The 56229-nt window shown below is 67.8% G+C and carries 54 protein-coding genes (1 of these 54 cut by a window edge); 21 read left to right on the top strand and 33 right to left on the bottom strand.

What is annotated here, in order from left to right; genetic code table 11:
• The 8 genes from Q0579_RS04775 to Q0579_RS04740 all read right to left on the bottom strand — a co-directional run.
• A protein-coding gene (locus tag Q0579_RS04775; protein ID WP_298809677.1) for a peptidylprolyl isomerase crosses the window boundary here: on the bottom strand, positions 1 to 443 show its 5' portion. The gene continues 280 nt to the left of window position 1, outside the view; the window shows 443 of its 723 coding nt (coding positions 1-443); the start codon lies at positions 441 to 443; its stop codon lies beyond the left edge, outside the window.
• Positions 444 to 541: 98 nt separating this feature from the next.
• Positions 542 to 1084: a pantetheine-phosphate adenylyltransferase gene (gene coaD / locus Q0579_RS04770; RefSeq protein ID WP_298809674.1), complete on the bottom strand. Its 543-nt coding sequence runs from the start codon at positions 1082 to 1084 to the stop codon at positions 542 to 544.
• A gap of 2 nt (positions 1085 to 1086) precedes the next feature.
• The gene (locus tag Q0579_RS04765) at positions 1087 to 2001 is read right to left on the bottom strand and encodes a polyprenyl synthetase family protein (RefSeq protein ID WP_298809672.1); all 915 of its coding nucleotides are present in this window, start codon (positions 1999 to 2001) and stop codon (positions 1087 to 1089) included.
• Entirely contained in the window at positions 1998 to 2237 is a 240-nt protein-coding gene (locus tag Q0579_RS04760) for an exodeoxyribonuclease VII small subunit (protein ID WP_298809671.1), read from the bottom strand. The genes Q0579_RS04765 and Q0579_RS04760 overlap by 4 nt, the downstream gene beginning before the upstream one ends.
• A 54-nt stretch (positions 2238 to 2291) precedes the next feature.
• Entirely contained in the window at positions 2292 to 4004 is a 1713-nt protein-coding gene (locus tag Q0579_RS04755) for a long-chain fatty acid--CoA ligase (RefSeq protein ID WP_298809669.1), read from the bottom strand.
• A gap of 76 nt (positions 4005 to 4080) precedes the next feature.
• Positions 4081 to 4284: a hypothetical protein gene (locus tag Q0579_RS04750; RefSeq protein WP_298809667.1), complete on the bottom strand. Its 204-nt coding sequence runs from the start codon at positions 4282 to 4284 to the stop codon at positions 4081 to 4083.
• 58 nt (positions 4285 to 4342) lie between these two features.
• Positions 4343 to 6025 (bottom strand): diguanylate cyclase, encoded by a 1683-nt coding sequence (locus tag Q0579_RS04745; RefSeq protein ID WP_298809666.1) that lies wholly within the window; start codon positions 6023 to 6025, stop codon positions 4343 to 4345.
• Between the two features lie 102 nt (positions 6026 to 6127).
• Complete coding sequence (locus Q0579_RS04740; RefSeq protein WP_298809683.1) at positions 6128 to 7675, bottom strand: amidase; 1548 nt, start codon at positions 7673 to 7675, stop codon at positions 6128 to 6130.
• A gap of 151 nt (positions 7676 to 7826) precedes the next feature.
• On the opposite strand from Q0579_RS04740, the gene Q0579_RS04735 reads away from it, so the two are divergent.
• From Q0579_RS04735 to pnp, 4 genes are all read left to right on the top strand, one after another.
• Positions 7827 to 8522, top strand: coding sequence for a site-2 protease family protein (locus tag Q0579_RS04735; protein WP_298809665.1), 696 nt, complete (start codon positions 7827 to 7829; stop codon positions 8520 to 8522).
• Between the two features lies 1 nt (position 8523).
• Positions 8524 to 9420, top strand: a complete 897-nt coding sequence (truB, locus tag Q0579_RS04730; protein ID WP_298809663.1) for a tRNA pseudouridine(55) synthase TruB — start codon at positions 8524 to 8526, stop codon at positions 9418 to 9420.
• Between the two features lie 24 nt (positions 9421 to 9444).
• Positions 9445 to 9714 carry a 30S ribosomal protein S15 gene (gene rpsO, locus Q0579_RS04725; protein ID WP_219767129.1) on the top strand — a complete coding sequence of 90 codons (270 nt, stop codon included), beginning with the start codon at positions 9445 to 9447 and terminating at the stop codon, positions 9712 to 9714.
• A gap of 156 nt (positions 9715 to 9870) precedes the next feature.
• Positions 9871 to 12207 (top strand): polyribonucleotide nucleotidyltransferase, encoded by a 2337-nt coding sequence (gene pnp / locus Q0579_RS04720; RefSeq protein WP_298809658.1) that lies wholly within the window; start codon positions 9871 to 9873, stop codon positions 12205 to 12207.
• A 131-nt stretch (positions 12208 to 12338) separates the two neighbouring features.
• On the opposite strand, the gene Q0579_RS04715 is transcribed toward pnp, so the two are convergent.
• On the bottom strand, positions 12339 to 13115 hold the full coding sequence (locus Q0579_RS04715; protein ID WP_298809656.1) for a class II aldolase/adducin family protein: 777 nt from the start codon (positions 13113 to 13115) through the stop codon (positions 12339 to 12341).
• A 187-nt stretch (positions 13116 to 13302) separates the two neighbouring features.
• On the opposite strand from Q0579_RS04715, the gene Q0579_RS04710 reads away from it, so the two are divergent.
• Genes Q0579_RS04710 through Q0579_RS04700 form a run of 3 tightly spaced genes read left to right on the top strand, consistent with a single transcriptional unit; the run spans position 13303 to position 17533 of the window.
• Positions 13303 to 14955, top strand: coding sequence for an MFS transporter (locus Q0579_RS04710; RefSeq protein ID WP_298809654.1), 1653 nt, complete (start codon positions 13303 to 13305; stop codon positions 14953 to 14955).
• Positions 14952 to 16145: an HlyD family secretion protein gene (locus Q0579_RS04705; RefSeq protein ID WP_298809652.1), complete on the top strand. Its 1194-nt coding sequence runs from the start codon at positions 14952 to 14954 to the stop codon at positions 16143 to 16145. Before Q0579_RS04710 ends, Q0579_RS04705 begins: the two co-directional genes overlap by 4 nt.
• On the top strand, positions 16142 to 17533 hold the full coding sequence (locus Q0579_RS04700) for an efflux transporter outer membrane subunit (protein WP_298809649.1): 1392 nt from the start codon (positions 16142 to 16144) through the stop codon (positions 17531 to 17533). Before Q0579_RS04705 ends, Q0579_RS04700 begins: the two co-directional genes overlap by 4 nt.
• A gap of 128 nt (positions 17534 to 17661) precedes the next feature.
• Here the strand turns inward: Q0579_RS04700 and Q0579_RS04695 are convergent, their stop codons facing one another.
• Together Q0579_RS04695 and Q0579_RS04690 are read right to left on the bottom strand one after the other, a co-directional pair.
• Positions 17662 to 18645, bottom strand: coding sequence for a hypothetical protein (locus Q0579_RS04695; RefSeq protein WP_298809646.1), 984 nt, complete (start codon positions 18643 to 18645; stop codon positions 17662 to 17664).
• A complete protein-coding gene (locus Q0579_RS04690) occupies positions 18645 to 19433 on the bottom strand; it encodes a glycosyltransferase family A protein (RefSeq protein WP_298809645.1) in 789 nt (262 codons plus the stop codon). Before Q0579_RS04690 ends, Q0579_RS04695 begins: the two co-directional genes overlap by 1 nt.
• Positions 19434 to 19484: 51 nt before the next feature.
• Between Q0579_RS04690 and Q0579_RS04685 the strand changes: the two genes are divergently transcribed.
• From Q0579_RS04685 to Q0579_RS04670, 4 genes are all read left to right on the top strand, one after another.
• The gene (locus Q0579_RS04685; protein WP_298809643.1) at positions 19485 to 20549 is read left to right on the top strand and encodes a glycosyltransferase; all 1065 of its coding nucleotides are present in this window, start codon (positions 19485 to 19487) and stop codon (positions 20547 to 20549) included.
• The gene (locus Q0579_RS04680; RefSeq protein WP_298809642.1) at positions 20549 to 21352 is read left to right on the top strand and encodes a glycosyltransferase family 2 protein; all 804 of its coding nucleotides are present in this window, start codon (positions 20549 to 20551) and stop codon (positions 21350 to 21352) included. Before Q0579_RS04685 ends, Q0579_RS04680 begins: the two co-directional genes overlap by 1 nt.
• A gap of 62 nt (positions 21353 to 21414) precedes the next feature.
• A complete protein-coding gene (clpB, locus tag Q0579_RS04675; protein ID WP_298809640.1) occupies positions 21415 to 23994 on the top strand; it encodes an ATP-dependent chaperone ClpB in 2580 nt (859 codons plus the stop codon).
• Between the two features lie 79 nt (positions 23995 to 24073).
• Positions 24074 to 25231, top strand: coding sequence for an aspartyl/asparaginyl beta-hydroxylase domain-containing protein (locus Q0579_RS04670; protein WP_298809639.1), 1158 nt, complete (start codon positions 24074 to 24076; stop codon positions 25229 to 25231).
• 39 nt (positions 25232 to 25270) lie between these two features.
• Here Q0579_RS04670 and Q0579_RS04665 read toward each other — a convergent pair whose 3' ends face one another.
• Both Q0579_RS04665 and Q0579_RS04660 read right to left on the bottom strand, forming a co-directional pair.
• Positions 25271 to 25858 (bottom strand): energy transducer TonB, encoded by a 588-nt coding sequence (locus tag Q0579_RS04665; protein ID WP_298809636.1) that lies wholly within the window; start codon positions 25856 to 25858, stop codon positions 25271 to 25273.
• An 81-nt stretch (positions 25859 to 25939) separates the two neighbouring features.
• Entirely contained in the window at positions 25940 to 27196 is a 1257-nt protein-coding gene (locus tag Q0579_RS04660; RefSeq protein ID WP_298809633.1) for an aspartyl/asparaginyl beta-hydroxylase domain-containing protein, read from the bottom strand.
• Between the two features lie 105 nt (positions 27197 to 27301).
• Between Q0579_RS04660 and Q0579_RS04655 the strand changes: the two genes are divergently transcribed.
• Positions 27302 to 28330 (top strand): hypothetical protein, encoded by a 1029-nt coding sequence (locus tag Q0579_RS04655; protein WP_298809631.1) that lies wholly within the window; start codon positions 27302 to 27304, stop codon positions 28328 to 28330.
• Between the two features lie 99 nt (positions 28331 to 28429).
• On the opposite strand, the gene Q0579_RS04650 is transcribed toward Q0579_RS04655, so the two are convergent.
• Together Q0579_RS04650 and Q0579_RS18255 are read right to left on the bottom strand one after the other, a co-directional pair.
• Positions 28430 to 31030, bottom strand: coding sequence for a TonB-dependent receptor (locus tag Q0579_RS04650; protein ID WP_366522262.1), 2601 nt, complete (start codon positions 31028 to 31030; stop codon positions 28430 to 28432).
• A 44-nt stretch (positions 31031 to 31074) separates the two neighbouring features.
• Positions 31075 to 31572 (bottom strand): TonB-dependent receptor plug domain-containing protein, encoded by a 498-nt coding sequence (locus tag Q0579_RS18255; protein WP_366522261.1) that lies wholly within the window; start codon positions 31570 to 31572, stop codon positions 31075 to 31077.
• 304 nt (positions 31573 to 31876) lie between these two features.
• Between Q0579_RS18255 and Q0579_RS04645 the strand changes: the two genes are divergently transcribed.
• Positions 31877 to 32335 carry a hypothetical protein gene (locus Q0579_RS04645; RefSeq protein WP_298809626.1) on the top strand — a complete coding sequence of 153 codons (459 nt, stop codon included), beginning with the start codon at positions 31877 to 31879 and terminating at the stop codon, positions 32333 to 32335.
• A gap of 3 nt (positions 32336 to 32338) precedes the next feature.
• Here Q0579_RS04645 and Q0579_RS04640 read toward each other — a convergent pair whose 3' ends face one another.
• Together Q0579_RS04640 and xseA are read right to left on the bottom strand one after the other, a co-directional pair.
• On the bottom strand, positions 32339 to 32539 hold the full coding sequence (locus Q0579_RS04640; protein WP_298809624.1) for a DUF2093 domain-containing protein: 201 nt from the start codon (positions 32537 to 32539) through the stop codon (positions 32339 to 32341).
• Between the two features lie 14 nt (positions 32540 to 32553).
• Complete coding sequence (xseA, locus tag Q0579_RS04635) at positions 32554 to 34008, bottom strand: exodeoxyribonuclease VII large subunit (protein WP_298809622.1); 1455 nt, start codon at positions 34006 to 34008, stop codon at positions 32554 to 32556.
• Between xseA and purD the strand changes: the two genes are divergently transcribed.
• From purD to Q0579_RS04620, 3 genes are read left to right on the top strand one after another with little or no spacing between them, the layout of a single operon-like run.
• Positions 34007 to 35299 carry a phosphoribosylamine--glycine ligase gene (purD, locus tag Q0579_RS04630; protein WP_298809619.1) on the top strand — a complete coding sequence of 431 codons (1293 nt, stop codon included), beginning with the start codon at positions 34007 to 34009 and terminating at the stop codon, positions 35297 to 35299. The genes xseA and purD overlap by 2 nt on opposite strands.
• Positions 35300 to 35347: 48 nt before the next feature.
• Positions 35348 to 36079 carry a hypothetical protein gene (locus Q0579_RS04625; RefSeq protein ID WP_298809617.1) on the top strand — a complete coding sequence of 244 codons (732 nt, stop codon included), beginning with the start codon at positions 35348 to 35350 and terminating at the stop codon, positions 36077 to 36079.
• On the top strand, positions 36076 to 36531 hold the full coding sequence (locus tag Q0579_RS04620; RefSeq protein ID WP_298809616.1) for a GreA/GreB family elongation factor: 456 nt from the start codon (positions 36076 to 36078) through the stop codon (positions 36529 to 36531). Before Q0579_RS04625 ends, Q0579_RS04620 begins: the two co-directional genes overlap by 4 nt.
• A gap of 6 nt (positions 36532 to 36537) precedes the next feature.
• On the opposite strand, the gene Q0579_RS04615 is transcribed toward Q0579_RS04620, so the two are convergent.
• From Q0579_RS04615 to ykgO, 3 genes are read right to left on the bottom strand one after another with little or no spacing between them, the layout of a single operon-like run.
• The gene (locus tag Q0579_RS04615; protein ID WP_298809613.1) at positions 36538 to 37428 is read right to left on the bottom strand and encodes an EamA family transporter; all 891 of its coding nucleotides are present in this window, start codon (positions 37426 to 37428) and stop codon (positions 36538 to 36540) included.
• Between the two features lie 44 nt (positions 37429 to 37472).
• Positions 37473 to 38084, bottom strand: coding sequence for an HAD family phosphatase (locus Q0579_RS04610; RefSeq protein ID WP_298809610.1), 612 nt, complete (start codon positions 38082 to 38084; stop codon positions 37473 to 37475).
• Between the two features lie 46 nt (positions 38085 to 38130).
• A complete protein-coding gene (gene ykgO / locus Q0579_RS04605; RefSeq protein ID WP_003046794.1) occupies positions 38131 to 38256 on the bottom strand; it encodes a type B 50S ribosomal protein L36 in 126 nt (41 codons plus the stop codon).
• Between the two features lie 182 nt (positions 38257 to 38438).
• Between ykgO and Q0579_RS04600 the strand changes: the two genes are divergently transcribed.
• Positions 38439 to 39041 (top strand): hypothetical protein, encoded by a 603-nt coding sequence (locus Q0579_RS04600; RefSeq protein WP_298809607.1) that lies wholly within the window; start codon positions 38439 to 38441, stop codon positions 39039 to 39041.
• Between the two features lie 13 nt (positions 39042 to 39054).
• Complete coding sequence (locus tag Q0579_RS04595; protein ID WP_298809604.1) at positions 39055 to 40170, top strand: M14-type cytosolic carboxypeptidase; 1116 nt, start codon at positions 39055 to 39057, stop codon at positions 40168 to 40170.
• A gap of 41 nt (positions 40171 to 40211) precedes the next feature.
• On the opposite strand, the gene Q0579_RS04590 is transcribed toward Q0579_RS04595, so the two are convergent.
• Together Q0579_RS04590 and Q0579_RS04585 are read right to left on the bottom strand one after the other, a co-directional pair.
• Positions 40212 to 44330, bottom strand: a complete 4119-nt coding sequence (locus tag Q0579_RS04590) for a translocation/assembly module TamB domain-containing protein (protein ID WP_298809601.1) — start codon at positions 44328 to 44330, stop codon at positions 40212 to 40214.
• Positions 44327 to 46351: an autotransporter assembly complex family protein gene (locus Q0579_RS04585; protein ID WP_298809598.1), complete on the bottom strand. Its 2025-nt coding sequence runs from the start codon at positions 46349 to 46351 to the stop codon at positions 44327 to 44329. Before Q0579_RS04585 ends, Q0579_RS04590 begins: the two co-directional genes overlap by 4 nt.
• Before the next feature lie 152 nt (positions 46352 to 46503).
• Here Q0579_RS04585 and Q0579_RS04580 point away from each other — a divergent pair, with 152 nt between their 5' ends.
• On the top strand, positions 46504 to 46677 hold the full coding sequence (locus tag Q0579_RS04580) for a hypothetical protein (RefSeq protein WP_298809595.1): 174 nt from the start codon (positions 46504 to 46506) through the stop codon (positions 46675 to 46677).
• A 98-nt stretch (positions 46678 to 46775) separates the two neighbouring features.
• Here Q0579_RS04580 and Q0579_RS04575 read toward each other — a convergent pair whose 3' ends face one another.
• Positions 46776 to 47399, bottom strand: coding sequence for a S24 family peptidase (locus Q0579_RS04575; protein WP_298809592.1), 624 nt, complete (start codon positions 47397 to 47399; stop codon positions 46776 to 46778).
• Positions 47400 to 47532: 133 nt separating this feature from the next.
• Between Q0579_RS04575 and Q0579_RS04570 the strand changes: the two genes are divergently transcribed.
• Complete coding sequence (locus tag Q0579_RS04570; RefSeq protein WP_219767102.1) at positions 47533 to 47703, top strand: hypothetical protein; 171 nt, start codon at positions 47533 to 47535, stop codon at positions 47701 to 47703.
• Positions 47703 to 48005 carry a hypothetical protein gene (locus Q0579_RS04565; protein WP_298809586.1) on the top strand — a complete coding sequence of 101 codons (303 nt, stop codon included), beginning with the start codon at positions 47703 to 47705 and terminating at the stop codon, positions 48003 to 48005. Before Q0579_RS04570 ends, Q0579_RS04565 begins: the two co-directional genes overlap by 1 nt.
• On the opposite strand, the gene Q0579_RS04560 is transcribed toward Q0579_RS04565, so the two are convergent.
• The 10 genes from Q0579_RS04560 to Q0579_RS04515 form a co-directional block, all read right to left on the bottom strand.
• Positions 48006 to 49160: a hypothetical protein gene (locus Q0579_RS04560; protein ID WP_298809585.1), complete on the bottom strand. Its 1155-nt coding sequence runs from the start codon at positions 49158 to 49160 to the stop codon at positions 48006 to 48008.
• Positions 49130 to 50365: a TIGR04063 family PEP-CTERM/XrtA system glycosyltransferase gene (locus Q0579_RS04555; protein ID WP_298809583.1), complete on the bottom strand. Its 1236-nt coding sequence runs from the start codon at positions 50363 to 50365 to the stop codon at positions 49130 to 49132. Before Q0579_RS04555 ends, Q0579_RS04560 begins: the two co-directional genes overlap by 31 nt.
• A gap of 87 nt (positions 50366 to 50452) precedes the next feature.
• On the bottom strand, positions 50453 to 51460 hold the full coding sequence (locus Q0579_RS04550; RefSeq protein ID WP_298809581.1) for a tyrosine-type recombinase/integrase: 1008 nt from the start codon (positions 51458 to 51460) through the stop codon (positions 50453 to 50455).
• Positions 51453 to 51683, bottom strand: coding sequence for a hypothetical protein (locus Q0579_RS04545; protein ID WP_298809579.1), 231 nt, complete (start codon positions 51681 to 51683; stop codon positions 51453 to 51455). The genes Q0579_RS04550 and Q0579_RS04545 overlap by 8 nt, the downstream gene beginning before the upstream one ends.
• On the bottom strand, positions 51683 to 52831 hold the full coding sequence (locus Q0579_RS04540; RefSeq protein ID WP_298809577.1) for a phage portal protein: 1149 nt from the start codon (positions 52829 to 52831) through the stop codon (positions 51683 to 51685). Before Q0579_RS04540 ends, Q0579_RS04545 begins: the two co-directional genes overlap by 1 nt.
• Positions 52828 to 53367, bottom strand: coding sequence for an HK97 family phage prohead protease (locus tag Q0579_RS04535; protein WP_298809574.1), 540 nt, complete (start codon positions 53365 to 53367; stop codon positions 52828 to 52830). The genes Q0579_RS04540 and Q0579_RS04535 overlap by 4 nt, the downstream gene beginning before the upstream one ends.
• Positions 53367 to 54575, bottom strand: a complete 1209-nt coding sequence (locus Q0579_RS04530) for a phage major capsid protein (protein ID WP_298809571.1) — start codon at positions 54573 to 54575, stop codon at positions 53367 to 53369. The genes Q0579_RS04535 and Q0579_RS04530 overlap by 1 nt, the downstream gene beginning before the upstream one ends.
• Before the next feature lie 154 nt (positions 54576 to 54729).
• Complete coding sequence (locus Q0579_RS04525) at positions 54730 to 55281, bottom strand: hypothetical protein (protein WP_298809568.1); 552 nt, start codon at positions 55279 to 55281, stop codon at positions 54730 to 54732.
• Positions 55278 to 55700, bottom strand: a complete 423-nt coding sequence (locus Q0579_RS04520; protein WP_298809566.1) for a hypothetical protein — start codon at positions 55698 to 55700, stop codon at positions 55278 to 55280. Before Q0579_RS04520 ends, Q0579_RS04525 begins: the two co-directional genes overlap by 4 nt.
• Position 55701: 1 nt before the next feature.
• Positions 55702 to 55911 (bottom strand): hypothetical protein, encoded by a 210-nt coding sequence (locus tag Q0579_RS04515; RefSeq protein WP_298809564.1) that lies wholly within the window; start codon positions 55909 to 55911, stop codon positions 55702 to 55704.
• Positions 55912 to 56229: the final 318 nt, after the last annotated feature.

The following is a 56229-nucleotide window of genomic DNA, read 5'->3' as shown; positions in this document are numbered from 1 at the left end:
AGGCGCGGCTGGAACACGATGTAGAACTGGCTGTTGGCGCTGTTCTCCGCCTCGGCGCGCGCCGCCGCCACCGCGCCGCGCACGTGCGGCAGGTAATTGAACTCGGCCGCGACGTCGGGCAGCTGCGAGCCGCCGGTGCCGTCGCCCTTGGGATCGCCACCTTGTGCCATGAAGCCGTCGATCACGCGGTGGAACACCAGTCCGTCGTAGAAATGCTGCCGCGTCAGCGTCTTGATCCGCTCCACCATCTTGGGAGCGACATCGGGGCGCAGCAGGATCGCAACGCGCCCGCCGGTCGACAGATCGAGCAGCCACACATTCTGCAGGTCCGTGGTCGGCAGCGGCTGCGCCGGGTCGGCGGAGGCGGGTTGCGGGGCCTGCGCCAGCGCGGGCAACGCGACGAACGACATGATCAGCGACAGGAAAGCGGCAAAGAAGCGCATCGGGCCTACACGGGTGATGACAGGGACGGCGTCACCTAGAGCAATTTACGGCTTGCGCCAACGTGAATGGCGCGCGGGATTGCGCGGGCGCGCCCGCGTCAGCTCCCGCGCCGTCCGACCATCTGAACGCGCGCGACCACTTCCTCGCAGATCGCGGGCGTGACGAACTTGCGGATGTCGCCGCCGAAGATCGCGATCTCCTTGACCAGCTTCGACGCAATCGGTTGCAGCGCGACATCGGCCATCAGGAAGACCGTCTCGATCCGGTCGTTCAACTTCTGGTTCATGCCCGCCATCTGATATTCATATTCGAAATCGGCGACGGCGCGCAGGCCGCGGACGATCACGCTGGCGCGCTCGCGCTCGGCAAAGTCTATCAGCAGCGAGTCGAACTGGACGACGCGGATGTCGCCGGGCAATGCCGCGACCTCGCGCTCGACCATCGTCATGCGTTCCTCAACCGAGAACATCGGCGACTTGGACGGGTTGGTGGTGACGCCGATGACGAGCCGGTCGACCAGCTTCGCGCCGCGGCGGATGATGTCCATGTGGCCGAGCGTCACCGGATCAAAGGTGCCGGGATAGACGCCGATGCGCACCGCGTGGCCGCTGCCGTTCGATCGGTCGGGAACGGCAGTCATGGTCAACGATCCCTTTCGATCACGTAGCGGGCGATCGCGCGTAGCAGGTCGGCCTCGGCGCCGTAGTGGCGCAGATGCGCGATCGCCTGGTCGACCAGCATCCGCGATTGCTCGCGCGCGCGCTCGACGCCCAGCAGCGAGACAAACGTCTCCTTGCCCGCCGCCTCGTCCTTGCGCAGTTTCTTGCCGGCCAGTTCCTCGTCACCCTCGACGTCCATCAGATCGTCGACGATCTGGAACGCGAGGCCAAGGTCGTGCGCGTAGCCGCGCAAGGAGGTGCGCCCCTCGGGCGGCAACCGGCCCAGGATCGCACCGGCCTCGACCGCGGCGCAGATCAGCGCGCCGGTCTTCAACTGCTGCAACCGTGTGACGGTACCGATGTCGAAAGTCTCGTTCTCCGCGACCAGATCCATCATCTGCCCGCCCGCCATGCCCGCCGGACCCGACGCGCGCGCGAGATCGGCGATCAGCTCGGCACGGACGAACGGGTCGGCGTGCGTCTCAGGGTCGGCCAGCACCTCGAACGCGAGCGCGTGGAGGCAATCGCCCGCAAGAATTGCAGTCGCCTCGTCATACGCCTTGTGGACGGTTGCCTTGCCGTGCCGCAGGTCATCGTCGTCCATCGCGGGCAGATCGTCGTGGACGAGCGAGTAGACGTGGATCGCCTCCAGCGCCGTCGCGACACGCCCGGCGCAGTCGCGGTCGACGTCGAACAATCGCGCGGTCGCGAAGACGAGCAGCGGACGCAGCCGCTTGCCGCCGCCGATCGCGGCGTGGCGCATCGCCTCGTACAGCCGCGCGCGCGCATCGTCGGGGACCGCGAGCAGCAGGTCGAACCGACGGTCGACCTCCGCCTGCACCTCGGCGAGCGCGTCGGCGAGGCTGGGCGAAGGCGGCTGAACGGGTGCGGAGCTCATCCGACGTTGAAGGGCTGCACGCCCGCGGGCTTGCCATCGGCCCCGACCCGGATCGCCTCGATCCGCGCCTGCGCCGCATCCAGCCGCTCGGCGCAGCGCTGCCTGAGCGCGCTGCCGCGCTCGTACAAGCGGATCGCATCCTCCAGCGGGGTGTCACCGGACTCGAGCTTGCCGACGATCAACTCCAGCTCGCGCATCGCTTCCTCGAACGACAGCTTCTCGATCGCCTGATCCATGTGGGCGGCTATGCGGCAGCGCGGCGCAACTGGTCAAGCAGCGTCGCGTATCCGTCAGTCTTCGGCGCGGATTTCGGCGAGCAGGTCCTTGCGGCTGAGCTTGCCGATCATCGTCTTGGGCAAGGCCGTGCGTACCACCACCGCGTCGACGCGCTCGTGCTTGCCCAGTTTGGGGTTCAACCAGGTGAGCAGCGCTTCGCCATCGATGGCCCCCTCGCTACCGACCGCTCCATCACCGATCACGTCGTCGTTCAGCGTCACATAGGCGCGCGGGGCCTCGCCGCGGTAAGCGTCGGGCACGCCGACCACCAACGCTTCCTTGACCGCCGGGTGATGGTAGAGGATCTCCTCGATCTGGCTCGGGAAAACCTTGAACCCGCCGACCGAGATCATGTCCTTCAACCGGTCAACCACCGCGACGAAGCCGTCCTCGTCGATGACCCCGACGTCGCCGGTGCGCAGCCACGCCTCACCGCCCAGCATGACAAACGCGTCGGCGGCGGCTTCCGGGCGGTTCCAATAACCCGCCATCACCTGCGGCCCGTGCGCGACGATCTCGCCCGGCTCTCCTGCGGCGACAGGCTTTGTCGCGTCTTCCTTGTCGACCAGCCGCAGCCGCGTGCCCGGTACCGGCTGTCCGATCGTGCCCGGGCGCTGCGCCCCTTCATACGGGTTGCACGTCAGCACACCCGAGCTTTCCGACAGGCCGTAGCCCTCGACCAGCCGCGCACCCGTCGCCGCCTGCCACTTGTCGCGCAGCTCGGCCGGCAGCGGCGCGCCGCCCGAGATGCAGACGCGCAGCGAGGAGAAATCGGTCGCGGCGAACTTTGGATGGTCGAGCAGCGCCTGATACATCGTCGGCACGCCCGGCAGGGCGGTCGCCTTCGTCCGCGCGATCGCATCCAGCACCTGCCCCGCCTCGAACCGCGGCAGCAGCACCATCTCACCGCCGTTCAGCACGGTGCGGTTGAGCACGCAGGTGTTGGCGAAGACGTGAAACAACGGCAATGCGCCGACGATGCGGTCGGCGTGTTCGCAATGCGGGTCGAGCGCGACGACCTGGCGCGCGTTGGCGGTCAGGTTCGCGTGCGTCAGCATCGCCCCCTTGGGCGCGCCGGTGGTGCCGCCGGTGTATTGGATCAGCGCGACATCACCGACCGGGTCGATCGCCGGCGCGGCGAACTGGCCGTCGTTGGCGATCAGCGCGGAAAAGGCGGTGACGCGCGCGTCGTCGGGGCGGCGGGCGACTTCCTTGCCCTTGAACAATCGGTAGAGCAGCGACTTGGGGCCGGGCAGCGCGCCCGCGACCGAGCCCACGATCAACCGCTCGAGCCGGCTATTGTCGAGCACCTTCAAGGCGGTCGGCAGCAGCGCTTTGGCCGAGATCGTGAACAGCGCGCGCGTGCCCGAATCCTCGACCTGATGGACCAGCTCGTCGACCGTGTAGAGCGGCGAGAAATTGACCACCGTCGCGCCGAGCAGCAGCGCGCCGTAATAAGCCGCGACGTAATGCGGCACGTTCGGCAGGAACAATCCGATCCGGTCGCCCTTGCCATACCCCATCGCCGCCAGCCCCGCCGCGACACGCCGCGCGCCGTCAGCGACCTCGGCGTAGCTGTAATGGCGCCCGAGAAAGTCGATCATCGCGCGATCGGCGTGCTGCGCGGTCGATGCCGTGAACAGGTCGGGCATCGACATCGGCGGCAGGTCGACCGCCCATGGTGTCGGGTGGCGGTAGCGGGTCTGCCAGGCGCGTTCGTCGGTCATTGACACGCGTGTAAGCAAGAGGTCACGCCGCTTCAATCGCGCAAGCGTGACTTTACGTGTCCGTCAACCGGGGCACTCAGCCCGCGATGCGCGGCGCGGTCCAGGTGTAGAGGATCGAGAAGCCGACCAGCCCCAGGTCGATCGCGGCCTGGATGCGGTGCGGCGCAGTGTCGCGCGCCTCGTGCGTCATGATCTTCAGGTCGGCGGTCGGATGACGAACGGCGACGAGCGCGAAGGCCGCACCGGCGGCGGCAATGGCGATGCGACGGCGGTGCTTCATCGAACTCCCCTCTCGCCCGGTCACTTACATGATCAACGCCGCGGCGGGAAGCGTCCGCTCAGGCAGCGAGCGCCAGGCTGGCGACACGCGCGCGGTCGCGCCCGGCCGCCTTGGCCGCGAACAGCGCCTGGTCCGCCATGCGATACAGCGACGCCCAGTCCCCTTCCCCGCTCAGGCTGCCGGCGCTGCTGCCGACGGAGACGGTGACGGTCAGGTCGTACGGCATCCGCGCGGCGCGAACCGCGGCCAGCACCGCGTCGGGCAGGCCGTGCGTGTCGGCGGGTGCGAGCACCGCGAACTCCTCGCCGCCGATCCGCGCCACCAGCGCTCCGCGCGGGGCGACCGCGCGCAGCGCGCGCGCGACGCAGCGCAGCACCTCGTCGCCCAGGTCATGCCCGAGCGCGTCGTTGACCCGCTTGAAATGATCGATGTCGGCGAGCACCAGCAGTTGCGGCGCGCGCGCACCCGCCGCCAGCGCCTCGCGCATGAAAGAACGACGATTGAGCAGCTCGGTCAACGGATCGGTATCGGCGAGCAGCCGGGCAACGACCTCTTCCGCGCGCGCCTCGTCGCGCTCGACCGACAACAGGCGAATACGATAGGAGATCGCGACGCTCGACACCAATGCTTCCACGGTCATCGCGGCAAGCGTCGAATTGTCGATCCAGGTGCTGGCGGTGATCAGGTGCAGACTGCTCATCGTGCGGATCGCGGCGAGCGCGAACGGCGTCGCCCAGGCGATGCCGAACACCCACAGGTAATTGCTCCGCGCGCGCCATGCCCGCACCAGGATCACCGCGGCGACGAGCGTCAGCAGCACGAACCCTAGCGAGTAGGCGAAATCCAGCGCGCGCGCCTGCCACGGCGCTAGCAGCACGAACGCCGCCGCCGACGCGATCAGATACCAGCCGACCGCCGCGGTCGCGCGCGCGGTCCAGCGATCGAACACGCGCGGCTCGAAGAATTGTCGCGCGAACCGCAGCGCCATCACCGCAGCGAGCCCCAGCGCGGCGTAATTGACGCGTATCCGCATCAGATTGCCGGCAGTGGGCCACAACCACGCCATCGCCCCCGACGAGGAAAAAGCGTAGACCGCCAGCGCTGCAACCATGCCGCAATAAGCGAGCTGGAAGCGGTGCCGCAACGCCGCCCATAGCGACAGATTGTACACCAGCAACGCCAGGCACAGCCCGCCGAAAGCGGCATACAGCGCGGCGAACACCAGGTTGCGCTCCGCACTTTGTGCCGGCGTGCCGATGCGCGCGTCCGCGACGATGCCGCGGACGTTCACGGCGCCGCGTATCTGCCACATGATCTGCCGCAGCGGCACGCCGCCCACCGTGATCGGCTGTTCAAAGATCGCACCGAGCATAATCGACCGCGCCGCGCCGACATCGTCGATCACGCGCCGGATCACCACGCCGTCGGCGTAACGCAGGTACAGGATTGCGCCGTCCTGCCACAGGCTCCACGACCGGATCACCCGCGGCACCATTCCCGCACCGGCCGGCACGCGGTCGACGCGGACCCAGTAATCGCCCGGCGCGAACCGTGCCTGCGGCGCCGTGCAGTTGAAGCGGTCGGCGCGGCGCAGCATCGCCGCGGCATCGTCGCCAGGCCGAACGGGTGCGACGCAGGTCGTGACCGGGGTGCCCGCGAGCGCGTTCTGCGCGCCGGCCGGCCGTGCCAACAGCGCCAGCACCGCCACCGCGATCAATCGTGTCAGCGTCCGGATCGACATGGCGTGTTCGTAACGCGGCCGGTCCGAACATATCGTAAATGCGCGCGCCGTTCCGCGTCGCCCCCGGAGACTTGTAGCGCCTGCCCTTCTAGCGCCTGCCTTCTAGCGCCGACCCTCGAGGCCAGCACCCGCGTTCGCCTGCGGCAGGTAGCGCGGCGCGACGCGCGCGTGCGACGCTTGTTCATAGGCGTATCCGGCCCCCAGCACGCGCGCGTCGGTGCCGCGCGTGCCGATGAACGAGAGACCGACCGGCAGTCCGCGCACCAGCCCCATCGGTACCGTCAGATGCGGGTAGCCCGCGATCGCGGGCAGGCTGGCGGCGGAGGGGCCGCCGTACTGGTCGCCGTAGACGGTGTCGCTCAACCATGCCGCGCCGTAGCTCGGCTCGACGAGTACCTGCGCGCCCGCTTTCGCCAGCATCGCGTCGATACCTTCCGCGCCCGCCAGTCGCAGTGATTTCGCCCGCGCCGCCTTGTAGACCGGGTCGGCAAGCCCCTTCGTTGGCGCTGCCTTCTCGAACGTTTCCTGCGCGAAGAACGGCATTTCCGCACCCGCGTTTGCACGATTGAACGCAATCACCTGATCAAGCGTCCGGGTCTTCACGCTCGCGGGCGTGGTGGCGAGATAGCTGTCGAGATCGGCCTTGAGTTCGCTCAGCAGCACCTGGAACTCGGCCTCGCCCAGCCCGTCGAGCTTGGGCGGCGTTACCTCGACGAGCGTCGCGCCCGATGCGCGCAACACCGCCAGCGCGGCATCGAATCGCTGCGCCAACTCAGGCGAGAGGTCGTTCGGGCGGATCACGCCCACGTGCATCCCCGACAAGGCCGCGGTCGACAGCCCGGCAGTGTAGTCGCGCACTTGCGTCGTGGCGGTCGCGGGATCAGCCGGATCAGGCGCGGCCATCGCCGATAGCAGCAGCGCGGCGTCGCGCACGCTGCGCGCCATCGGTCCCGGCGTATCCTGACTGTGGCTGATCGGCACGACGTACGTGCGGCTGACGAGGCCGAGCGTCGGCTTGAACCCGACCAGCCCGTTGATCGACGACGGGCAGGTCACCGACCCATCGGTCTCGGTACCCACCGCGGCCGCCGCGAAGCTCGCCGCCACCGCCGCGCCGGAACCCGAGGACGAACCGCAGGCGGTGCGATCGAGCGTGTACGGGTTGCGTACCAAGCCGCCGACCGCGCTCCATCCGCTGATCGAATGGTCGGAGCGGATGTTGGCCCATTCCGACAGGTTAGTCTTGCCCAGGATCACCGCGCCCGCCGCGCGCAGCCGCGCGACCAGTGGTGCATCGCGGCGGGTGACGTTGGCGGCGAGCGCGAGGCTACCCGCGGTGGTCGCGACCGGATCGGCGGTCTCGATATTGTCCTTGATCAGGACGGGGACGCCGTGAAGCGGCCCGCGCACGCGCCCGGCGCGCCGCTCGGCATCGAGCACCTTTGCCTGCGCGATTGCGTCGGGATTGAGCGCGATGACGCTGCGCAGCGTCGGCCCCTTGCGATCCATCGCCGCGATACGTGCCAGGTAAGCGCGGGTCAGATCGACGCTGGTCGCGCGCCCCGCAGTCATCGCCGCCTGCACCTGCTCGATCGACTGTTCCTCCACCAAAACCGTTCGCGCAGCGACGGGCAGCGGGGCGGTCAGCATGCCTGCGGTCAGCAGCGGGGCGGCGAGCAACAGGCGGAGGGAGCGGATCGTCATGCCACAATGATGCTGCTCGGTTCAACCACACGCAAGCCCAATGCCGATCATGGTCACCCGCTGGTCTTCGCAGCGATGCCGCCCTATCTCGGCCGCCATGAACCCCAATGGTGTTATCTGGTCGGCGGCGGTGTGGATCATCCCGCTGGTGATCGCGATCGTCTTTCACGAAGTCAGCCACGGGCTCGCCGCGCGTGCGCTGGGCGATCCGACCGCGGCGCAGCTTCGCCGCCTGTCGTTCAACCCGCTGCGCCACGTCGATCCGATCGGAACGGTCGTGCTGCCGTTGATGCTCGCGATCGCCAAGGTGCCGGTGTTCGGCTGGGCAAAGCCGGTGCCGGTCGACGCGCGCCGGATCACCAAGACCAATCCGCGCACCGGCATGATGCTCGTCGCGCTCGCCGGGCCGGGGATGAACCTGGCGCTCGCTCTCGTCGGCGCATTGCTGCTCGGCATCTTCGCGCATTGGGTGGGGGAGCCCGCCGATGGCAGCGCGGCGGCGTTCTTGGGTGCCAACCTAATTAACTTCCTGCTGATCAACGTCTTCCTGGCGCTGTTCAACCTGATCCCGCTGCCGCCGTTCGACGGCGGGCACGTCGTCGCCGGGCTGCTGCCCGAACGCGCGGCGCTGCAATGGGACAAGCTCGCGCGCTTCGGCTTTCCGCTGCTGATCATCCTGCTCTTGGTGCTGCCCGCGCTGGTGCCGGGTGCGAACATCGTTCAGCGGCTCGTCGCTCCGCCCGCGCAGGCGCTGACGCAGGCCTATCTCACCATCGCCGCGGCGATTGCCTGAGATGCACGGCTGGTTGGTGATCGACAAACCCGTGGGGATCGGCTCGACACAGGTCGTCTCCGCGGTGAAGCGCGCGATGCGCACCGCCGGCGTGCCCAAGGTCAAGGTCGGCCACGGCGGCACGCTCGATCCGCTGGCGAGCGGGGTGCTGCCGATCGCGCTCGGCGAGGCGACCAAGCTCGCCGGGCGGATGCTCGACAGCGACAAGATCTACGCCTTCACGCTCGCGTTCGGCACGCAGACATCGACGCTCGACACCGAGGGAGAAGTGGTCGCGAGCAGCGACGTGCGCCCGACTGCCGCCGCGATCGATGCGGTGCTGCCGCGCTTCACGGGCGCGATCGCGCAGGTGCCGCCAGCCTATTCCGCGCTCAAGGTGGACGGACAGCGCGCCTATGATCTGGCACGCGCCGGTGAGGAGGTGGTGCTCGCCTCGCGTGACATCACGATCCACCGCCTGACGCGCGACGGCGACACGGCGCCCGACACGCGGCTCAGCGAGGCCACGCTCGTCGCGCACGTGTCCAAGGGCACCTATATCCGCAGCCTCGCGCGCGATATCGCGCTGGCGCTCGACACGGTCGGCCACGTCACTCGGCTCCACCGCGTCAAGGCGGGACCGTTCGCGCTTGGACAGGCGATAACACTGGACAAATTGGACGCGGCCGCTAAGGCGTCGGCGCTGGAACCATTACTCCTGCCATTGAGGGCGGGGCTGGACGACATCCCGGCCTTTTCCCTCACGCCCGACCAGGCAGGCGCGCTTCGACAGGGGCGGGTGCTGGACGGGATCGCCGCCGACGATGGTCTCGTCTTCGCGTGCACGGGCGACACGCCCGTCGCGCTGGCCGAGGTCGAAGCCAACCAGCTTCGCGTCGTTCGCGGCTTCAATCTGTGACCTGATGTCGAGGACGATTTCGTAATGTCGATCACTGCCGAACGCCGCCAGGAAGTCATCAAGGAACACGCCCGCGCCGAGGGCGATACCGGATCCACCGAGGTCCAGGTCGCGATCCTCACCGAGCGTATCCGCAACCTGACCGAGCACTTCAAGGGCCACGCCAAGGACAACCACTCGCGTCGCGGCCTGCTCATGATGGTCAACAAGCGTCGCTCGCTGCTGGATTATCTCCGCAAGACCGACGGCGACCGTTATCTGGCGCTCATCGCGAAGCTCGGCCTTCGCAAGTAACCGGCAAGGGCGGCCCTCGGGTCGCCCTTCGCTTTTCCGCGCCCTCGCAATCCGGCGACGGCGCATGGGGCGACCAAAAGCCCCGCACCGCGCAGGCCGGACAGCCTGCACCACGAGGCCCCGGATGCATCGGGCATCCGGTCCAAAGGAATTCATATGTTCGATACCAAGAAGGTCAGCATCGAATGGGGTGGCAAGACCCTGACGCTGGAAACCGGCAAGGTCGCGCGCCAGGCCGACGGCGCCGTGATCGCGACGCTGGGCGAGACGGTCGTGCTGTGCGCGGTCACCGCCGCCAAGACGGTCAAGGAAGGGCAGGACTTCTTCCCGCTCACCGTCCATTATCAGGAAAAGTTCTCGGCCTCTGGCCGCATCCCCGGCGGCTTCTTCAAGCGCGAGCGCGGTGCGACCGAGCGTGAGACGCTGGTCAGCCGCCTGATCGACCGTCCGATCCGCCCGCTGTTCCCCGAAGGTTTCTACAACGAGATCAACTGCATCGCGCAGGTGCTCTCCTACGACGGCGAGAACGAGCCCGACATCCTCGCGATGGTCGCCGCCTCCGCCGCGCTCACTATCTCGGGCGTGCCGTTCATGGGCCCGATCGGCGCCGCGCGCGTCGGCTACAAGGACGGCGAGTATCAGCTCAACCCGACCGACGCCGAGGTGCTGGACGGCGAGCTCGACCTGGTCGTCGCCGCCACGCACGACGCGGTGATGATGGTGGAGTCGGAAGCCAAGGAGCTGTCCGAGGACGTGATGCTCGGCGCGGTGATGTTCGCGCACAAGGCGAGCCAGGACGTCATCAACGCGATCATCGACCTGGCCGAGCAGTCGGCGAAGGATCCGTGGGAGCTGGCGCCGGTCGAGGACAAGTCGGCGAAGATGGCCAAGCTCAAGAAGGCCATCGGCAAGGACATGGAGGCGGCCTACAAGCTGACCGACAAGCAGGCGCGCCAGACCGCCGTCAACGCCGCGCGCACCAAGGCGCGTGAGGCGTTCGCCGATCTGAAGGACAGCGATCCGGCCGAGTATCTCGGCACGCTGAAGCTGGTGAAGAAGCTTGAGGCCGACATCGTTCGCGGTGCGATCCTCAAGACCGGTCGCCGCATCGACGGCCGCGACACCAAGACGGTGCGCCCGATCGAGGCGGAGGTCCACTTCCTGCCGCGCGCGCACGGCTCGGCGCTGTTCACCCGCGGCGAGACGCAGACGATCGCGACCACCACGCTCGGCACGCGCGATGCGGAGCAGATGATCGACGGGCTGAACGGCCTGTCCTACCAGAACTTCATGCTCCACTATAACTTCCCGCCGTACTCGGTCGGCGAAGTCGGCCGCTTCGGTGCGCCGGGCCGCCGCGAAGTCGGTCACGGCAAGCTCGCGTGGCGTGCGCTGCACCCGGTGCTGCCGTCGAAGGAGGAGTTCCCGTACACCATCCGCGTGACCTCGGACATCACCGAGTCGAACGGCTCGTCGTCGATGGCGACGGTCTGCGGCGGTTCGCTGTCGATGATGGACGCGGGCGTTCCGTTGAAGCGTCCGGTGTCGGGCATCGCGATGGGCCTGATCCTGGAAGGCAAGGACTATGCGGTCCTGTCCGACATCCTGGGTGACGAGGATCACTTGGGCGACATGGACTTCAAGGTCGCGGGTACCAGCGAGGGCATCACGTCCCTGCAGATGGACATCAAGATCGCCGGCATCACCGAAGAGATCATGCGGGTCGCCTTAAAGCAGGCGCATGAAGGCCGCGCGCACATCCTGGGCGAGATGGCGAAGGCGCTCGATTCAACGCGCACCGAGCTGTCGGCGCACGCGCCGCGGATCGAAACCTTCACGATCGACAAGTCGAAGATCCGCGAAGTGATCGGCACCGGCGGCAAGGTGATCCGCGAGATCGTCGCGACCACCGGCGCCAAGGTCGACATCGACGACGAGGGCGTGATCAAGGTGTCGTCGTCCGACCAGAGCCAGATCGAGGCCGCGATCAACTGGATCAAGGGCCTGGTCGAAGAGGCCGAGGTCGGCAAGATCTACAACGGCAAGGTCGTCAACATCGTCGACTTCGGTGCGTTCGTGAACTTCATGGGTGGCAAGGACGGCCTCGTCCACGTCAGCGAGATGAAGAACGAGCGCGTCGAGAAGCCGACCGACGTCGTCTCCGAAGGCCAGGAGGTGAAGGTCAAGGTGCTCGAGATCGACCCGCGCGGCAAGGTTCGCCTGTCGATGCGCGTCGTCGACCAGGAAACGGGCGAGGAGCTAGAGGACACGCGTCCGAAGCGCGAACCGCGCGAGGGCGGCGAGCGCGGTGATCGTGGTCCGCGCCGTGACGGCCGCGGCGGTGGCGATCGTGGCCCGCGCCGCGAAGGTCGCGGTGATCGTGGTGGCGACCGCGGCGGTGATCGCGGCCCGCGCCGCGAGCGCAGCGAAGGTGGCGATCGTGGTCCCGACCCCGAGTTCGCACCCGCCTTCCTGACCGGCGACCGCGACTAAGCGTCCGCAGCGTCAGCGACGAAAAGCGAAAAGGCCCCCGGCAGCGATGCCGGGGGCCTTTCTCGTTGGGTTACTCAAGGAACCGGAGCCGGCCCGCTCACGCCGTGACGCGGGACGACCGCCCGCCCTGCTCAATGACGGAAGCTGGGATCGATCCGGTCGAGCTTGCGCAACAGCGCGGGCCAAGCGAGCTTCTGCGCCAATCCGCCCATTCCCTTGGGGTTTGACTGCCCCGCGACCTTGTGCGCGACACCCTGCGGCGGGTTGTTGAGGTGCTCCTTGCCCGCCGACAGCATCAGCACCTGCGCCTCGCACGCGCGCTCGAGGAAGTAGAGCCGCAGGAAACACGACGCGACGGTGTCGCCGATCGCGAGCGTGCCGTGGTTGCGCAGAATCATCGCGTTCTTGGTGCCGATGTCGGCGACCAGCCGCTCGCGCTCGTCGAGGTCGGTCGCGATCCCCTCGTAATCGTGGTAGGCGACATCGTGCTGCGCGATCATCGCGGTCTGCGTGTGCGGCAGCAGGCCGAACTCCATCGCCGATACCGCCTGCCCGTGCGGCGTATGCAGGTGCATCACCGCCGCGGCATCCTCGCGCGCCATGTGGATCGCCGAGTGGATGGTAAAGCCCGCGGGGTTGACCGGGTGCGTCGAGGGGCCGACCGGATTGCCCTCGACGTCGATCTTCACCAGGCTCGACGCGGTGATCTCTTCGAACATCATGTCGTACGGGTTGATGAGGAAATGATGCTCGGGCCCGGGCACGCGCGCCGACAGGTGCGTGAAGATGAGATCGTCCCAGCCATAGAGCGCGACGAGCCGGTAGGCGGCGGCGAGATCGACCCGCGCCCCCCACTCGCCCGGTGCATAATGCGCCTCATGCTGGTCGACGGTCGCGAGCGTTGCCATGGCGTGATCCTCTCGGTTTCGTTGTGCCACTGGATACCGCATCGTCGAACGCGCGTCACCCCTGGCGATGTAACCGGCCAGCGCAACCGTACCTGCGACTGGAAGCGCCCGTGACCGCGGACGCCGCGGTCCGCACCGCTAACCTGCGCCGTTGCACAACGTCCGCGATCGGCCATAGAGCGGCAACATGGCCGTGATGGCGCGCGTGCGCGAATTCCTCCGCGAAGAACAATGGACGTTCGCCGCGCACGAGCTGCCGGTGCTGCCCGGGTCACCGGGCTCACCCGACCATCCGACCAGCCGAAAGATCGCTTACGGGCTGATCGGCGTGCTCCTCGGGCTGACCGCGGGATTCGGCAACGCGCTGATCACCGCCAACACCTATACGCTGCAAGGCGCACTGGGGCTCGATCCGGCCGAGATCGCGTGGCTGCCGACGGTCTATGTGATGACCAACGTCAGCATCAATTTGCTAATGATCAAGTTCCGGCAGGAATTCGGGCTCAGGCCGTTCGCGATCATCTTTCTCGCGATCTACGTGATCCTCACTTTCGCGCATCTGTTCGTGCGCGACTTCACCTCGGCGATCCTGGTGCGCGCGGCGAGCGGGATGGCGGGCGCGCCGATCAGCAGCTTGGCGCTCTATTACCTGATGCAGTCGTTTCCCGCGAAGTGGCGATTGCGCGCGGTGGTGGTCGGGATCGGCGTCCCGCAATGCGCGACGCCGATGGCGCGGTTGTTCTCCCCCGAATTGCTGGCGATGAGCCAGTGGCGCACGCTCTACCTGTTCGAGCTCGGGCTTGCCGCGATGAGCCTCGCCGCGGTGATCGCATTGCGCCTGCCGCCGACCAACCGGGTCAAGGCATTCGAGCCGCTCGACTTCGTCACCTTCGTATTGTTCGCGGGCGCGATGGCATTGTTCGCCGCCGTGCTGGGGCTCGGGCGAATCGACTGGTGGACGCAGGCGAACTGGATCGGCTGGGCACTGATCGCCGCGATCCCGATGCTCGCCGCCGCGCTGGTGATCGAGCACGGCCGTGCCAATCCGCTGCTCAATACGCGCTGGCTGGCGAGCGCGGACATCCTGCGCTTCACCATCGTCACGATCATGGCGCGGATCGTGCTGTCGGAGCAGAATACCGGCGCGGTCGGGCTGCTGACCGTGCTGGGGCAGAACAACGACCAGTTGATGCCGTTCTTCCTCATCCTGACGATCGCGACCGCGGCGGGTGTCGCGGCAAGCGCGATGACGCTCAACATCGAGAAACTGGCGCATCCGATCATGCTCGCGGTCGGGCTGGTCGCCGTCGCCGCATTCATCGACTCGCACTCGACAAGCCTGACGCGCGCGCCGCAGCTCTACGCGACGCAAGGACTGATCGCATTCGCGGGCGCGTTCTTCCTCGGCCCCGCGCTGCTGTTCGGGATGACGCGCGCGCTAGCGGCAGGAAGCGGTCACATTATCAGCTTCATCGCGCTGTTCGGGATCATCAACTCGATCGGCGGACTGGGGGGCGCGGCACTGCTCAGCACCTATCAGGTGGTGCGCGAAAAGGCGAACAGCGCCGCCTTGGTGCAAGCGATCGATCCAACCAACCCGATCGTGACCCAGCGCATCCAGGCAGGCGCCGCGGGCGTCGGGCGCGTCATCGGCGACCCCACGCTGCGTACCGCGGAAGGTGCGGCGCTGCTGTCGCAAGCGACGACGCGCGAGGCCAACGTGCTTGCATACAATGATGTATTCCGGCTGGTCGCGGTGCTTTCCGCGCTGACCTTCCTCTACCTCCTCTTCCTGCTGGTGCGGCGCTCGATCCGCGCGCGCCGCGGAGTTCCCGCATGACTGACCCGCGTTCCCCCAACGTTTCTCCCACGCCGATGACGGAAGAGAAGATCGCCGAACAGGGCGGCACGCCGACAACCGACGCGGCCGCCCCGCCACCTGCCGCCGCACCCGCGACGCCGCAGGGGTCAGGCTGGCGCCCGCCGCAGCTCACCGCTGGTTCGATCGTGCTGATCGCGGTGCTGGCGCTCGCGGGCATTGCCGCGGTGTTGGCGGCGTGGCGCATCTGGCCGTTCAACCCCGACGATCAGTCGACCGACAACGCCTATGTCCGCGGGCGCGTGACCGTGATCAGCCCGCAGGTGTCGGGCTATGTCACGCGCGTGCTGGTGCGCGACTTCGCCACCGTCGAGCAGGGACAGCCGCTGGTCGAGATCGACCGCCGCATCTACGCGCAGCGGGTCGAGGCGGCAGCGTCGCAGGTCGAGGCGGCGCAGGCGACGCTCGCCAACTCGCGCCAGCAGGCCGCCAGCCGCCAAGCGAGCTTCGGCGCGCAAGAGGCCGCGGTCGAGAACGCGCAGGCGCAGTTGATGCGCGCGCAGGCCGATATGGCGCGCGTCAACGATCTGGTGAAGGACGGCTCGGTGTCTTTGCGCGAACGCGACCAGACGCTCGCCGCGCTGCGTCAGGCGCAGGCTGGTGTGCGGCAGGCGCAGGCGGCGCGCGAGATTGCGAGCCAGGACATCCGCACGGTCGAGGTCGGGCGCGGCGGACAGCAGGCGGGCGTGTCGGGCGCGGAGGCGCAGCTCCGCCTCGCGCGCATCGATCTCGCCAATACCCTGATCCGCGCACCCGAGCGCGGGCGTTTGTCGGAGGTCGGCGTGCGCGTCGGGCAATATGTGACCGCGGGATCGCAGCTGATGTTCCTGGTCCCGCCCGAGGTGTGGGTGATCGCCAACTTCAAGGAAGCGCAGACCGCACGTATCGCGGTCGGCCAACCGGCAAGCTTCACGGTCGACGCATTGAACAACGCGCGCATCCGCGGCCATGTCGAACGCATCTCGCCCGCCGCGGGCAGCGAATTCGCGGTGCTGAAGTCCGACAATGCGACGGGCAATTTCACCAAGGTGCCGCAGCGGATCGCGGTGCGCATCCGCATCGATCCGGGTCAGACACTCGCGGCACGGCTGCGGCCGGGCATGTCGGTGCAGGCGCGCGTCGACGTCGACGGCGCCCCGGCGGTGCAATGACGCGCGCCCTGCCCTTCACCCTTGCGCTGTTACTTGCCGGCTGCACGCTGCCGGGCAAGCGTGCCGAGGCGCCTGCCGCTGCCGCGGTTGTGCCGCCGCCCGCGTGGCGAACGCAGACGCCGCCGGGGAAGCCGATCCCGGATGCATGGTGGACCAGTTTCGGCGATGCGCAACTGACCGCGCTGGTCGAGCGCGCGCTCGCCAACAACCTCGACATCGCGGTCGCCGCCGGCCGCGTCGAGGAAGCGCGCGCGGCGCAGGACCTCGCACGCGCGCAATTGTCGCCGACGATCGGCGGACAGGTGCCCGAGACGCAAGGGCAGACGCTCAGCCCGTTCGGCACGCCGAGTCGCGCCTTCGGTGCGCAGCCCGCGATCACCACCAGCTTCGACCTCGACCTGTTCGGGCGGTTGAAACAGGCCAGCCGCGCCGCGCGCGCGCAGTTGCTGGCGAGCGAGGGCGCGCGTGACACCGTGCGGCTCGCGGTCGCGGCCAGCACTGCCACTGGCTACATCACCTTGCGCGCACTCGACCAGCGGCTCGAGATCGCGCGCGGTACGCTCGCCGCGCGAAGCGACTCGCTTAGGATTGCGAGGCGACGGTTCGAGACGGGCTATTCATCGCGGCTCGAACTCCGGCAGGCTCAGGCGGAGTACGCCGCCACCGCGCAGCTCGTGCCGCAGGCGCAGCTCACGATCAGCCGGCAGGAGAATGCGCTATCGCTGCTGACCGGCGACGCGCCGCGTGGCGTCCCGCGCGGCCTGCCACTCGAACGGCTGCTGCTGCCGCCGATCCCCGATGGGCTGCCCGCCGACTTGCTACGCCGCCGCCCCGACGTGTTCCAGGCCGAGCAGACGCTGGTCGCGGCGGACCGCTCGCTCGACAGCCAGCGCGCGGCGATGCTGCCCAACCTCGCGCTCACCGGCTCTGCCGGCGTGGTGTTGTCGACCGCGCTGTCGAATCCGGTCGGTGTCTTCTCGCTGGGCGCGAGCATCCTGTCCCCGATCTTCGACGGCGGACGGCTGCGCGCGCAGGAACGCGGTGCGGTGGCGCGGCGCGACCAGGCCGCATTCGCCTATCGCCGCACCGCGCTGACCGCGTTTCGCGAGGTCGACGACGCGCTGGCGGGTTACACCCGTATCGCGCAGCAGGCGCAGGACCTGGCCGATCAGGCCGCGGCGGCGCGCGGCGCGCTGGAAAATGCGACCAACCGCTACCGGGCGGGCTATTCGGCGTATATCGAGCAGCTCGACGCGCAGCGCAGCCTGCTGACCGCGCAACTCGCGCTGACGCAGACGCAGGCAGACCGGCTGACCAATTTCGTCGGGCTCTACCAGGCGATGGGTGGCGGCTGGTCGCGCGCGGAGATCGACGCGACGGCGCGCTAGGCATCGCCCTACGACCACTTCGTCACCCCGGACTTGATCCGGGATCCCGCTTTACTCGCGGCGAAGAAGAAGGAGCGGGATCCGGGTCAAGCCCGGGATGACGAAGTCTGGGTCATGCGCACGACAGACTAAACGGTGCCGGCGATCCGCGCGTCCTCGTCAACCTCGTCCACCTCCTCCATCTCGCGCGCGTCGAGCTTGGGCGGCTGCGCGATGAACGAGGTGACGATGAAGAAGCCGAGGTTCATCGCCTGCGTCAGCGCGCCGCCCGCGAGCAGTAACCCCGCCATCGCCGCGCGCGGCCCGGCGATCGTGTTGCTCATCTCCAGCCCCGCGCTCAGGAACAGCAGGTCGCGGTTGGGAATGATCGGCAGGCGCGAGATCACCATCTGTGCGGTCAGGAACACGAGCCAGGTCGACCAGCGCTCGGTCGGCAACACGACGGCCCATTGCGTCGCCTGGAGCAGCACGACCAGCGTGGTGCGGGAGATATGGATGGCCAGCACGCTCGTCGCCTGCCCGCCCGTCAGCGCGATCAGGTGACGCCGCAGCCGGTACAGCACCGGCACCACGAATACGGCGGCGAGTACGCCCGCCACCACCAGCGCCGGACCGGGATGGAGCCAATCGATGATCCGCCGCGCGTTGCCGGTGGCGGCGAACAGCACCAGCAAGCCAGCGGTGACGAGCCCCGACGACACCGCCGAGAGGATCGCATTGTCCTTCAGCGCGACCAGAATGCGCTTGGTCTTCAGTCCGAAGCTGCGCTTCAGCCAGATCGCGAACATCAGCTCGCCCGAATAGCCGACCAGCGCGCTGTTGTAGACGCGCTTGCGGATCAGCACCGGGAAGGCGCGCGGCAGCCTTTGCCGAAACACGATGCGGAAGATGGCCGTCTCCGACGCGGGCAGGATCAGGAAATTGACGAAGAACAGGATGTAGAACAGCGGGTTGGTCGGCAGCGATCCCGCTACCTGTCGCCACCCGATCGCGCGCACCTTGAGCACCAACCAGGTGAACATCGCCGCAAAGAACAATATGCGCAGCGCGACCGCGACGCGTTTCGCATCCTCGGTCCCCGCCCAGGCGCGCGCGCGCGCGACGAGCGTCATCAGAACAGCCCGAGCGCGCGCGAGTGCGCGAAGAAGGCGTCGAACGACGCCCGCTGCCTGGGTGTCAGGCGAAAGCGCGAGTAATCCGTTGTTCGACCCAGCAGGCGGCGAACGCCCCATTCCACCCGGTCGCGCGGGGTGAGCGCGATGCGCTTCTCGAAATGCGCGCGCTCCCACGTGTTGCCGCCGTGAAAGCAGCGGATCAGCAGTGCTGCCTCGCCCTCGTCGAGCAGCGTGAAGCCGAGCCGCCGCCACGCGTCGCGGTAGGTGCTGTCCTCACCGCGGCGTTCGAGCGGGTAGCGGATGTCGTCGCGGCGGCGATGCAGGATCGTGCTCGGCACCCCGCCCTGGAACCAGCCGATGTACGGCCGCGTGAGCCACGCGGGTTCGGCCAGGTGCATCAGCGCGACCGGGCACCAGCATGCGGCATGATCGCCCAGCACGACGATCTGCCGCGCCAGCCGCTCAGGATCGAACCAGTCGTCGTCGTCCCATTGCGCGATCACGTCACCACGCGCGAGATCGAGCGACAGGTTGCGCAACGCGCCCAGCGTCGTCGCCGGGTCCTTGACCAACCGATGATGGATCAGCCGGTCGGCGGGCACGCGCGACAGGACCGGCGCATAATCCTGCGTCCCGTCGTCGACCACGACGAGCTCGCGATTGGGATAGGTCTGCGCGAGGAAGCAGTCGACTGAGCGCTCGGCCAGATGCATCCGGTCCGCGGTCACCATCAGGCAGGAGATGCGGGGGCCGTCATCAGCGAACGGCTGGGCTGCGGGCCTCACGCCATCGTCCTAGGCAGCACGGGAGCATGCTGGTATCCGCCGCGCCTTGCCATGACACGCATCGTCTTCGTTCTTTCCTACCCGACGTATCACAGCGTCGCCGATCCGGCCGAGTGGCTGCGCTGGGACAATCGCGACCGCCGGATGCCCGCGCTCCTATCGGCGCTCGGCGTGGATGTCGAGTTGTGGGGCGTGGGGCACGAGAACAGCGTGCTGCGCTGCGACCCCGACGTCGGCGCGCCCTACACGCTGCGGCTGTTCGCACGCGATGGTGGCGGCACCAAGTCGCGCGACCATTACAGCGACGCGCTGGTCGACGCCGCGCGCGCCGACACCGCCGACCTGTTCGTCGTCATCGGCACCAACGGTGGCGCGGGCTATCGCCTGTTCGACCGCGCGTTAAAGCCCGATGCGAGGCAGTTCGCGGTCATCATCGGCGGCGATTACTGGAGCCGACTGGTTCCGCACGCCGCGATGGTCTTCACCGAGTCGGAATTGCAGGAGCGTGCGCTCGCGCGGCCGCGCGTGCCGTGGCGCCCGGCCATTCCCTACGCCCGAATGGAGCGGCTACCCAAGTCGATCGACACCGAACGTTTCCGCCCCGTCATGGGCGAGCGCCGCCGCGACGTGATCGCGGTCAGTCGGCTGACGCGGTGGAAGAGCTTTTCCGAGGTCGGCGCGCTCTCGGTCGAGCACCGCGTCGCGGTCGCGGGCGGCGGACCCGACGCAGAGGCGCTGGCACGACGCTATCCGGAGATCGACTGGCTCGGCCACGTTCCCAACGCCGCCGTGCCTGCGCTGCTCGGCTCTGCCGCGCTCTACTTTCACGCCGGGCGGCGCGACTATTTTCCGCGCGCGATCGTCGAAGCGATGGCGTGCGGGCGCCCAGTGGTCGCCTTCGCCGACCGGATCAGCGCCGACGTGCTGCCGGCCAATTGCGGATTGCGCGTGACCAATCGTAATTACCGACACGAGGTCGCCGCACTGCTCGCCGATCCGACGCGGCTGGCGGCGATGGGGCTGATGGCGCGCGCGCACGCGCTGGCGACGCACGGGTTGCGGTCGAGCGAGCCCGCCTGCCACACGCTGCTGCGCCTTGCCCGCGGGGATGCGTGATGACGCCGCAGAGCACATCAGAGTGGACGGTCGTTCTCGCCTATTTCAACGAGGCCGACTACCTCGCCGCGACACTGCGCAGCTTGGACGCGCAGACGCTCAAGCCCTTCCGCCTGATCCTGGTCGACAATGCCTCGAACGACGGCTCGGCCGAGATCGCGCACGCCGAGGCGGCGGCGATGCGCGGGGTCGAGGTGATCCACCTGTTCGCGGAGCAGCCCGGCAAGATCCACGCGCTGGAGGTCGCCAACCTGCACATCGCGACGCCGTTCGTCGCGTTCACCGACGCCGACACCTTCTACCCGCCGCACTATCTCGCCACCGCGAGGCAGGCCTTTGCAGAGGGCGGCGCGCGCGTCGTCGCGGTGATGGCGACCGACGTCACCGATCCTGCCGATGGTCCAGCCGCGCTCGCCAAGCGTCGCCACAACCAGCGCGTCAGTCGGCTGTGGCCCAAACAGACACACACCGGCGGCTACGGCCAGACATTCCGCACCTCGGCCTATCTGGCGGCCGGCGGCTACACGCACGGTCACTGGCCCTATGTGTTGATGGATCATGAGATCATGGAGCGCGTGCTGGCGCACGGCGCCGCGGTCTACCCCTTCGACCTGTGGTGCGTCCCCTCCCCGCGCCGCTCGGACCGCACACGCGTGCGCTGGACGCTTGGCGAACGGCTACTCTACCATTTCACGCCGCATGTGGTGAAGAACTGGTATTTCCACCGCTTTCTCGGCCCCCGGCTCGCACGACGGCGGCTGACGCACCTCAACCTGCGCGAGAAGACCTGGATTGAAGCCTGACGGGCACACTTGTGTTGCCCGAATATCACACCATCTAGTCGGCAACACAGCAGGGGACTTCCATGAACCTCGACAAGTTTACCGACCGCGCGCAGGGCTTTCTCCAGTCCGCACGCACCGTCGCGATCCGCATGAACCATCAGCAGATCGCGCCCGAACATCTCTTGAAAGCGCTGCTCGAGGATGAGCAGGGCATGGCCGCCGGGCTGATCGCGCGTGCCGGCGGCGACGCGCGCCGCGCGACCGCCGAGACGGACGCGGCGCTCGCCAAGATCCCCGCGGTCAGCGGCTCGGGCGCGCAGACGCCGCCGGGGCTTGGCACCGCCACCGTGCGCGTGCTCGACCAGGCCGAGGAGATCGCGAAAAAGGCGGGTGACAGCTATGTCACGGTCGAGCGGATGCTGGTCGCGCTCGCGCTGTCGCTCAATACCGCCGCGGGCAAGGCGCTTCAGGCCGCAGGCGTCCGCGCCGACGCGCTCAACAGCGCGATCAACGAGCTGCGCGGCGGCCGCACCGCCGACACGCAGAGTGCGGAGGACCGCTACGACGCGCTTAAAAAATTCGCGCGCGACCTGACGGAGGCGGCACGCGACGGCAAGCTCGATCCCGTGATCGGCCGCGACGAGGAGATCCGCCGCACGATTCAGATCCTCGCCCGCCGCACCAAGAACAATCCCGCGCTGATTGGTGAACCCGGCGTCGGCAAGACCGCGATCGCGGAAGGGCTCGCGCTGCGCATCGCCAACGGCGACGTGCCCGACACGCTCAAGGACCGTCGTCTGATGGCGCTCGACATGGGCGCGCTGATCGCGGGCGCGAAATATCGCGGCGAGTTCGAGGAGCGGTTGAAGGGCGTGCTCGATGAGGTGCGCCAGGCCGAGGGCGACATCATCCTGTTCATCGACGAGATGCACACGCTGATCGGTGCAGGAAAGTCGGAGGGCGCGATGGACGCGGGAAACCTCCTGAAACCCGCACTCGCACGCGGCGAGCTCCACTGCGTCGGCGCGACCACGCTCGACGAATACCGCAAGCACGTTGAAAAGGACCCCGCGCTTCAGCGGCGCTTCCAGCCCGTGTTCGTCGGCGAGCCGACGGTTGAGGACACGATCTCGATCCTGCGCGGGTTGAAGGACAAGTATGAGATGCACCACGGCGTGCGCATCACCGACGGTGCGCTCGTCTCGGCGGCGACCTTATCCAACCGCTACATCACCGACCGTTTCCTGCCCGACAAGGCGATCGACCTGATGGATGAGGCCGCCAGCCGCATCCGCATGGAGGTGGAGTCGAAGCCCGAGGAGATCGAGTCGCTCGATCGCCGCATCCTGCGGTTGAAGATCGAGCGCGAGGGGCTGCGCCGCGAGTCGGACGAGGCGTCGCGCGACCGCTTCGCCAATCTGGAGGAGGAACTCGCCAATCTCGAACAGCAATCGGCCGAGCTGACGACGCGCTGGCAGGCCGAGAAGGACAAGATTGCGGGCGAGGCGAAGCTGAAGGAACAGCTCGATGCCGCGCGGCTGGAGCTCGAACAGGCGCAGCGCCAGGGCGACCTGGCGAAGGCGGGCGAGCTGTCCTACGGCCGCATCCCCGCGCTGGAGCGTCAGCTCGCCGAGGCGCAGGCAACCACGCAAGGCGCGATGCTGCGCGAGGAAGTGACCGCAGACGATATCGCGGGCGTGGTCAGCCGCTGGACCGGGGTACCGGTCGAGCGGATGATGGCGGGCGAGCGCGAGAAGCTGCTGCGGATGGAAGAGGTTCTAGGCAAGCGCGTGATCGGCCAGGCCGACGCGGTGCGTGCCGTCTCCACCGCGGTGCGCCGCGCGCGTGCGGGATTGCAGGACCCCAACCGCCCGCTCGGCTCCTTCCTGTTCCTCGGGCCGACCGGCGTCGGCAAGACCGAGCTGACCAAGAGCCTCGCCGAATTCCTGTTCGATGACCCGAACGCGATGGTGCGGATCGACATGAGCGAGTTCATGGAGAAGCACGCGGTGTCGCGGCTGATCGGTGCGCCGCCGGGCTATGTCGGCTACGAGGAAGGCGGCGTGCTGACCGAGGCGGTCCGGCGCCGGCCGTACCAGGTCGTGCTGTTCGACGAGGTGGAAAAGGCGCACGGCGACGTCTTCAACGTGCTGCTGCAAGTGCTCGACGACGGTCGCCTGACCGACGGTCAGGGCCGGACGGTCGATTTCAGCAACACGCTGATCATCCTGACCTCGAACCTCGGATCGCAGTTCCTCGCCAACATGCCCGAGGACGCCGCGGTCGAGAGTGTCGAGCCGCAGGTGATGGACGTGGTGCGCGCGCATTTCCGACCTGAGTTCCTCAACCGGCTGGACGAGATCATCCTGTTCCACCGGCTGGGTCAGGCGCACATGGGCCCGATCGTCGACATCCAGGTGTCGCGCGTCGGCAAGCTCTTGGCGGATCGCAAGGTGACCTTAGACCTGACCGAGGCGGCGCGCGCGTGGCTGGGCCGGGTCGGCTACGATCCGGTCTACGGCGCCCGGCCCTTGAAGCGCGCGGTGCAACGCTACCTGCAGGACCCGCTCGCCGACCTGATCCTGCGCGGCGAGGTCAAGGATGGCGCCACCGTTCACGTCGACGAAGGTGACGGAAGGCTGGTGCTGTCGGCGGGGTGACGGGGCAGCGCGTCTAAACGTTGTGTATCGCTGTGTCGCCGATTAGCGTGGCGACACAGCGGCAACGGACCTTGAACACTTGAACGATCAGTGGGCACGTGAGGCCATCACAGCCTTGCAACGCGGCGATCGCGTAACGGCTCGGCAGCGCGTCGATGCGCTTCGTGGGGCGATCAACCCTGCGACGCCTTGGTTGATCATTGGTCAGGTCGAACAGGCGCTAGGTGATACGCTAGGTGCAACCGACGCGTTCGAGCGACAATTGCAAACGACACCGCGTGATCTGCCAACCCTGCTTGTAACGGCAGCATTGAAAGAACAACTGGGGGATGAACGGAGCGCGCTCACATTCTACCGGGCGGCGTTGAATGTTGCGGCTCAGCCAGGCTTCCACGTGCCATCAGCGCTGTCGCAGCGTCTGCATGCCGCGCAGGCGTTTGTCGCTGCCGCTAGTGAGCGCTTCGCCGCTCACCTCGATCAGGCGATCAGCGACAATGGCTTGGCAGTCGGCTCAAGCGGAGCACGTCTGCGCGAGGCATTGGACCTGCTGATGGGGCGCCATGAACTATACGCCCAGCAGCCATCGATGTTCTATTTTCCAGGACTGGCGCAGCGCGCCTTCTTTGAACGCGAAGAATTTGATTGGGTCGCGTCAGTTGAGGCGCTGGTGCCACAAATGCAGGCAGAACTCACCGCCATGATGGCGACCGACGGATCTTTCTCGCCGTATGTTCAGACGCAGAACGGCAGTCCGCCGCCGGCCAACCCGCTGCTCGATGATCCAAGCTGGAGCGCCTTGTACCTGTGGCAAGGCGGCGCACCGGTCGAGTCGAATGCGTCGCGTTGCCCTGCAACGATGCAAGCGCTTGCGCACGCACCGATGCCGATGATCGCCGAACGCTCGCCGATGGCGCTGTTCTCGCTGCTGCGACCCGGCACGCACATCCGCCCGCATCATGGCTTGTTGAACACGCGATTGATTTGTCACGTCCCGCTGATCGCACCGCCCGATTGCATGCTGCGCGTCGGTGCACATAGACGCACGTGGGAAGTGGGGCGCATGCTGATCTTCGACGATTCGATCGAGCATGAAGCATGGAACAACGGCGACGCAACCAGAGTCGTCCTGTTGTTCGAGATTTGGCGGCCGGACATCACGATCGAAGAGCGCGCAGCACTCACCGCCATCTTCACCGCAATCGACGATTACCAAGGACGAGTGGTGGACAACGGCTAATCTAAGAAAAAGATGAGGGCGTGTACGCGGCTGTCGCTATCATTCGTAATTCTGAAAGCCCGGTTTATACTCGCGCAATTGCTGCTGCGTCGCGGTCAGCTCGCGATCCCAGTCAGATTTCGACATACACACACGTGTCGCGGTGACGAGCGAACCAGTAGTCGATTGACGCTTGCAGATCATCCGCTCGCCCGTCGTGCCACCGGCCGACTTGCCACTTGCGATCGGCGACAAGGAACTCGCGGCTACCGCCTCGGCGGAACTCCCGCGGCCATCCGGGAGACGCCAGACGACCGTGCCGTCCTGCGCATGTTGTACCCGACGACCATCCGCGGAAAGAAACGGCTTGGTCCGGCCGTAAGCCAGCAGCATCGCGCAACTCGCCCGATCAAGCGACGGAAACCCGCTTGACTTCGTAACTTCGCAGTCGAGCATCGTGCCATTTCGGTCTGTTCGCACCGCAACACCAACCGTTCCCTCCTCCTTTCGCTTCAGCGCGTCTGGAGGATAAGAGCTGAACATGATCCGGTTCTGATCCCGCCGCATCTGCGGAACGCCGTCCTGCGCAACCGCCGAAGATGCCAAAACCAACATCGTCACTGACACGAGCACATGTGCGTACATCATTCGATCCCCCCTGGAATCATGTTGTGAACGAATGATATGCCAACTCAGCGCGGCGGCAACTGCTTTCCTTGACGATCGGGATCAATCGCTCACGTTCGGCATCTGCTCTCCGATCGTCTCGAACAATCGTTGCACCATGCTGCGCTCCAGCGTGGTCAGATGGGGGTTCCAGACGTCGAAGATCAGCACGGCGCGAACTTCGTCGCTATCGTTCCATGCTTCATGCTCGATCGTATCGTCGAACGCCATGGCAGTACCGACCTGCCACTCGCGCGTCTCTCCGCCCACACGCAGTCCGCACCGATCCGGCACGATCAAGGGCAGGTGTACAATGGCGCGAACATTACTCACTCCGCTGTGCGGCGGCAGGCGCGTCCCGGGTTTGAGGATCGAGAAAAAGGCGGTCGGCGCCTTCTGATACAGATCGGCGCGCGGTACAGCCTCGAGTGCTGCCGCGGTGCGTGGGCAGCGCGCGCAAACATCATCATCACGCTGACCGTAGCGCCACAGATAGCGCGCGCTCCACTGAAGTGATCGATCGAGTGGAGTCCAGCGTCCGACAGGGCTGCCAGGCGCCATGTCGACGTAAGGAGCAAAGCCCGAGTCCGGGGCAGCAAGCAACGTCTCCAATTCTGCGCGAATGGCGTCCGTCTCAGCCTCGATCGCGGGCATCCAAGGGAAATGTGCGCGATCAAAATATTCGTCGGCGGGCAAGAACGGGAAGTGCAGCCCGTGACATTCATTATTGTAGATGCGCCGACGCCCGAGCATTGCATCGATACAAGCATCGACGCGCCTCCGCTCAGTCGCGGTCGCAACATCGCGTGACGCCGACAATGCTTGGTCGATCAAATCGCCCAGTTTCGCACCTTGGTCGGCGATGCGCTGCCTTGCTTTGGTGAATATGCCTTGCAGCTGGGGGGACCGCGGCGCGATCGAGCCGATCATCAACGAAAGGCCGTGCCATCGTGCGGTCGCAGCTGCGTCTCTTCCTGTACGGTCAAGCAATTCGGCTAGGCGAAAATTAGCCATGATGTTACGTTGATCAAGCGCCAACGCCGCTTCCAAGGCGCGTTGTTCACCCTCTTCGTCGCCGTTGCTTCGATGCGCGGTCGCAAGATTAAGAAGCAGCGGAGCGGCCTGCGGATCGGCCGCGGCGGCACGTTCAAACCACTCGACCGCTTTCGGATCTCGGCTCGATAGCGCGATCATGCCAAGAGCATTAAGCGCAACCGGTTGCGCCGGCGCCGTCTCCAAAACGCGCCGGTAGAGCATCGTCGCCCGCGAAATATCGCCCGACTGCTGAGCCGCCGAAGCAGTACGAAGCATGCTGACCATGTCAGGTTCGGCGACAGGTTTTACGACCATTATGGTAATATGCCGAAGCGGCTTGATCTATGCAAACGATCGCTTTCAGCTTCATGGATATCTACCAACTATCTTATGCCGACCGATCTCACCCAGTTCGTGCACGCGACCATGGCGCAGGCGGAGTGGCTCGCGCACCGCTACGATGCGCCGCGCGACGCCTTTCAAATGATACAGGTCAATCGCGCCACACGCGCCGCGGTACCGTTTCTGACCGATGAACATCTCGGCACGCCGGCGCTACGTGCCTTCCGCCGTGCCGACCTACCCGTTCAGCCCAGCGCGCCAATGCACTTCATTTTTCACTCGGCCTATTGCTGCTCCACGTTGCTTGCCCGCTCGCTTGACGTACCGGGAGCCGCAACTGCGTTGAAGGAGCCGCAAGTATTGAACGACATGGTGGGCTGGCGGCACCGAGGCGCAACGCCTGCTCACATTCGGCCCGTGCTGGATCAAGCCCTTGCTCTTCTCGCCCGACCATTTTGTGACGGAGAGAGCGTGATTGTTAAGCCTTCAAATGTGGTCAATGCACTCATCGGGGGCATGCTGTCATTGCGACCCCAGTCTCGCGCTGTGCTTTTGTACGCACCGCTACCCGTTTTCGTCGCTTCTATCGCTCGCAAGGGCATGTGGGGCCGATTGTGGGTTCGAGACTTGCTGGCAAAGCAACTCGCCGACGGCATCATCGACCTTGGCTTCTTACCCGGTGACTATCTGCTGCACACCGACTTGCAGGCAGCGGCAGTAGGATGGCTGGCTCAGCAAGCCTTGTTCACACGATTGGCGACCGCGATGCCCAATCGTGTCCGCCTGCTGAACAGTGAAGTTCTTGTCTCAGATCCCGTACGCAGCATCGACGCGGTAGCACGACTGTTCGAGTTACCGCTTGGGCCGAACGCTATCGCTACTGTCGTCAAAGGTAATTTTGCTCGTGATGCCAAGACCGGCGTCGCTTTCGAGGCAGGTCGTCGCAGCCAAGATCAGGCAAATGGCTTGGCCGCTCATCAAGACGAGATTGAGAAGGTAGTGGCTTGGGCGCGAGCCGTCGCGGAGCGGGTCGGTCTTCAGGTCGACCCACCTGTCGCCCTGCATCTGTCACCCTGAGCGACATCTAAGACTCGTAGCGTTCAAAGGCCGTTCAGGCCTTCTCCCCCAAAAAAAGGGCGCACCAAGCGGCGCGCCCTTCCTTTGCGATGTTCTAGCTTAGAACTTCAAACGCGCACCCACGGCGAACTTACGACCCAGCGGATCGTAGGTCGACGGGAAGGTGTTGCCGCCGTTGTAGGTGGTCGAACCAACCGTACCACCCACGGTCGGCGGGCTCTTGTCGAGCAGGTTCTGCACCGTGATGGTGAATTCGAGCGTGTCAGACGCCGAGAAGCGCGTGGCAAGATCGAAGTAATGACGCGCACCGATCCGACGGAACGGCGAGTCGATCAAGCATGCACCACCGCCGTTGGCAATCGCGTCACCAGCGTCGGTCGTGTAGTTCGGGCAACCCTGCTGCGCCACCGGCAGCAGCACGCCCGCTGCGTTCCGGTTCGCCGCTTCTGCCGCTGCGATGTCATCGGCGAGCTGTTGCGGCTCAAGCCGCATCGGGCTGATGAAGCGCCACAGCAGCGAGATGTCCGCGCGACCAAGCGACAAGGTGGTGCGCTGGTTGAACGAGAACTCCGGCTGCAACGAGCCGCAGTTGACGCTGTAATAGCCGGTGCACTCACGGTTCACCGAGGTCGGGGTCGCCTGGAACTTGGATTGTTCGGTCCAGTTGCCAACGAAGCCGAGGTTCAGCGCTGCATCCTCGCCGAACAGCTGACCCAGACGCGTCCGGTAGCTGACGTTGACGTCGATACCCGAGGTAAGGATCGTACCCAGGTTCGACAGCGGCGAGAACAGACCGGTGGTCGTTGCGGGATCACCATCAAGGCCACCCGTGATCGGGTTGCGGCCGATGACGGTGCAGGCTGCGCTCGTTGCGGCGTTGGCGGGCGGGTTCGTCGGCGACGCGCCGAAGCATGCCGCGATCAGATCCGCCGGAGTCGGGCTGCTGACGGCACCAGACACCTTGATGTGGTAATAGTCAGCCGACGCGGTGAAGCCACGGAAGAAGCTCGGCGTCACCACCGCACCAAAGGTGTACGACTTTGCGATTTCCGGACGAAGCGAGGGGTTTCCGCCGCCGGTCACCGCCGCCTGGCCACCGGTCGGGTTGTTGATGAACCCGATCGTCGCGGCCGGTGCACCCTGTGCGAGACACACGGCGCGCAGATTGGCGTTGTTCACCGGGTTCGCACCCGCGCACGGATCGACCCCGAGGTTGGTCAGTCCGGTCGAGATCGGCGAGAACAGCTCACCGATGTTCGGCGCGCGTGCCGCACGCTGGTAGGTTCCGCGCAGCTTCAGATCGCTGATCGGTGCCCAGCTGCCACCAGCCTTCCACGTCGTGGTGTTGAAGGTCGGGTTGCCCTGAGCGTCGACCTTGTAGTGCGACTGACGGATACCGGCTTCCAACTGGAGGTTCTGGAAGAACGGACGATCGGTGACGAGCGGCGCGACGATTTCGCCGAAGCCCTCAACCACGTCATAGCCGCCGCGGATGTTCGGCGCGGCGCCACCGGCGCCACCAAGTTCACCCGCGGTCTGCGCCAGCGTATCAGCCTGCTGACGTGCGCCATACTTACGGTACTCGGCACCAACCGCGATGTTGATGTGCGAGTCGCTGAAAGGCGAGCCGAACCCGATGTCACCGTTGATGACACCACGCGCCTGACCGAGCGTCGTTTCGACGACGGTCGTGCTTGCCGCGGTCAGGAAGTTGGCCATCTGCTGCGTGATCGACCCTGCCGGACCGAAGACGTTGAGCGGAACGCAACCGTTGGTGTCGGTCAAGCAGGTCGTGGTGTTGGTGGCGAGCAGCGCCTGGCGTGCACGCGACAGAAGCACGTAACCACCGATGTTCTGCGTGTTGCGGCTGCGGCCGTAGGAGCCCGAGAGGTCGAATCCGATACCGCTGGTGATGTCACCGCGGACACCGCCGCGGAAATCGAAGATCTGGGTATTGTATGCGCTGGTACGCGGACCCGCCTCAACCGTACGACGACGCAGGCCGAAGTTGAACGTGCGATAGTTCGGATCAGTCGGGCTGGTGGCCGCCGCCGCCGCGGCGCACTGTGCGGCCGTCAGCGTCTGGTTGCCGGCAACCGCCGTGTTCGTATCCGCGTTCGCACACAGATAGTTACGCTGCGCAGCGCTCAGGAACGGGTTGCTGACCGGCACTGCAACCGACGAACCAAACACGCCCGACGGCGCGATGATCGTGGTGACCGTGTTGTCCGAGAACAGACCGCGTGCATAGACAGTGATGTTGTCTGCAACATCGTAATGCCCCGCACCGTACATGTTGTAGCGCTTGAACGGCACCTGGAACACGTTGTCCGGGTTGAAGTTAAACGGGGCGTAATAGTTCTGGATGCCGGTGCCATCCGCCGACACCTGCTGCGCGGCGCGGCCTCCACCGATGTCGAAGCGCGACGGCGTGGTGGTCGAAGAACCCTGACCGGCGGTGTACGTGCGATCGTAAGATTCGAGCGTTACTTGCGAGTTCGGCCGATCGTTGCCGCCGAAATAAACGGGATCCGACTCCTGGTAACCCAGGCTGAGCACCACGTTGCCGCGGCCATCGTCGAGATTGGCGCCCAGCGTCAGGTCGCCACGGAAGAAGTTGCCATCACCACGCTCGGTGATCTGCTCCGAGGCATTCAGCTCCATGCCCGTGAAGTCGCTGCGGGTGATGAAGTTGATCACGCCCGCGACGGCGTCCGCACCGTAGGTCGAGCTTGCGCCGCCGGTCAGGTTGTCGACGCGTCCACGAGCGCGAGCGGGATGTTGTTGAGGTCGACCTGGCCGCCGAGACCAGCAGGCGCGATGCGCGAACCGTCCAGCAGGACGAGGTTGCGGTTGGAGCCGAGGCCGCGAAGGTTGACGAACGACGCACCGCCGTTGCCGTTATTAACCTGGCTACCGATGCTGGGAACGACGCCCGGGATAGTGCGGAGCACTTCTTCCGCGACGTTGGTCTGACGGAGCTGAAGCTCTTCCTGACCGATCACGCCCACCGGCGACGACGAAATGACGTTGGGATCACGGATCAGCGTGCCGGTGACGACGATGTCGCCTTCTGCGGTCGGCGTGTTGGGCGTGCCGGCGGCCGGCGCAATGCCGACTTCACCTTGCGCGTTCGCATTGGGCGTGGGCTCGTTGTTCTGCGCGAAGGCCGGCGTCGAGAGCGATGCCGCTCCGAGCAGCAGCGTCGACGCGAGCAGGCGGGTACGGAATGTAGCCGTCATCTAGTCTTTACCCCTTTTGAACCCCCGGCTTGCAGTGCCGGGTGGGTCGGATTGTCACGGTAACGACAAGTCACCGGATGGTTCGTTTTTACGTGTACAGGTAACAATCACAACGATGATGCAGAGCACCTGGTCACTTTCGTATAGGCTGTCACATAAACAGCACATATTTGATTACCACTTTGTATTATTACGACAGTGAGGCTGCGGTAAAACCGGGGAAAGAGGCGCCAAATTCATGACTTATGGACCAGCTGTTCGACTCGCGATTGTTTGTTTGGTGATGGGGCAAGCGACAGTCGCCATGGCAAAGAAGCAAGATGACGTCTCGCACACGGTGGACGCGTTAAGCGCCTGCCGCATGCTTACGGAGGACGCGCCACGCCTCGCGTGCTTCGATCGTGCCGCCGAAGCGATTCTGGACGCGCGCGACAATGGGTCGCTTCTCGTGCTCGACAAAGAGAAGGTCGTCGAACGCCGACGCGCTCGCTTCGGTCTCACGTCAGATGGAGCAGCACTCGGCGATGCGGTAGATAAAGCCACTGCCGTACGCGAGCTGACGTCGACCATTTCGAGCGTGGCAAATGCGCAATATGCGCGCTTCAACCTCGCTTTGGCGGATGGGTCAGTATGGCAAACGGTGGAAACAGCCCGCTTTGAACCACGTGCCGGTGCAACCATCACGATCAAGGCTGCCGCCTTGGGTGCTTACAAAGCATCGATTGCCGGTGGAACCTCGATCAAGGTCAAACGGCTACGCTAGTCCTCACCGCGGGCGCATCGCCTCGCTGGCGAGCTGTGCGGTTGCGAAGGGGCGCTGGCCGGCGACGTCCCAGTAGCGCAGGTCGTCGAGCGCGATCGGCGCGCCTGAGGCGGCGCAGATGACGTGGTCGCCGGTGCTCAGCACGCGAAAGCCGTTGGCCATGTAGTGGAGCTTGGCGGGTCGGTTGGTGTTGGACATGAGCATCGCTTGTTGTTCCGTTAGAGCAGCGTCGGCTGTTCGGGTTTGCGCGTGCGCCGGACTTGGGGGCGCATCGGGGCTTCCTCAACCGTGCCTGCGACGGTCACGTCAATCACCTCTTCCCGCCGGAAGTGGAGCGTCAGCGCGCCGGCCTCGCGCGCCGCGGCAGCGGTGGTGATCGTCGCGCCGTCGCGCGTCGTCACGCGTGCGTAGCCGCGTTCGAGGATGCGATCGGGGTTGAGGCTCTCCACCAATCGCCCGATGTCGCTGAGGCTGCGCCGGGCGGCTTCCAGCCGGCGGTCGAGCGTCGCGGGGCGGATCGCGCCCGCCACGCGGTCGAGCGTGCCACGCGCCACCGCGACACGGCGTTCCAGCGCGCGGTCGGCGCGGATCGCGGCCTCGTCCATCCGCTGCCGCTGCGGCCCCAGCAGCCGGTCGCGCGAGGGCAGCAGGCGCGCGAGCGCAGTCAGCCGCTCGCGCCCGCGCTCGACGTGGCGGTTGGCGCAGCGCGCGGTGCGTGCGCTCATCGCATCGAGCGTGTAGCGCAGGTCGGCGAGCACCGGCACCGCGATCTCGGCCGCCGCGGTCGGGGTCGGCGCGCGCAGGTCAGCGGCGTGATCGCACAAGGTCGTGTCGGTCTCGTGCCCGACCGCGGAGATGATCGGGATCGAGCAGGCAGCGACCGCGCGGACGACCGGCTCCTCGTTGAACGCCCACAGATCCTCGATCGACCCGCCGCCGCGCGCGACGATGACGAGGTCGGGTCGCGGGATCGGCGAAGCACGATTACGCGACCCGGCCGGCGTGCACGGCACGTCCGACGTCGCGGCGTCCGCTGCGGGCAGCGCGTCGAAGCCGCGGATCGCCGCGGCGATCTCCTCCGCCGCGCCCTGCCCCTGGACCTTGACCGGCCAAACGACGACGTGCGTCGGGCAACGATCCTCCAGCCGGTGGAGGATGTCGCGGATCACCGCCCCGGCACCCGAGGTGACGACACCGATGACGCGCGGCATGAAAGGTAGGGCCCGACGCGCGCGCGATTTCGCGAACAGCCCTTCGGCATCGAAGCGCGCCTTGTTGCGCTCGAGCAGCGCCATCAGCGCACCCGCGCCGGCGAGCTCCATCCGCTCGATGATGATCTGGTATTTCGAGCGGCCCGGATAGGTCGTCAGCCGTCCGGTCGCGATCACCTCGACGCCGTCTTCCGGGCGGAAGGCGAGCGATGCGCTGTTGCCCTTCCACATCACGCCGTCGATCACGGCGCTGTCGTCCTTCAGTGCCAGGTACGAGTGGCCCGAGGCGACACGCTTGTAGCCCGAGATCTCGCCGCGAAGCCGGACGTGACCGAACTCGCCCTCGACCATCCGCTTCAAGCGGCCCGACAGCTCGCCGACCGACAGCGCCATCGTATTGTCGCCCGCCACCGGCTCGGCTACCAGCCGCCCTGGCGGAGTATCGAAAAGGGGGTCGGCCATGAATATCCTGTTGATCGGGTCGGGCGGCCGCGAACACGCACTGGCATGGCGGCTGGCGCAGTCGCCCCGCCTCGATACGCTGTTCGCCGCGCCGGGCAACCCCGGGATCGCGGACCATGCGACGGTCGTCGATCTCGACCCCGCCGATCACCGCGCGGTGATCGACTTCGTGCGGCGGCAGCAGATCGGGCTGGTTGTCGTCGGCCCCGAGGCGCCGCTGGTCGAGGGACTGGCCGACAACGTCCGCGCGATCGGCGTGCCCGTGTTTGGTCCGGGCCGCGAGGCCGCGCGGCTGGAGGGATCGAAGGGCTTCACCAAGGATCTGTGCGCGCGCGTCGGCATCCCCACCGCCCGCTACTCGCGCGTCACCTCGCGCGACGGCGCGCTCGCCTGCCTCGACGATTTCGCGACCGCGGATGGCTGCCGCTGCGTCATCAAGGCCGACGGCCTCGCCGCGGGCAAGGGCGTGACCGTCGCGATGTCGCGCGACGAGGCCGAGACGGCGATCCATGAGCTATTCGCGCACGGCCCCGCGGAGGCGGTGATCGAAGAGTTCCTGGAGGGCGAGGAAGCCAGCCTGTTCGTACTGAGCGACGGTACCAGCAGCGCGTCATTCGGCTCGGCGCAGGACCACAAGCGCGTCGGCGACGGCGACACGGGCGCGAACACCGGCGGCATGGGCGCCTACTCGCCCGCCGCGTGCCTGTCGGCCGAGGACGAGGAGCGCGCGCTGGGCGAGATCGTCCGCCCGACGATCGACGCGCTCGCAGCCGCGGGCACCCCATACGTCGGCGTGCTCTATGCCGGGCTGATGCTGACCGCGGACGGGCCCAAGCTGATCGAGTACAACGTCCGCTTCGGCGATCCCGAATGCCAGGTGCTGATGGCGCGTTTCGACGGCGATCTGGTTGAGGTGCTGCTCGCCGTGGCGGAGGGCCGGCTGACCGACCTGTCCGAGCCGCGCTTTCGCGACGAAGTGGCGCTGACCGTCGTCATGGCCGCGCGCGGCTATCCCGGAACGCCCGAGACCGGCGGGGCGATCAGTGGCATTTCGCATGCCGAGGCGGACGGTGCGCGCGTGTTTCAGGCGGGGACGCGCATGCAGGACGGCCAACTCGTGGCGAACGGCGGGCGCGTACTCGCGGTCACCGCCACCGGCGACAGCGTGCGCGCGGCGCACGCCGCCGCTTATGCCGCGGTCGACCGCATCGACTTTCCGACCGGTTTCTGCCGCCGCGACATCGGCTGGCGCGAGATCGCGCGCGAGGACGACGGCACGCATCGCGCTTGAGGACCCTCGGCCGGCGCTCTACGTTCTCGCCTTATGGGCAATTTTTCGATGATACCGTTTTCGCAGGACAACCTGCTCGTGCTGATCGCGCTCGGGCTGGTGGCGCTGCTCGCGCTGCTGACGATCATCGGCATGATCAAGGGCGCGCGATTGAAAAACGCCCGTCGTGCCGCCGAGAAGGAGGAGCAGGCGCGCATCGATGCGCTCCGCGAGGACGGTGTCGAGGAGCGTGACGCCGATATCGCGGGCGAGTCGTTCGCCGACCGCCCGCCGCCGAGCGCGGCCTCGACGCTCGCACCCGAGGGTCAGCGCAGCGGCAGCACCGAAGCGCGCTCCGCCACGCCATCTGCGCCATCAATCGATCGCGCCGCCGATACCGGTCCGGACGACATCGCGCCGGCGATCGATGACCAGCCGAGCGAACCGCCGCTCGCCGACGAGCCAATTGCCGCCGCTGCGCCGCTTGACGCCTCGCCCGCCAGTGCCGCGGCCGATAGCCCCGGCGCACCCGAGTTCGTCGCCACCGATACAGCACCCGCTGGCGGGTCGATCACGCAGTTGAAGGGGCTCGGGCCCAAGATCGCGGCGCGTTTGGGCGAACTCGGCATCACGCGGGTCGACCAGCTCGCCTGGCTGGACGATCAGGAAGCCGCCGATCTCGATGCGCAGCTCGGCGCGTTCCAGGGCCGGATGGAGCGCGATCGCTGGCGCGAGCAGGCGCGCTTCCTCGCGCAGGGCGACCGCGCCGGCTACGAGGCACAGTTCGGCAAGCTCGGATGAGCGTCGCCTTTCGTCGTGAGAGCGACGACGAGCATCTCGAGCCGACGTTCGAGCTGCCGCTGCCGCCCGGCCCCAATCTGGTCACCGCGCGCGGTCGTCAGCTGATCGCGGATCGGATCACCGCGTTGGAGGGCGAGATCGAGGCGACCGACGACGCCGAAGCGGTAAAGAAACTCCGCCGCGACCTGCGCTACTGGCAGACGCGGCGCGCGACTGCGATCGAGACGCGTCCGCGCGACGACGGGGCAATCGGCTTCGGCAACCGCGTCACCTTCACGCTCGCGGGAAAGCAGCGCGCCGTCACGCTCGTCGGCGACGACGAGGCCGATCCGGCGGCGGGGGCGATCGCCTTCTCCGCCCCGCTCGCGCGCGCGCTGATGGGCGCAGAGGCGGGCGAGCTGGTCTCGTTCAACGGCCGCGAGAATGCGATCGAGGTGCTGTCGGTCGAGTAAAGCCCGTCACGCCCCTGCCCCGCGTCGCCATGGGATTCGTCCGGCGAGCGGCCACAGGATGTTGATCGCCAGCCCACCGAGCACCAGCGCCCCCGCGCCCAGCTTCCACCCCGGCAGCGGTTCGCCCAGCAGCAGCGCGCTTGCCCCCATGCCGAACACCGGCACCAGCATCGCGAGCGGCGTGATCGTGGCGGCGGGATGCCGCGCGAGCAGCCAGCCCCAGGCGGCATAGCCGAACAGCGAGTTGCCGACCGACTGCCACACCACCGCGCCCCAGGTGGCAGGCGTCGCCTGCGCCAGCGCGGTCGCGATCGGCTGCCATCCCTCCAGCACCAAGGCCGCGAGCACCAGCGGCGGCACCGCGAACATGCTCGACCAGACGACGAACGCCAGCATGTCGGTCACCCCGCTCGCCTTGGCGACGTGATTGCCGCCCGCCCAACTGAGCGCTGCCGCGATGACGAGCGCGAGCCCGAGCGGGGTCGCGGCACCCCCGCCGTGCGCGACGATCACGCTGATCCCCAAGGTCGCCATGACGAGTGCCAGCACCTGCACCGGCTTCACCCGCTCGCCGCGGAACGCCATCGCTAGCGCGATCGTGAAGAACACCTGAGCCTGCACGACCAGGCTGGCGAGCCCGGGCGAGATCAGCCCGTCCATCGCGATGAACAGCAGTCCGAACTGTCCTGCCCCGATCAGGACGCCGTAGCTCGCCAGATCACGCCAGCGCACCGCCGGGCGGCGGATGAACAGTGCGGCGGGCAGGAACGCGAGGGTGAAGCGTAGTGCGGCGAAGGCGAGCGGCGGCAGCTGTTCCAGCGCGACGCGGATGACGACGAAATTGGTTCCCCACACGACCACAACCGCGAGACCGAGCAGCAGGTGGCGCAGCGGCACGTGCCCCGCTCCCGGCCCCGCTCCTGCCCTCGCCGTGGGCTGGCTCAGCGCAGCAGCCCCAGTTCGGTCAGCTCGGCACGCAGCGTGACCGCATCGCGGAAATGATGCGCGCGGATGCCAACCGCGCGTGCGCCCGCGATGTTTGCCGCATTGTCGTCAACGAAGATCGTCTCATCCGCCGCCACCCCGAAACGGCGCAGCGCGAGGCGATAGATTGCGGCGTCGGGCTTGATCAGCTTCTCGTCGCCCGAGACGACGATGTCGCGGAAACGATCGAACAGCGCCGCCTCGCGCGCACGGAAGGGCGCGAAGAACTCGCCGGAAAAGTTGGTGATCGCGAACAACGGCACGCCGTTCGCGTCCAGCTCCTCGACGATCGCGGGCATGTCGGTGATCGGTCCTGGGATCTGCTCGGAGAAGCGCGGCCCCCAGGCGCGGATCATCTCGGCATGCTCGGGATGAAGCGCGATCAGCTCGGCCGAGGTCTCCGCAAACGGGCGTCCCGCATCATGCTGGAAATGCCACTCGCGCGTGGCGACCTCTCGCAAGAATAGGTCGAGCGCCTGTTCGTCGTCGAACAGGCGCTCGTACAGGACCCGCGGATCCCAATCATAAAGCACGTGCCCGACATCGAAGATCACCGACGTGACGGGCATGTACCGTTTCACTCCAGCCGCGCCGCGGGTGCCGGCGCCGGCCGAATCAGCCCTGGCGAGCCTTGAAGCGACGGTTGGTCTTGTTGATGACGTAGGTACGGCCGCGGCGACGGATCACGCGGTTGTCGCGGTGGCGGTCCTTGAGCGACTTCAAGCTGTTGCGGATCTTCATGGTGCGCCTTTGTGGGTCGTGTTCGTGTGGAAACCGGAAAGCGCGCCGCCTAGTGAAACCGGCCCGCGAAGTCAACCGCGCGCCCGTTGCACCGGTGCACGATCCGGATGCACGCCCTGGGAGCCTGCGCGCGCTTGCGGCGTTACTGCATCGAAACGACCCTTTCCAGGAGAGAAGGCTTCATGCGCGCTTTGCCCATCGCCGTCCTTGCCGCCGCCACGCTCGTGTCCGCCTGCGCCACCGGGCCGCAGCGTTTTCCGGTGTCCGCGACGCGCTTCCACTATGATCCGGTGACGCAGCGCGGCACGATCGCAGTGGAGCCGCTGCCTGGGCCGACGACGCCCAGCATCGAGTACAAGACCTATGCCGCGGCGGTGCAGAGCGAGTTGTTGCGCCAGGGCTTCACCAACCCCGCGCCCGGCGCCACCGCGCAATATATCGCGACGGTCGGTTTCACACGCGCACCGCAATCGCTGCCGCGTCGGCGCTCGCCGATCTCGATCGGCCTGGGCGGCGGTGTCGGTGGCGGCGGCTGGCGCAGCGGCGGCGGAGTCGGCGCTGGCGTCGGCTTCCCGGTTGGCGGCGGTGGCGGCGGCGAAGGCGTGGTGACCGAGCTGTCGGTGCGCATCCGCAAGGGCCCCGACGCGATCTGGGAAGGGCAGGCGCAATCGCTGACCGACACCAGCGCGCCGAGCGCGGACAGCGCCTCGATCGCGCAGCGACTCGCGTCCGCGCTGTTCACCGGTTTCCCCGGCGAATCGGGTCGCACGATTGAGGTGAAGTAAGTAGGCTGGTCGCATGACCCTATCGATCAACGCAGCCTTTGACGGCGGCAACATCCGCCTCGTCGCCGTTCACGATACTCGCGTCGACCTGGAGATCGTGCGCGATCACCAGTCCGATTTCTTTCAATGGTTCTACTTCCGCGCCGCCGGACTGGAGGGTCGCACCACCTTCCGCATCCTGAACGCCGGGCAGTCCGCTTATCCGTTCGGCTGGCCGGGGTACAAGACGCGCGCGTCGACCGACCTGACACACTGGCGGATGATCGATACGCGCTACGCCGACGGCGTGCTCGAGTTCGACTGGGACGCCGCCGGTGCCGGCGGTGATCTCGCCTGGTTCGCCTATTTCGCGCCCTATACGATGGAGATGCACGCGCATCTTGTCGCGCGCATCGCTGCGCGGTCCGGCGTCACCCACCGTGAGCTTGGCCAGACACTCGACGGGCAGGCGATCGACTATCTCCGCGTCGGGTCGGGCGAGAAGCAGGTGTGGCTCTACGGCCGCCAGCATCCGGGCGAGTCGATGACCGAATGGTGGATGGAAGGCGCGCTCGACTGGCTGACAAGCGATGCCGCGCAGCCGCTGCTGTCGAAGGCGACCGTCCACGTCGTGCCCAACATGAACCCCGACGGGACGCGGCGCGGACACCTGCGTACCAACGCTGCGGGCGTGAACCTCAACCGCGAATGGCACGCGCCCAGCGCCGAGCGCAGCCCCGAGGTGTTGTGCGTGCTCGCCGAAATGGACCGGACCGGCGTCACCTTCGCGATGGACGTCCACGGTGACGAGGCGATCGCAGCGAATTTCATCGCCGGGTTCGAGGGCATTCCGTCGTGGACCGATGCGCACGGCGACAAATTCTACGATTTCGGTCGCCGGCTCGCCGCGCACACACCCGATTTCCAGACCGAGCTCGGTTACGACAAGTCGCCCGCAGGCAAGGCCAATCTGTCGATGTCGACCAACCAGCTCGCCGAGCGGTTCGGCGCGGTGTCGGTGACGCTGGAGATGCCGTTCAAGGACCACGACCCCAACCCCGACGCCGTGTTCGGCTGGAGCCCCGAGCGCTCGAAGCGGCTGGGCGTATCGTGCCTGGAAGTTCTGTCGGAGATGATCGACGGGTTGTGAGTGAACGGCTTCCTCCCCGACCGGGAGGGGGCGTTCGCGCCTCAATAATCCTTCGACACGCGCACGTTGCCGCTCTGCCGCCCGAGCGTCGAGATCGACGACAGCAGCGAGAGCCAGCGCGTGACCTGATACTCGACGCGCGTGGCCGAATAGCCCTGCCCATCGGTGATGATCTCGGCATAAACGCGCCGCGTTACGTACTTGCCCGCCGCGATCGAGGTGCCCTGCCCGGTCTGCGGGTCGGCGGGCAGGATGCGCAGACGGTCGAGCCCGGCCGCGCGGCGGACCGCGTTGATCGGGTTCAGGCCGTTGCCGCCGTCCTGCAGCGCGGCGACTGCGGCGGCGAGCTGCAACGCCTCTGGCGCGGACAGGTTGGTGATCGAGGTGCCGAACAGTAGCCGCGAGAGCAGTTCGTCCTGCGGCAGTGCGGGGACGCTGCTGAAGGTGATCTCGGGCTTCTGCGCGACGCCCGTCACGCGGATGGTGGCACGCAGGCCAGTCGAGTCGGCGTTCGCCTCGATGTCGAGCGCGGGGTTCGCTGGCACCTCGCCGCCGAAGCGTAGCACGCCGCGCTCAAGCTCGAACTCGCGCCCCGCGAATTCGTAATCGCCGCGGATCAGGTCGGCTCGGCCGGTGATCGCGGGATTGTCGGGAGTGCCGGCGATGGTCACGTCGGTCGACCATTCGGACGACAGACCCAGCCCACTGACCATCAGACCACCCTTCGCGCGCGCGTGAACGGCGAGCGTCCAGGGAGCAGGCCCTGCATCGTCGTCCGCCTCGCCCCCGCCGGGCAGGTTGATCTCGCGGATGTTGAGCTGCGGCAGCGCGCTCGCGACCGTCGCTTGCCCCAGTCGATAACGGCTCGCGTCGAGCCGCACGTCACCCGCGATCCGCCCGCCCGATCCGTCGGAGGTGAAGGCGAGCGGCCCCGTTACGGTCGCGCCGATATCGTCGCGATCGATCAGCACCGCCCGGTTCGCCTGCATTCTGAGATCGAGTGCGACACCCTTCGCACCCGCGAAATCGAACCGCCCGGTGCCGGTCACGCTGCCGCCGCGCCCGGCATCGGCGGTGAAGGTCTGGATCTGCAATTGCGAGCCCGCGAACCGCCCCGCCGCCTGCACGTTGGTGAGCGCGGTGCCCGTCGTCGCGCTGCTGATCCGCGCGCCGCTCGCACGCACCTGCCCCCTGATCTGCGGCGCGCGCACGCTGCCCGACACGTCGGCGGCGATCGCGACCGGGCCGGCGAGGTCGAACAACTCGACGCGCGTCAGCCGCCACAACGTGTCCGCGGGACCGCTGTAGCGCAATTGCGCGAACAGGCCCGCACCAAGCAGCCGCTCGACCACGTCGCCCTGCCCCAAGGGGCGCAGCAGCGCCTGCGCGCGTCCGATCGTGCGCCCGTTCGACGCCATAACCGCGCGCACCCCGGCCTTGTCGGCCGTCAGCACGCCTGCGATCCCGAGGTCGATCGGGGTCGAGGATTGCAGCAGCCCCGACCGCGTCAAGCCGCGGACGGTCATGTTGACGCGCCCCGTCGGCGCCTCGTCCCCCCGCGCGGCATAATGGAGCGTGCCAGAGGCGTTGCCGCCAAGCCCGAGGCCGGCATAGCCGATGTCGAGCACTGACAAGGGCATCGTATCGACGCTCAGGTCCACCGCGGTGTCGACCGCGCCGAACCGCCCCGACACCTGCGCCTTGCCGCCCGCGAAGGACAGACCAGTCGGAGCGAGCAGCCAGTCGTCGCCGTCGCGACGCAGCCGCGCGGGCGTGTCGAGCCGGATCGGCTGATTGCCGACCTTGCCCTGCGCCTGCACCGTGTAACCGTCGGCGGTGATCTGCGTCACCGTCTGGATCTGGAAGCCTGCGCCGCGCGACCCCGCGATCGAGGCGCGGACCTTGCCCGTCTCGCCATTGAGCTTCGCGGTGCCGGCGAAGCGCGCGACGCTGAGCGACCCGCGGCGCAGCCCGCTGCCGGTCGCGGTCGCCTCGATCCGCGTGCCCGCGGGGTCGAGCAAGGTGGTGAAATCGACGTGTCCCTGCCTGACCGCGATCGTCCCTAGCCGTGCGGCGCGCGCGTCGAGCGCGCCTGCGATCCGCTGGATCGTCCCCTGCGGCGCGAAGTCGAGCGTGCCCGACAGCCCGCCGCCCGCGACCGTCAACCGCCCGAGGAAGCCGTTCGGCACGATGTCGAGCGCGCCCGCCGCGCGCGTGCCGCTCACGTCGAGCCGCGCGATCACGACGCGAGCGGTGCCGCCCTTGGGCAGCAGGATCTGTCCCTCGGTCGTGAACGGTCCCAGTCGCGAGCCGCCTGCGGCGGTGAAGGCGAAGCCGGTGGGCGTCGGATCGAGGTGCGCGCGCACGTTCGACAGGCCGAGCGCCGCGTTGGGCCGCTGGAACAGGAGATCGATCGTCGGCCGCTCAATCTGTCCATCGAGCGTCAGCGTCAGCGCGCCGTAGCTCGCCTGCCGCCCCGCGCCTTCGAAGTGGAAGGTACCGTCGCGGCGACGATACCCGCTTCCCGCCAGCCTGATCTGCGGCGCGGTGAGCACGAGATTGGTGAAATGGAGCACACCGTCGGGTGTGCGCTCCAGCATCGTCTCGACGTGCGGCAGTCCGCCCGCCAGGCTGCGGAAGAAGCCGTTGTCGAGCCTGACCATCTGCGCACTGCCGCGCCCGACGACACGTGTGCCGCGGCCGCCCGGCCCCGGCACCACGCTCAGCCGCGATTGCACGTCGACGATCCCGAGCCCGGGAATGAGGAAACGCCCCAGCGCACCGTTGACGCCGATGTCGAACTGCCCGTTCGACAGGTCGAGCTGCAGGTTGATCCGCCCGGTCAGTTTGTCCGACCGCACGCGCAGATCGTCGCCGGTCACCAGCTTCGAGGTGACGCGCAGCGTGCCGTCGACGACGAGGTTGCGCAGGATGCCGCCCGCGACATTACCGACCCCGGTCACGCGCGCGGCGGTGAAGCGGACCGGCAGCGCGACCGGCGCCTTCGACCAGCGCCCGCGCCCCGCGGCGCGCGCCTGCTCGAACCCGGTCTGGTCGAACGAGAAGCGCGGCGCGGTGATACGGTAATCGAACGTAAAGGCGCGCAGCGGCCCGTCCAGGATCGCGCGCAGCTCCATGTTCTGCGCGCGCATGTTGCGGAATAGCGCCTCGGGCCGCAGCAGCCGCGCGCGCAGGCGCAGATTGTCGAACGCGCTGCGCGCGAGATCGACGACCCCGCTGGCCTCTGCCGCTAGCGCGGCGGAGCGCATTGAAAGCGTGCCGTCGAGCCGGCGGTTAGACAGGCGCGCACTGCCGTTCACCACAACGCGTGGGGCCGTGAGCGACTGGAGCTTGCCGCGCGTGATGCTGGCAGGCGTGATGCTGCCGGTCAGCGTGTAGCGCCCCGCGTCGTTGCCGAGCGCGAGGTCGAGCACACGCGCGCCGCCCGCCTGTGCGCGCGCGGTCCCGCGCCAGCGTTGCCAGTCGCCGACACCCCCGACATCGAGCGTCACCGCACGACGCAGCCCGGTCAGTTGCGCGAGCACGCCGTTTGCCGAACCACGCGCGCGGACGTCGAGGTCGAAGCGTCCGGCGTCGGGCACCGCGTCGATGCGCGCGGTGATGCGGTCGCTCCCCTGCACCAGCGCGGCGAGATCGACTGACGCGTGACCGGAGCGGATATCGGCGCGACCCTCGATCCGGCCTTCGCGCTGCTTGCCCGTCACGCGCGGCGCGACGACGAGGCGCACGACGCGCAACCGCCCGATCGCGATGTCGAAATCGGGCAGGATCGGGCCCTGTTTGCCGGTGTCGAGCGTGCGCGGCAGCTTGGCGAGCGTCGCGGTCGGGATATCGAGCGCGGCGATCTCGAGCCGGTTTGACACGTAAGCGAACGGGTTCCAGTCGAGCCGCGCGCGCGGCACCGCGAGCACGAGCCCGTCGGGATCGCTCAGCCGGAAGTCGACCAGCGTCGCCTTGCCGTACAGCGACCCGTCGATCCGCCCGATGTGGAAACGCAGCCCATTGGCAGGAGCGAGCGCGTTGACGCGGTCGGCGACGAAACGGTGACCGAGGTCGCTGTCGAGCACCAACGCAGTGACCGCGACCAGCGCGGCGAGCGCCGTCACCGCGACCGCGAACCAGCGCAGGAGCCGCGTCAAAATGCCTGCCCCAGCGAGACGTAGACCGCGATCCGGCTGTCACCCGGTTGCGGGTTGAGCGGCGTGCCGACGTCGAGCCTGATCGGGCCGAAGTTGGAATAATAACGCACGCCCAGCCCGGCGCCGTATTGCAACCCGCTGAAGTCGGGCACGCCGCCGGTGTAGATGTTGCCGCCGTCGAAGAAGGGCACGACACCGAAATTGCCGAACGCCTTGACCCGCGCCTCGATCGAGAATTCGGCGAGGCTGCGCCCGCCGATCGGGTCGTTGTTGACGTCGCGCGGCCCGATCGCCTGAAAGCCGTAGCCGCGCACCGACGCGCCACCGCCGGCATAGAAGCGCCGCGACGGCGCGATCTGATCGCGCGGCGCGCCCAGGATCGTGCCCATGCGCACCCGCCCCGCGAGCGTCACCGCCCGTGTCGCGGGCACGTAGCCGCTCGCGTCGATCTGCGTGCGCGCATAGCCGAACGCGCTGCCTTGCAGGCTGACCTCGGGGCTGAACCGCCCCGACAAGCGGAACCCGCGCGACGGGTTGAGCAGGTCGTCCGACCCGTCGTACCCCAGACTCGTCGGCAGCGCGCCGATGAAGAAGGTGCGACGGCGTGGCGCACCCGTCGAGGCGATCACGTCGCGCTCGTCGGTCGCGACCAGCTCGGCGCCCAGCGACCAGGTCCAGGTTTTCTGGAAGAAGATGTTGGTCTGCCGCTCGAGCGAACCGCTTAGCGTCAGCGTGTTGGCGTCGTACGCGTCGCGCTGCGTGTGCGCGGCGGCGAACTGCGCGGTCAGCACCTGGTCGCGCTCCCGAAAGTTGTTGCGCCGGAACACGACCGAGCCGAGCTGCTCGCGCGTGCCGAGCACGCCGCGCAGCGTCAGCGCACCTTCGGGCGGGAACAGGTTGCGGTGCGTCCAGCTCACCTCCGACCGCGCGCCCTCGCCGGTGCCGTAGCCGAGCTCGGCCGCGACCGTGCGCGGTGGCGCGGGATCCAGCCGCACGTCGAGGTCGACCGTGTCGGGCGTGGCGCCCGGTTTGGGCGTCACCTGCGCGGTTGAGACGAGCCCGGTCTGGATCAGCGCGCGGCGCAGGTCGTCGACGCCCGATGTGGTGTACGGGTCCCCCGGTGCGAACCGCGCGATCTCCTGCACGTGGCGTGCATCGAACACGCGGTTGTTCGGATTGGCGGTGATCTGTCCGAAACGCCGGGCGGTGCCGGTCGACAAATCCACGTTTAGCGTCGCGGTGCGCGTCGCATGGTCGACCACGATCTCGGGCTCGCCTACCTTGGCGAAAGGAAACCCTTGTTCGCCCACCGCGGTGCGCAGCCGCGTCTCCGCCGCCGCGATCGTATCGGCATTGACCGGATCGTTGCCGGTCACCGGAAACGCCTTTTCCAGTGCCGTCGCCTTGTCGCCCGCACCCGCCACGCCGTTCAGCGTCACCCCGGCGAAGCGGTACAACGGCCCGGGCGTCGCCTGAAGGACGATCACCGGGCGCTTCGCCGCGGTCGCGACCGCGGTGGTGACCGCGGCGTCGTAATAACCCTCGCCCTTCAACAGCGTGACGAGCAGATCGGCGTCCTCGCGCGCGCGGCGGTCGAGCTGCGCGGCATTGGCCTCCTTGTTGTGATTGGCGGCCAGCGTCGACAATTCCTCGAACCGCTGGCGCAGCAGCGCGGAGGCGATGCCGTCGATCCCCTCGACGCGGTAATCGTACCGCGTCAGCGCGTTGACGTCGGCGCGGCGTGCGCTCGCACTCGTCGCGGCGGGCGATGCCGACAGATCGGGCCAGTCGACCCCGATGTCGGGCATGGCCGCGAGCGGCGCGCCGGGATCGAGCTCGAGCGGGTCCGCCTGCTGCGGCACGGCGCGATCGGAACGGCTCGCCGCGTCGGTCGCAACGGGTGACACCGGCGCGGGTGCGACGGGCGCGCGCGCCTGCTGCGCGTCCGCCGCGGATGCCAGACCAACGATTCCCCCCGCGGCGCACAGCAGCACGCGGCGGTGCCCCACACGCGGACCCATCCTCAGCGACTTAGCTCGCACGATCGCGCGACAACAGGGGCAAAGCGCGTGCGGCGGCGCAGCACGACCACGGTTGGTCGCGCCCGGATCAGCGGCTGACCGCCAAACAGGGCGGCTGGCATCGCGTCGGGCGACGTGGCACAGCGCGCGGCATGAGCCAGCCGAACAGACCCTCCGCCGCGGGCGGTTTCTTCATCGCCGCGGGCGCGCTGGGCGGAACGGTGCTGGGCATCGCGCTGCGCCAGCCATCGCTCGGCTTCCTCGGCGGGGTCGCGCTCGGCGGCGTGATCGCGCTCGCGATCTGGCTAATCGATCGCCGCCGCTAAGGGTGGTCTGCCCGTCGTGACACGCGAGGCGCTGAGCGGGTAAAACGGTGCGGCACGGCAGGACCTCCCCTGCCCGGACCCGTGCCACTGCGTCCGCTTCACAGATCGCGTAGCAGCAATCGCGCGCGCCCGATCACCGTCACCTCGCGCGCTGGACGTTCGATCGGCGCGTAATCGGGATTGTCGCTCGCGATCACCATCGCCGCACCGTGGCGCCGCACGCGCTTGAGCGCCAGCAGATCATCGACGCGGATCACGAACAGGTCGCCACCCGCGGGCACCGCGCGCGCGCCGCGATCTACCAGCACGCGGTCGCCGTCGCAGATGGCCGGCGCCATCGAATCGCCGCGCACGCCGATGATCGACGCGTCGGCCGCGGCGATGCCGGTGGCGCGCAGCGTGTCGGGCGCGAACGCTTCATAGCGCACGACGCGCTCGTCCGCGGGCGCGGCACCTGGCCCTGCCGAGGCTGCCAGCGCCAGATAGGGTACGCGCACCAGCGCGGGCGCGTCGGGTACGGGCCCACCCAGCACCGCCTCGTCGACATCGAAGAAGGCGGCGAGCATGCGCCGGTCGCGCTCGGGCAGGACGCGCGGCGTCCCGCGCCGGACATATTGCTGCAGGTACGCCACGTTGCGCCCCAGCATCCGCGACAAACCAGCCAAACTCACTCCGCGCGCCAGCGCCAGGCGATCGAGCGCGTTTCGGGGTGTTTCGACCATGCCGATCGCTAGTCGCAGGAAATTTCCTAGACAAGTAGGGAAATGAGGAACAGGTCGTGAACAGGTTCCCGGAACACCGATTCGTGGCCCGGGATCTTCGACCTGCGACCCGTGCTTTGGGGGGGAATGCCGAATGACCTTGCTGACCGACATCGACCGATATCTGCGTCACACCGGCATGCCCGAGACGAAGTTCGGACGGCTGGCAGTGCGCGATCCGCGTCTCGTTCACGACCTGCGCCGCGGCCGCGTGCCGGGCCCGAGCATCTGCGCGCGGGTCACCGCGATGATGGAGCAACGCTGATGCGCGCGGCCGAGCGGCTGGAGCGCGCATTGTGCGCGTCGGCGCGGCGTGCGGGCGCGCCGATCGCGATCGCGTCGCACGCCGCGCGCGAGTGGCGCTCCGCGACCTTCACCGGAGCGCGTCACGTGGTTGAGGCATGCGGCACGCGCGGCGACGCGCTAGACGCCTGGCTCGCCACCTTGCAGGACGACGAACTGGCGGTGCCTGGTCACGTCGTTGCCGAACTCCGCGTCAGCGCGCGCGAGGGTGCGGGCGACGCCGCGCGCTTCCGGCTTGAGGGCGTGACGGTCGCGCTCGCCTGATCACCCCGCGGCGAGACGGCGCAGGCGTTGCAGCGTGTCGTCGAGTGACACCGGCGCGGGCGGTTCGGCGGGTGTCGCGTCGCCGATCGGTGAAGGTGCCGGCTGCGGCTCGGCCACCGTGGCGGACACCTGCGGCGGCGCAGCGATCGGGGCCGCGACGATCCGCCGCTGCGCCGCACCGCGTTCCAGCCGGGCGAGCAACCCCGCGATCGACTCGTCTTCCGCCACGCTCGCGAACGCGGCGGGCGATTGCGCGCCGGGCCTCACCAGGCGCGGCGAAACCGGCGCGCGTGCCGCCGGCTCGCTTGCAGGCGCACCCGGCGCTATCGGAGCGACCGCGTCTTCGCCAAGCTGGCCGGGTTGCATCGCCGCCGTCTCGACAGGTTCTGGTGCCAGAACCGGCGGCGGCACGGTTTCGCGATGATCGTCTTCGACCCATTCGCGCCACTCGGCCTCGTCGCTCCCGCCGCTCGCATCGGTTTTCGGCTCATCGACCTGCTCGACCCACGCGCGCGGTTCCTCCTCGCGGGGGAGCGCCGCGGCGCTTGGCGCGGCTACCTCGTGCGTCGCGACCGGCTCGGCGCGGCGGACAAGCGGCGGAAGCGGCTCTGGCGGTGCCATCGGTCGCAGCGGCACCGCGGCGGGATCGAAATCGGCGAGCGGGCGGTCGAGATCGGCGGGCAGCGGCTGCTCGGCGGGCGGCGGCAGCGGGGCGGACCGGTGATCCTCCTCGCCGAAGATCGGCAGCGGATCGCCCAGGTCGCTCGCCGCGCGGATCGGGCGACGCGGCGGTGCGTCCGGGTGCGCGTCGGCGCGGCGCACGACCGGTGCCGGCTCCTCCTCGCCATCGACGACCGCACGCGGCGCGCGCGCGAAGGCGTCGAGCCGCGCGCGCAGCCATGCCTTGCCCTGCGGCGCAAAGCCGCACGCGGCGATCAGCGCGCCTGCCGCGAGCGCCAGGATCGTGCGCCCGGTCGTGCCGATCGGTGACGCGGCGGCGGGCAGCACGCTCGCGAACCCGGCGCGGTCGACCGCGGCGTTCAGCACGTCGCTCGGCACCGTGGCGATGCCGACCGCGACGCCGAGCCCGATCAGCAGCGCGATCGCGGGCGCGGCATGATGCCTCACGCGTTCAAGGGGGAATGTGCTTGCCATGCTGGGTCCTGCCGCGCGTTCGCGAGTTCGTGGTAAACGGGGTCGTAGCGCGCAATATTTGACGACCAGTTACGCTCGGCCTCGACAAAGGCGCGCGCGCGCCGCCGCCGGGCGGGCCATTCGGATCGATCGGCGAGCAATCCCGCCAGCGCCGCGGCGATCGCGGCCGGATCGTCGGGCGCGAACAACGTGCCGGTGTCGCGGTCGCGGATCAGTTCGCGGTGGCCGCCGATGTCGGACGCGGCGACGATCCGTTCCTGCGCCATCGCCTCCAGCGGCTTCAACGGCGTGACGAGATTGGTCAGCCGCATCCGCTTGCGGGGATAGGCGAGCACGTCGACCAGGCTGTAGTAACGCTCGACCTCGGCGTGCGGCACGCGCCCGACGAAGCGGATCTGCGCCGCCACAGGCGAAGCGTTCGCCTGCGCGCGCAGCGCCGCCTCCATCGGCCCGCCGCCGACCAGCAGCAGTTGCGCGCCAGGCCGCGCCGCCACCAGCGCGGGCATCGCGGCGATCAGGTCGTCCAGGCCTTCGTAATCGTAGAAGCTGCCGATGAAGCCGATCACCTCGTCGCCCAGCCCCAATTCGGCCGCGAGGGCCGTGTCACGCACCGGCGGGGTGCCGAACAGCGTCAGGTCAACGCCGTTGGGCGACACGATGATCTTGGCAGGTGGAATGCCGCGCGCGATCAGGTCGCCGCGAAGCCCGTCGCAGATCACCGCGACCGCGTCGGCGCGGCGGCATAGCCACGTCTCCAGCGCGCGCGTCGCGCGGTAGCGTGCGCTTCCCTCGCGCCCCGTCCCGTTGCCGACCGCGGCATCCTCCCAGAAGGCGCGAATTTCGTAGAGCAGCGGCAAGCCCCGACGGCGCGCAACGCGTAGCGCGGCGAGCCCGCCCAGCACCGGCGAATGCGCGTGGAGCACGTCGGGGCGGAACCGCTCCGCCACCTCTTCGACGCGGGCGGCGAGTGCCGCGATCTCGCGCAGCTCACCCAGTGGCGCAGGCAGTTTGCCCGGCGGCGTAGTGCGGAAGAAGTCGATCCCGTCGACCTTCTCTTCCGCCAACGCGGTTGCCCCCTGCCGCGCCCCCGTGACCGCCGCGACCTGCCACCCGCGCGCCATCTGCGCGGTCAGGATCGCGCGGGTGCGAAAGGTGTAGCCGCTCTGCAGCGGCAAGCCGTGATCGAGAACGTGGAGGATGCGCATGGCGACCCTCCTGCCCCAGGCAGGTTTAACGCCGCGTCAACTCAACCTCCTCGGTAATCGCTGTGGTTTTCCACTCGGTTTTCCTGTTCATGCTTTGGACCGCTCCAGCTTGTGGATCGCCGCAGTTGACAGCTTCCGGCCCGAACGGCGCTTCGCGTAGTGCTCGACCATCTGGAGCGACTGCCCGCTGACAGCGGCAGTTTCCGCGACGGTGCAGCCCGCCTCCAGCAAGGCGTTCACCGCGTTCTTGCGCAGGCCGTGCGGCACGATCTTGTGCTCGCGCTCCGCCGCCCATGTCTGCAATCGGTCGCGTAGAGCCGCGACCTTGAGTGGGCGTCCGACGCTATCGGCGAGGATCGTCAGGGCCGCGCGCGGGCTCCGGTCCAGCTCGGCGCGCAGGGAGGCGTGCAGCAGGATCTCCATGTCCTTGCCGGTCTTCTCCTGCTTCACCATCGCGAAGCCGTCGCGCACGTCGCTCCAGCGCATCTTGCACACGTCGCCGATACGCTGCGCGGTGTAGTAGAGCAGCGCGGCCGGTAGCCTGATCGCGGGATCGTCGCTGGCGAGCGCCTGGTCGAGCAGGTCGTCGGGCCACGGCTCGTAATCCTTCGAGTCGAACAGCGCGACGCCAGCGCAGGGATCGTTCGTCACGTGCTCGTTGTCACGCGACCAGCGGTACAGCGCGCGCATGGTGCGGATCATGCCGTTCGCCGCGCCGGTGCGATCCGCCATCTTCGCGCGCATCTGCAACACGTCGCGCCGCTCGACCTCGCCGGCCGGCGCGGTGTTCAGCTGCTTGGCGATAACGGCGAGGTACAGGCTGTACGTGCGGCGCGTGGAGGGTGCTAGGCGGTGGAACTCCGGGCTGCGTTCGTAGAGGTCGATCAGCGCCGGCACGGTCAGCACCGCCGCCACGTTCGCGCGCCGGGTGCGACCTGCCAGACACGAGGCATAGGCGTCGCCGAACCCGGCCGTGCCGATCGCGGGCAGCCGCGTGTAGATCGGCTTGCCGGCTGGCGTTTTCGTGCCGGTGTCGAAATAGGTGTACCGCTTCCCCTTCGCGGTAACGAGCTTCACGTAGGGCAGCTTACGCATATAGGTTGCTCCCTCGACGCCAGTCGGGCGCGGCTGAACCTGTTAGGCGTTCAAGCGCCTCGTCCAACAGCTTGCGGCTCCAGCGTTCCTCGCGCCCGAGCAGGACCGGCGACGGGAAACGCCCGGTCGCGACCTCGCCCTCGAACTCCGCGACCTTCATGTCGCAGTAGCTCGCGGCGGTCGCGCGGCGCATCATCGCAGGCCAGTCAGGCGCGCTTGCCATTACTCCCCCGCCTCCACCGGCTTACCGCGCGGGTTCCAGCCTTCAACCTGCCGCACCTCGTCAGCGTCGAGCACGCCCGCGTCGATCGCGATCTTGTGGTTTGCCCAGCGGGTCTGAGGATCGCCGCGCAGGAAGCCCGATAGGTCAAGCTCCAGCTCGGTGCCGTCGACCAGCACGCTACGCGCGAACTCTGCCTCCAGCTTGCGCGCCCAAGGCGCGAGCGTGAACTGCGCAAACCAGCGCCCGGCCGTCTCCGAATTGGTGAAGGTGTTGTGGCTGTAGTCCTGCACCAGCGGGGGCGGCACCTGGAACAGCCGGCAGATTTCCTCCACGCCGAACTTGCGGCTTTCCAGCAGCTCCGCGTCCTCGGGGCTGATCTGCATCTGCGTCCACTTGAGCCCATCGTCCAGGATCATCACGCGCCCGGCGTTGCCCGCACCGGCGTGCTTGCGGTTGTAGGCGTCGCGCAGGCTGTCACGCTGTTCGAGCGTCATCGGCCCGTCGTAGCTGATGATCCCGCTCGGCTGCGCGCCCTTCTCCAGAAAGGCACGCGCAAAGGTGTTGGACGCGATCACACCCGCCACCGCGTCCGCCGCGCGCGAGAGGCGCGAACGGCCGATCAACCCATCATCGGTTCGGTCGCGCAGGTGCAGCACCTCGCCCTGTAGGTAGCGCTGCACCCCTCCCCGGCCGTCTGCCACGTCATAGGCGAGCCGGCCGCTGCGCAGGTACTGCACCGTCACCATACCCCACGGCACCCATGACAGTCCGGTGATTGCGCCGCCGCCGTCGCGCTCGATCGTCGCGAGGCCGTTGCCAGTGAGCAGCGCCGACGCCACGAGGTGTTCGAGAAAGTCGGGCCAGGTGGTGGTGTCGTTCACGCCCGCGCGCGTCAGGCGGCGCACAGGGTGGTCGAGCAGCTCCGTGCGAGTATCGCCCCGGTTGCTGTAGATCAGCGCCGGCACATAGGCGAGCGCGGTGCTGATCGCGCTGGTGCAGGCGAGCACCGTGGATAGGTTCTCATGCGCGCGGGCCGACAGCGCGCCGGGGTAGCCGATGCCGGGCGCAATCGCGCTCCACGACGGATCGGTCAGGCTGGTGTCGGAACGCCGCTCGAAGCCGGCGAACGATGCGAGGCGGTCGATCATGCCCATGCGCCAAGCTCCGCGAGAATGAGGCGGCGGGCGCGTGCGGCTGCCGCGGGGTCGGTGCGCGAGCGCAAGGCAAGCTCGGTGTCGGGATAGGCTGGCCACGCCGACACGACGCTGATCTCGCGAAGCGCCACGTTCACGAGACTGCGCTTGCTGCCCGCCCACCGATCGCCGTTGCGCGGCACCGTGAACCCGAACGACATACCGCCCAGGTCGCCACGCTCGGCAAGCGCCAGCGCGTCGCGCCCGGCTGCCGTCTCGGGCAGGTCGAGCGAGAAGGCGAGCCCGCGGCTATCCTCGGACAGCCGCAGCGTGCCCGAGCGCGTGCGCCCGAGCACCTTGCCCGCATCGTGGTCGAGCAGCGCCAGCACGTCGCCGGTGAGACTGGAGCGGAACGCGCCGGGCTCGATCGTCTCCACGAACTTGCCCAGCTGCGCTTCGCTGCCGAAGGTGGCGGCATACCCCTCCAGGCGCCGCCCGCTCGACCGCACCTCGGTGAAGGCGCGACGCTCGATGAGGGGTGCCGCCGCCATCACGCTGCCGCCACGCCGGTTGCCTTGACGAACGAGGCCGGGCGACGAACGCCGAAGTCCACCGTTGCCATCGCGCGGATCAGGATGTTGCCCTTCGAGTAGGCCGTCTCCGCGTAGGGGTTCACGAGAATGTCGAGCTGCGACCAGATGCCGATCAGGAAGTCGCTCCAGTCGCCATAGATCAGCCCGTGCTTGTTCGCGTTCGGCGCGAGGTTGGCGGGCACCTGGTTGGAGAAGCGTGCCGGCTCGTTGTGGAAGATTTCCGCGAACGGGATCGGGTGCCCGTTGGTGTCGCGCGTCTTGGCTGCCACGCCCTTCACGCCGTTGGTCGACAGGAAGCTGCGCGTGTTGCCGACGTTGGCGAGGTCCGCCTTGCCGATCATGTTTGCGGTGGTCGTGAACAGGTCCGTGTCGAAAGCGACGGTCGGCACCAGCGGATCGTTCAGGATGCCGGTCGGCTGCGCGTTCGTGCCGGTGCCGGCGATGGCGGCGCGGTCGATCTCCAGCGCGATGTTGCGCGAAAGCATCTGGCGCAGGATGCCGTCCGCCGCCGGGCTCGCCTGCATGATGAGCTGGCGGGAAAGCTCCGTGATGGCGCCGACGTGGTGCGGTGCGAGGGTCAGGCTATCGAAGCTGGCGTTCCCGGTCGGCAGCGCCTCGTTCTCGTTGACCCAGCCGACGTTCGGCGATCCGGTTTCGCGCGGGATCACGACGTTGCCCGACAGGCCAGTGAGCACGGTTGCACCCATCGTCTGCATGACGGTCGCCGCGGTGAGCGCCGACGTGAACAGCTCCGGACGGAAGTCGGTCGGCACGATCGCCGCGCTGGTGGCGGTGGTCTGCGCGTCACGCGTCTCGAAGTATTCGAGCGGCACGCGGATGCCCTGCGCCGGCATATCGGAGCGACGCTGCAGCTCCTGCTCGATCTCTAGCTCGCGCCCGGCGTCGATCGTCGGGTCGAGCTGCGCGGCGATGCGGCGCGCGAGGCTGTAGTTGCGGAACTCGGGCGTGCGCTCCCCGGTCAGCGGCGTGCCCAGGTCGGTGCGGTCGGCGGCGTCGAGCGCGCGCTGGCGGTCGATCTGAGTGTCGAGGCCGCGCAACTCCGTCTCGGCTGCCTTGAAGTCGTTGTCGTTGTCGGCGGTGTGCGCCTCGTTCATGCGCGCGACGATCGCCGTGCGCTTTTCGAGGAGGGCGGCGAGCTTGCTCATTGTGTAACCTCATGCTGGCCGGGGGCCGGAGCCCCCGGCGCGGTGAACCCGTCTGTCTCACGACGATGGAAGGAGTGCCGATCGGGGTTACGCGCGAGGCCACCCCTCCCGATCGGCGATGCCCAAGCGCGGGCGGTCAGGGGTGGTGTCTGGTTCACTCGGCGTCCGGATCGCCGATGATGGCCGCTTCCTCGGCGGTGTAGCGCGCGATCATGTCGCGCAGCTTGCCGATGCGGAACGTCGTGACCTTGCGAATGTCGGTGCCGCTGAACAGCACGTCGTCCCATTCCGCATGAGCCGGAACTTGATCGGCCGGGAACGCATCGCCGCGGCCAGCGAAGTAATCCTGCACGTAGGAGATGGCCGGCGCGTCGGGGTTCTGGCGAGCCGCCTCGCCCACGGCGCACGCCATTGCGCCCGCGCGCTGCGCGTTGAACCCGTCGTCCATCAGCTCGCGGAACAGCCACAGCGCGATCATGTCGTGCTGATCGAACAAGCGAGCACGCCCCGGCACGGTGGCCGGTGCGCACCCGAACGCGCCCGCGGCGACGTGCTCATTGAAGCGGTCACGGTTTAGGCGGGCCACGCGGCACGCCACGGCAGTGGTAAGTTTTGGGGAAGGAGCCATGTTCATCACCTCTTGGTTTAACCCATAGGTATTGAACCCTCTGGGTAAACGCAAGAGGCGAGTTTCCTTTTTGTTCAATCCACCTCCTGCCCGTTCTGGTCGACCAACCCGAGGTCGACCGCCAGTGGCGCGAGCACACGGTCGCGGCCGGGATCGAGGAACTTCCACAGGTTGAGCAGCGCGTGCTTGATCGTCCGCACCTCGTTCATTTCCTCGATGCCGAAGGTGACGACCTTCTGCCGGCGATCGTTCGGGATGCCGTACCCGCCAACAAGCGTGTCCAACCGCGACGCTGCCAGCAACGCCACGAGAGCGCCGTGCTCTGCGCCACGAATGCCCCAGTTGATGGCGTAGTGCTCTGCGCCGTGTCGGGCGAACTGCGCCGTGCGCACGTCCAGGGTATCGAGGGTCGATGAGGTCTGATCGAGATGATCTTCGTGTGCGCGAGCCGCCATGAAAGCTTGCACGACAACATCGTTAGGTGCTGCGCTCGCCATGTCAGCGGCCCTCCCCGGTGATGCAGCCGAGCCGGTCGGCGCTCACCGCCATCTGGATCATCGTGTTCCAGGCGCGGACGTGGAGCGGGTTGCTGCGATCAAACGGGGGCACGCCCGGTGCGAACGCCAGCGGGTCTTCGGGGCGCTTGAGTGGGACAACATTCGAGGGTGCGCGCGTCGGCGCGCCCGTGATAGGGGCACGAGAAGCCATGTCGATCGTCCTTTGATCGTTGTGGTCAGAGCCGGCGCGGTCGTTGGTAGCTTCCGCCCGGCTCGCCATTCTGTTATCAGTTAACCATGTCGCCTGCAACTACTGATAACAGAAGCCCCAAGCGACCCGGACAGTCGGGCCAGCTGATTGGCGTTCGTCTTCAGCCCGATCAGCTCGCCGCTCTCGATGCATGGATCACCCAGCAGGCAACGCCGCCGACAAGGCCTGAGGCGATCAGGCTCATTTTAAGGGAGAAGTTGCCGTGAGTCGTGGCGGGTATCGCGGGGGTTCAACCGTCTTAAATGCGGGCTCTATCGC

The organism is uncultured Sphingomonas sp. (genome assembly GCF_936927845.1).
In the GTDB taxonomy this organism is placed as follows: domain Bacteria; phylum Pseudomonadota; class Alphaproteobacteria; order Sphingomonadales; family Sphingomonadaceae; genus Sphingomonas.
The sequence above is the reverse complement of the archived record's forward strand: the minus strand, read 5'-3'. Positions and strand labels throughout refer to the sequence as shown.

Coding starts and splice junctions, on each gene's coding strand:
- coaD (WP_298809674.1), bottom strand. CDS start 1,084: ATGACTGCCGTTCCCGACCGATCGAACGGCAGCGGCCACGCGGTGCGC.
- Q0579_RS04765 (WP_298809672.1), bottom strand. CDS start 2,001: ATGAGCTCCGCACCCGTTCAGCCGCCTTCGCCCAGCCTCGCCGACGCG.
- Q0579_RS04760 (WP_298809671.1), bottom strand. CDS start 2,237: ATGGATCAGGCGATCGAGAAGCTGTCGTTCGAGGAAGCGATGCGCGAG.
- Q0579_RS04755 (WP_298809669.1), bottom strand. CDS start 4,004: ATGACCGACGAACGCGCCTGGCAGACCCGCTACCGCCACCCGACACCA.
- Q0579_RS04750 (WP_298809667.1), bottom strand. CDS start 4,284: ATGAAGCACCGCCGTCGCATCGCCATTGCCGCCGCCGGTGCGGCCTTC.
- Q0579_RS04745 (WP_298809666.1), bottom strand. CDS start 6,025: ATGTCGATCCGGACGCTGACACGATTGATCGCGGTGGCGGTGCTGGCG.
- Q0579_RS04740 (WP_298809683.1), bottom strand. CDS start 7,675: ATGCTGACCGCCCCGCTGCCCGTCGCTGCGCGAACGGTTTTGGTGGAG.
- Q0579_RS04735 (WP_298809665.1), top strand. CDS start 7,827: ATGAACCCCAATGGTGTTATCTGGTCGGCGGCGGTGTGGATCATCCCG.
- truB (WP_298809663.1), top strand. CDS start 8,524: ATGCACGGCTGGTTGGTGATCGACAAACCCGTGGGGATCGGCTCGACA.
- rpsO (WP_219767129.1), top strand. CDS start 9,445: ATGTCGATCACTGCCGAACGCCGCCAGGAAGTCATCAAGGAACACGCC.
- pnp (WP_298809658.1), top strand. CDS start 9,871: ATGTTCGATACCAAGAAGGTCAGCATCGAATGGGGTGGCAAGACCCTG.
- Q0579_RS04715 (WP_298809656.1), bottom strand. CDS start 13,115: ATGGCAACGCTCGCGACCGTCGACCAGCATGAGGCGCATTATGCACCG.
- Q0579_RS04710 (WP_298809654.1), top strand. CDS start 13,303: ATGGCCGTGATGGCGCGCGTGCGCGAATTCCTCCGCGAAGAACAATGG.
- Q0579_RS04705 (WP_298809652.1), top strand. CDS start 14,952: ATGACTGACCCGCGTTCCCCCAACGTTTCTCCCACGCCGATGACGGAA.
- Q0579_RS04700 (WP_298809649.1), top strand. CDS start 16,142: ATGACGCGCGCCCTGCCCTTCACCCTTGCGCTGTTACTTGCCGGCTGC.
- Q0579_RS04695 (WP_298809646.1), bottom strand. CDS start 18,645: ATGACGCTCGTCGCGCGCGCGCGCGCCTGGGCGGGGACCGAGGATGCG.
- Q0579_RS04685 (WP_298809643.1), top strand. CDS start 19,485: ATGACACGCATCGTCTTCGTTCTTTCCTACCCGACGTATCACAGCGTC.
- Q0579_RS04680 (WP_298809642.1), top strand. CDS start 20,549: ATGACGCCGCAGAGCACATCAGAGTGGACGGTCGTTCTCGCCTATTTC.
- clpB (WP_298809640.1), top strand. CDS start 21,415: ATGAACCTCGACAAGTTTACCGACCGCGCGCAGGGCTTTCTCCAGTCC.
- Q0579_RS04665 (WP_298809636.1), bottom strand. CDS start 25,858: ATGATGTACGCACATGTGCTCGTGTCAGTGACGATGTTGGTTTTGGCA.
- Q0579_RS04660 (WP_298809633.1), bottom strand. CDS start 27,196: ATGGTCAGCATGCTTCGTACTGCTTCGGCGGCTCAGCAGTCGGGCGAT.
- Q0579_RS04655 (WP_298809631.1), top strand. CDS start 27,302: ATGCCGACCGATCTCACCCAGTTCGTGCACGCGACCATGGCGCAGGCG.
- Q0579_RS18255 (WP_366522261.1), bottom strand. CDS start 31,572: ATGACGGCTACATTCCGTACCCGCCTGCTCGCGTCGACGCTGCTGCTC.
- Q0579_RS04645 (WP_298809626.1), top strand. CDS start 31,877: ATGGCAAAGAAGCAAGATGACGTCTCGCACACGGTGGACGCGTTAAGC.
- Q0579_RS04640 (WP_298809624.1), bottom strand. CDS start 32,539: ATGCTCATGTCCAACACCAACCGACCCGCCAAGCTCCACTACATGGCC.
- purD (WP_298809619.1), top strand. CDS start 34,007: ATGAATATCCTGTTGATCGGGTCGGGCGGCCGCGAACACGCACTGGCA.
- xseA (WP_298809622.1), bottom strand. CDS start 34,008: ATGGCCGACCCCCTTTTCGATACTCCGCCAGGGCGGCTGGTAGCCGAG.
- Q0579_RS04625 (WP_298809617.1), top strand. CDS start 35,348: ATGATACCGTTTTCGCAGGACAACCTGCTCGTGCTGATCGCGCTCGGG.
- Q0579_RS04620 (WP_298809616.1), top strand. CDS start 36,076: ATGAGCGTCGCCTTTCGTCGTGAGAGCGACGACGAGCATCTCGAGCCG.
- Q0579_RS04610 (WP_298809610.1), bottom strand. CDS start 38,084: ATGCCCGTCACGTCGGTGATCTTCGATGTCGGGCACGTGCTTTATGAT.
- ykgO (WP_003046794.1), bottom strand. CDS start 38,256: ATGAAGATCCGCAACAGCTTGAAGTCGCTCAAGGACCGCCACCGCGAC.
- Q0579_RS04600 (WP_298809607.1), top strand. CDS start 38,439: ATGCGCGCTTTGCCCATCGCCGTCCTTGCCGCCGCCACGCTCGTGTCC.
- Q0579_RS04595 (WP_298809604.1), top strand. CDS start 39,055: ATGACCCTATCGATCAACGCAGCCTTTGACGGCGGCAACATCCGCCTC.
- Q0579_RS04585 (WP_298809598.1), bottom strand. CDS start 46,351: ATGGGTCCGCGTGTGGGGCACCGCCGCGTGCTGCTGTGCGCCGCGGGG.
- Q0579_RS04580 (WP_298809595.1), top strand. CDS start 46,504: ATGAGCCAGCCGAACAGACCCTCCGCCGCGGGCGGTTTCTTCATCGCC.
- Q0579_RS04575 (WP_298809592.1), bottom strand. CDS start 47,399: ATGGTCGAAACACCCCGAAACGCGCTCGATCGCCTGGCGCTGGCGCGC.
- Q0579_RS04570 (WP_219767102.1), top strand. CDS start 47,533: ATGACCTTGCTGACCGACATCGACCGATATCTGCGTCACACCGGCATG.
- Q0579_RS04565 (WP_298809586.1), top strand. CDS start 47,703: ATGCGCGCGGCCGAGCGGCTGGAGCGCGCATTGTGCGCGTCGGCGCGG.
- Q0579_RS04560 (WP_298809585.1), bottom strand. CDS start 49,160: ATGGCAAGCACATTCCCCCTTGAACGCGTGAGGCATCATGCCGCGCCC.
- Q0579_RS04555 (WP_298809583.1), bottom strand. CDS start 50,365: ATGCGCATCCTCCACGTTCTCGATCACGGCTTGCCGCTGCAGAGCGGC.
- Q0579_RS04550 (WP_298809581.1), bottom strand. CDS start 51,460: ATGCGTAAGCTGCCCTACGTGAAGCTCGTTACCGCGAAGGGGAAGCGG.
- Q0579_RS04545 (WP_298809579.1), bottom strand. CDS start 51,683: ATGGCAAGCGCGCCTGACTGGCCTGCGATGATGCGCCGCGCGACCGCC.
- Q0579_RS04540 (WP_298809577.1), bottom strand. CDS start 52,831: ATGATCGACCGCCTCGCATCGTTCGCCGGCTTCGAGCGGCGTTCCGAC.
- Q0579_RS04535 (WP_298809574.1), bottom strand. CDS start 53,367: ATGGCGGCGGCACCCCTCATCGAGCGTCGCGCCTTCACCGAGGTGCGG.
- Q0579_RS04530 (WP_298809571.1), bottom strand. CDS start 54,575: ATGAGCAAGCTCGCCGCCCTCCTCGAAAAGCGCACGGCGATCGTCGCG.
- Q0579_RS04520 (WP_298809566.1), bottom strand. CDS start 55,700: ATGGCGAGCGCAGCACCTAACGATGTTGTCGTGCAAGCTTTCATGGCG.
- Q0579_RS04515 (WP_298809564.1), bottom strand. CDS start 55,911: ATGGCTTCTCGTGCCCCTATCACGGGCGCGCCGACGCGCGCACCCTCG.